The sequence below is a fragment of the Agromyces sp. H66 genome (assembly GCF_004959775.1).
GTDB lineage: Bacteria > Actinomycetota > Actinomycetes > Actinomycetales > Microbacteriaceae > Agromyces.
In genome coordinates, this window is the sequence record NZ_SJZG01000002.1 from 1 (window position 1) to 57,671 (window position 57,671).

Annotated in this window: 53 protein-coding genes; 50 read left to right on the forward strand and 3 right to left on the reverse strand. The window is 71.4% G+C overall.

Features of this window, described 5'->3' with window-relative positions:
• Positions 1–121: 121 nt before the first annotated feature.
• From EZM51_RS03275 to EZM51_RS03315, 9 genes are all read left to right on the forward strand, one after another.
• Positions 122–850 (forward strand): hemerythrin domain-containing protein, encoded by a 729-nt coding sequence (locus EZM51_RS03275; RefSeq protein WP_169053780.1) that lies wholly within the window; start codon positions 122–124, stop codon positions 848–850.
• A 35-nt stretch (positions 851–885) separates the two neighbouring features.
• Positions 886–1,644 carry a YebC/PmpR family DNA-binding transcriptional regulator gene (locus EZM51_RS03280; protein WP_136706833.1) on the forward strand — a complete coding sequence of 253 codons (759 nt, stop codon included), beginning with the start codon at positions 886–888 and terminating at the stop codon, positions 1,642–1,644.
• Between the two features lie 9 nt (positions 1,645–1,653).
• Positions 1,654–2,268 carry a crossover junction endodeoxyribonuclease RuvC gene (ruvC, locus tag EZM51_RS03285; RefSeq protein WP_136706834.1) on the forward strand — a complete coding sequence of 205 codons (615 nt, stop codon included), beginning with the start codon at positions 1,654–1,656 and terminating at the stop codon, positions 2,266–2,268.
• Positions 2,265–2,885 carry a Holliday junction branch migration protein RuvA gene (gene ruvA / locus EZM51_RS03290; RefSeq protein ID WP_136706835.1) on the forward strand — a complete coding sequence of 207 codons (621 nt, stop codon included), beginning with the start codon at positions 2,265–2,267 and terminating at the stop codon, positions 2,883–2,885. The genes ruvC and ruvA overlap by 4 nt, the downstream gene beginning before the upstream one ends.
• The gene (ruvB, locus tag EZM51_RS03295) at positions 2,882–3,967 is read left to right on the forward strand and encodes a Holliday junction branch migration DNA helicase RuvB (protein ID WP_136706836.1); all 1,086 of its coding nucleotides are present in this window, start codon (positions 2,882–2,884) and stop codon (positions 3,965–3,967) included. Before ruvA ends, ruvB begins: the two co-directional genes overlap by 4 nt.
• Positions 3,968–4,039: 72 nt before the next feature.
• Positions 4,040–4,426 carry a preprotein translocase subunit YajC gene (yajC, locus tag EZM51_RS03300; RefSeq protein ID WP_136706837.1) on the forward strand — a complete coding sequence of 129 codons (387 nt, stop codon included), beginning with the start codon at positions 4,040–4,042 and terminating at the stop codon, positions 4,424–4,426.
• A gap of 64 nt (positions 4,427–4,490) precedes the next feature.
• Positions 4,491–6,230 carry a protein translocase subunit SecD gene (gene secD / locus EZM51_RS03305; protein WP_248305446.1) on the forward strand — a complete coding sequence of 580 codons (1,740 nt, stop codon included), beginning with the start codon at positions 4,491–4,493 and terminating at the stop codon, positions 6,228–6,230.
• Complete coding sequence (gene secF / locus EZM51_RS03310) at positions 6,230–7,252, forward strand: protein translocase subunit SecF (protein ID WP_136706838.1); 1,023 nt, start codon at positions 6,230–6,232, stop codon at positions 7,250–7,252. The genes secD and secF overlap by 1 nt, the downstream gene beginning before the upstream one ends.
• Positions 7,253–7,323: 71 nt before the next feature.
• Entirely contained in the window at positions 7,324–9,576 is a 2,253-nt protein-coding gene (locus EZM51_RS03315; protein ID WP_136706839.1) for a bifunctional (p)ppGpp synthetase/guanosine-3',5'-bis(diphosphate) 3'-pyrophosphohydrolase, read from the forward strand.
• On the opposite strand, the gene EZM51_RS03320 is transcribed toward EZM51_RS03315, so the two are convergent.
• The 3 genes from EZM51_RS03320 to EZM51_RS03330 all read right to left on the reverse strand — a co-directional run bounded on the left by EZM51_RS03320 (position 9,555) and on the right by EZM51_RS03330 (position 12,350).
• Positions 9,555–10,136: a hypothetical protein gene (locus tag EZM51_RS03320; RefSeq protein ID WP_136706840.1), complete on the reverse strand. Its 582-nt coding sequence runs from the start codon at positions 10,134–10,136 to the stop codon at positions 9,555–9,557. The genes EZM51_RS03315 and EZM51_RS03320 overlap by 22 nt on opposite strands.
• Before the next feature lie 109 nt (positions 10,137–10,245).
• A complete protein-coding gene (locus EZM51_RS03325; protein ID WP_136706841.1) occupies positions 10,246–11,478 on the reverse strand; it encodes a DUF349 domain-containing protein in 1,233 nt (410 codons plus the stop codon).
• 86 nt (positions 11,479–11,564) lie between these two features.
• Positions 11,565–12,350, reverse strand: coding sequence for a peptidylprolyl isomerase (locus EZM51_RS03330; RefSeq protein WP_136706842.1), 786 nt, complete (start codon positions 12,348–12,350; stop codon positions 11,565–11,567).
• Positions 12,351–12,463: 113 nt separating this feature from the next.
• Between EZM51_RS03330 and EZM51_RS03335 the strand changes: the two genes are divergently transcribed.
• From EZM51_RS03335 to EZM51_RS03535, 41 genes are all read left to right on the forward strand, one after another.
• Positions 12,464–13,828, forward strand: a complete 1,365-nt coding sequence (locus EZM51_RS03335; RefSeq protein ID WP_136706843.1) for a replication-associated recombination protein A — start codon at positions 12,464–12,466, stop codon at positions 13,826–13,828.
• A 207-nt stretch (positions 13,829–14,035) separates the two neighbouring features.
• Positions 14,036–14,659 carry a 30S ribosomal protein S4 gene (gene rpsD / locus EZM51_RS03340; RefSeq protein ID WP_136706844.1) on the forward strand — a complete coding sequence of 208 codons (624 nt, stop codon included), beginning with the start codon at positions 14,036–14,038 and terminating at the stop codon, positions 14,657–14,659.
• A 146-nt stretch (positions 14,660–14,805) separates the two neighbouring features.
• Positions 14,806–14,997: a hypothetical protein gene (locus EZM51_RS03345; RefSeq protein ID WP_248305484.1), complete on the forward strand. Its 192-nt coding sequence runs from the start codon at positions 14,806–14,808 to the stop codon at positions 14,995–14,997.
• A gap of 55 nt (positions 14,998–15,052) precedes the next feature.
• Positions 15,053–17,710: an alanine--tRNA ligase gene (gene alaS / locus EZM51_RS03350; protein ID WP_136706846.1), complete on the forward strand. Its 2,658-nt coding sequence runs from the start codon at positions 15,053–15,055 to the stop codon at positions 17,708–17,710.
• Between the two features lie 7 nt (positions 17,711–17,717).
• A complete protein-coding gene (gene ruvX / locus EZM51_RS03355) occupies positions 17,718–18,194 on the forward strand; it encodes a Holliday junction resolvase RuvX (RefSeq protein ID WP_136706847.1) in 477 nt (158 codons plus the stop codon).
• Positions 18,195–18,238: 44 nt separating this feature from the next.
• Positions 18,239–20,080: an endolytic transglycosylase MltG gene (gene mltG / locus EZM51_RS03360; RefSeq protein WP_136706848.1), complete on the forward strand. Its 1,842-nt coding sequence runs from the start codon at positions 18,239–18,241 to the stop codon at positions 20,078–20,080.
• A complete protein-coding gene (locus tag EZM51_RS03365) occupies positions 20,080–20,898 on the forward strand; it encodes a shikimate dehydrogenase (RefSeq protein ID WP_136706849.1) in 819 nt (272 codons plus the stop codon). The genes mltG and EZM51_RS03365 overlap by 1 nt, the downstream gene beginning before the upstream one ends.
• 24 nt (positions 20,899–20,922) lie before the next feature.
• A complete protein-coding gene (gene aroC / locus EZM51_RS03370) occupies positions 20,923–22,143 on the forward strand; it encodes a chorismate synthase (protein WP_136706850.1) in 1,221 nt (406 codons plus the stop codon).
• A complete protein-coding gene (locus EZM51_RS03375; protein ID WP_248305447.1) occupies positions 22,136–22,654 on the forward strand; it encodes a shikimate kinase in 519 nt (172 codons plus the stop codon). Before aroC ends, EZM51_RS03375 begins: the two co-directional genes overlap by 8 nt.
• Entirely contained in the window at positions 22,651–23,736 is a 1,086-nt protein-coding gene (gene aroB / locus EZM51_RS03380) for a 3-dehydroquinate synthase (protein WP_136706851.1), read from the forward strand. The genes EZM51_RS03375 and aroB overlap by 4 nt, the downstream gene beginning before the upstream one ends.
• Before the next feature lie 20 nt (positions 23,737–23,756).
• Positions 23,757–24,200 (forward strand): type II 3-dehydroquinate dehydratase, encoded by a 444-nt coding sequence (locus EZM51_RS03385; protein ID WP_136706852.1) that lies wholly within the window; start codon positions 23,757–23,759, stop codon positions 24,198–24,200.
• Positions 24,201–24,275: 75 nt separating this feature from the next.
• Positions 24,276–24,839: an elongation factor P gene (efp, locus tag EZM51_RS03390; RefSeq protein WP_136706853.1), complete on the forward strand. Its 564-nt coding sequence runs from the start codon at positions 24,276–24,278 to the stop codon at positions 24,837–24,839.
• On the forward strand, positions 24,839–25,252 hold the full coding sequence (gene nusB, locus EZM51_RS03395; RefSeq protein ID WP_136706854.1) for a transcription antitermination factor NusB: 414 nt from the start codon (positions 24,839–24,841) through the stop codon (positions 25,250–25,252). The genes efp and nusB overlap by 1 nt, the downstream gene beginning before the upstream one ends.
• A 91-nt stretch (positions 25,253–25,343) precedes the next feature.
• A complete protein-coding gene (gene pyrR, locus EZM51_RS03400; RefSeq protein ID WP_136706855.1) occupies positions 25,344–25,886 on the forward strand; it encodes a bifunctional pyr operon transcriptional regulator/uracil phosphoribosyltransferase PyrR in 543 nt (180 codons plus the stop codon).
• Positions 25,886–26,836, forward strand: coding sequence for an aspartate carbamoyltransferase catalytic subunit (locus tag EZM51_RS03405; protein WP_136706856.1), 951 nt, complete (start codon positions 25,886–25,888; stop codon positions 26,834–26,836). The genes pyrR and EZM51_RS03405 overlap by 1 nt, the downstream gene beginning before the upstream one ends.
• A complete protein-coding gene (locus EZM51_RS03410; protein WP_136706857.1) occupies positions 26,836–28,179 on the forward strand; it encodes a dihydroorotase in 1,344 nt (447 codons plus the stop codon). The genes EZM51_RS03405 and EZM51_RS03410 overlap by 1 nt, the downstream gene beginning before the upstream one ends.
• On the forward strand, positions 28,172–28,723 hold the full coding sequence (locus tag EZM51_RS03415) for a hypothetical protein (RefSeq protein WP_136706858.1): 552 nt from the start codon (positions 28,172–28,174) through the stop codon (positions 28,721–28,723). The genes EZM51_RS03410 and EZM51_RS03415 overlap by 8 nt, the downstream gene beginning before the upstream one ends.
• Positions 28,716–29,894, forward strand: coding sequence for a glutamine-hydrolyzing carbamoyl-phosphate synthase small subunit (gene carA / locus EZM51_RS03420; RefSeq protein WP_211195808.1), 1,179 nt, complete (start codon positions 28,716–28,718; stop codon positions 29,892–29,894). Before EZM51_RS03415 ends, carA begins: the two co-directional genes overlap by 8 nt.
• Positions 29,894–33,181: a carbamoyl-phosphate synthase large subunit gene (gene carB, locus EZM51_RS03425; protein ID WP_136706859.1), complete on the forward strand. Its 3,288-nt coding sequence runs from the start codon at positions 29,894–29,896 to the stop codon at positions 33,179–33,181. The genes carA and carB overlap by 1 nt, the downstream gene beginning before the upstream one ends.
• A complete protein-coding gene (pyrF, locus tag EZM51_RS03430) occupies positions 33,178–34,056 on the forward strand; it encodes an orotidine-5'-phosphate decarboxylase (protein ID WP_136706860.1) in 879 nt (292 codons plus the stop codon). The genes carB and pyrF overlap by 4 nt, the downstream gene beginning before the upstream one ends.
• A complete protein-coding gene (gene gmk, locus EZM51_RS03435) occupies positions 34,049–34,972 on the forward strand; it encodes a guanylate kinase (protein ID WP_136706861.1) in 924 nt (307 codons plus the stop codon). Before pyrF ends, gmk begins: the two co-directional genes overlap by 8 nt.
• 63 nt (positions 34,973–35,035) lie before the next feature.
• The gene (rpoZ, locus tag EZM51_RS03440; RefSeq protein WP_136706862.1) at positions 35,036–35,293 is read left to right on the forward strand and encodes a DNA-directed RNA polymerase subunit omega; all 258 of its coding nucleotides are present in this window, start codon (positions 35,036–35,038) and stop codon (positions 35,291–35,293) included.
• Positions 35,294–35,304: 11 nt separating this feature from the next.
• Positions 35,305–36,558 carry a bifunctional phosphopantothenoylcysteine decarboxylase/phosphopantothenate--cysteine ligase CoaBC gene (coaBC, locus tag EZM51_RS03445; RefSeq protein ID WP_136706863.1) on the forward strand — a complete coding sequence of 418 codons (1,254 nt, stop codon included), beginning with the start codon at positions 35,305–35,307 and terminating at the stop codon, positions 36,556–36,558.
• Positions 36,555–37,748 (forward strand): methionine adenosyltransferase, encoded by a 1,194-nt coding sequence (metK, locus tag EZM51_RS03450; RefSeq protein WP_136706864.1) that lies wholly within the window; start codon positions 36,555–36,557, stop codon positions 37,746–37,748. The genes coaBC and metK overlap by 4 nt, the downstream gene beginning before the upstream one ends.
• Before the next feature lies 1 nt (position 37,749).
• Complete coding sequence (locus EZM51_RS03455) at positions 37,750–39,708, forward strand: primosomal protein N' (protein ID WP_136706865.1); 1,959 nt, start codon at positions 37,750–37,752, stop codon at positions 39,706–39,708.
• A gap of 37 nt (positions 39,709–39,745) precedes the next feature.
• Entirely contained in the window at positions 39,746–40,672 is a 927-nt protein-coding gene (gene fmt / locus EZM51_RS03460) for a methionyl-tRNA formyltransferase (RefSeq protein ID WP_136706866.1), read from the forward strand.
• Positions 40,673–40,758: 86 nt separating this feature from the next.
• On the forward strand, positions 40,759–42,156 hold the full coding sequence (locus tag EZM51_RS03465) for a transcription antitermination factor NusB (RefSeq protein ID WP_136707281.1): 1,398 nt from the start codon (positions 40,759–40,761) through the stop codon (positions 42,154–42,156).
• Positions 42,157–42,165: 9 nt separating this feature from the next.
• On the forward strand, positions 42,166–42,849 hold the full coding sequence (rpe, locus tag EZM51_RS03470; protein ID WP_136706867.1) for a ribulose-phosphate 3-epimerase: 684 nt from the start codon (positions 42,166–42,168) through the stop codon (positions 42,847–42,849).
• 9 nt (positions 42,850–42,858) lie between these two features.
• The gene (locus EZM51_RS03475; RefSeq protein ID WP_136706868.1) at positions 42,859–43,122 is read left to right on the forward strand and encodes a phosphoribosyl-ATP diphosphatase; all 264 of its coding nucleotides are present in this window, start codon (positions 42,859–42,861) and stop codon (positions 43,120–43,122) included.
• Between the two features lie 44 nt (positions 43,123–43,166).
• Positions 43,167–44,006 carry an ATP phosphoribosyltransferase gene (hisG, locus tag EZM51_RS03480; RefSeq protein WP_136707282.1) on the forward strand — a complete coding sequence of 280 codons (840 nt, stop codon included), beginning with the start codon at positions 43,167–43,169 and terminating at the stop codon, positions 44,004–44,006.
• Between the two features lie 7 nt (positions 44,007–44,013).
• Positions 44,014–44,775 carry an imidazole glycerol phosphate synthase subunit HisF gene (gene hisF, locus EZM51_RS03485; RefSeq protein WP_136706869.1) on the forward strand — a complete coding sequence of 254 codons (762 nt, stop codon included), beginning with the start codon at positions 44,014–44,016 and terminating at the stop codon, positions 44,773–44,775.
• Positions 44,776–44,837: 62 nt separating this feature from the next.
• Complete coding sequence (gene hisI, locus EZM51_RS03490) at positions 44,838–45,179, forward strand: phosphoribosyl-AMP cyclohydrolase (protein ID WP_136707283.1); 342 nt, start codon at positions 44,838–44,840, stop codon at positions 45,177–45,179.
• Positions 45,180–45,193: 14 nt separating this feature from the next.
• The gene (locus tag EZM51_RS03495; RefSeq protein WP_136706870.1) at positions 45,194–46,717 is read left to right on the forward strand and encodes an anthranilate synthase component I; all 1,524 of its coding nucleotides are present in this window, start codon (positions 45,194–45,196) and stop codon (positions 46,715–46,717) included.
• Complete coding sequence (locus EZM51_RS03500) at positions 46,714–47,373, forward strand: Trp biosynthesis-associated membrane protein (RefSeq protein WP_136706871.1); 660 nt, start codon at positions 46,714–46,716, stop codon at positions 47,371–47,373. Before EZM51_RS03495 ends, EZM51_RS03500 begins: the two co-directional genes overlap by 4 nt.
• Positions 47,374–47,408: 35 nt before the next feature.
• Positions 47,409–47,639, forward strand: coding sequence for a DUF6704 family protein (locus EZM51_RS03505; protein WP_136706872.1), 231 nt, complete (start codon positions 47,409–47,411; stop codon positions 47,637–47,639).
• Positions 47,640–47,642: 3 nt separating this feature from the next.
• Positions 47,643–48,413 carry an indole-3-glycerol phosphate synthase TrpC gene (trpC, locus tag EZM51_RS03510; protein WP_136706873.1) on the forward strand — a complete coding sequence of 257 codons (771 nt, stop codon included), beginning with the start codon at positions 47,643–47,645 and terminating at the stop codon, positions 48,411–48,413.
• Between the two features lies 1 nt (position 48,414).
• Positions 48,415–49,623, forward strand: a complete 1,209-nt coding sequence (gene trpB, locus EZM51_RS03515) for a tryptophan synthase subunit beta (protein WP_136706874.1) — start codon at positions 48,415–48,417, stop codon at positions 49,621–49,623.
• Positions 49,620–50,405, forward strand: a complete 786-nt coding sequence (trpA, locus tag EZM51_RS03520; protein WP_136706875.1) for a tryptophan synthase subunit alpha — start codon at positions 49,620–49,622, stop codon at positions 50,403–50,405. Before trpB ends, trpA begins: the two co-directional genes overlap by 4 nt.
• 58 nt (positions 50,406–50,463) lie before the next feature.
• A complete protein-coding gene (lgt, locus tag EZM51_RS03525; RefSeq protein WP_136706876.1) occupies positions 50,464–51,474 on the forward strand; it encodes a prolipoprotein diacylglyceryl transferase in 1,011 nt (336 codons plus the stop codon).
• A gap of 107 nt (positions 51,475–51,581) precedes the next feature.
• Positions 51,582–56,159 carry a glutamate synthase large subunit gene (gltB, locus tag EZM51_RS03530; protein ID WP_282568128.1) on the forward strand — a complete coding sequence of 1,526 codons (4,578 nt, stop codon included), beginning with the start codon at positions 51,582–51,584 and terminating at the stop codon, positions 56,157–56,159.
• 53 nt (positions 56,160–56,212) lie between these two features.
• Positions 56,213–57,670, forward strand: a complete 1,458-nt coding sequence (locus tag EZM51_RS03535) for a glutamate synthase subunit beta (RefSeq protein ID WP_136706878.1) — start codon at positions 56,213–56,215, stop codon at positions 57,668–57,670.
• The last annotated feature ends 1 nt before the right edge of the window (position 57,671 follow it).

The window sequence follows — 57,671 nt, forward strand, 5'->3', positions numbered from 1 at the left end:
ACTCCTCGAACACCCCGCTTGACACCCATAGGAGCGTCGCAGCGGAATCGCGGCGGCTCGCTCACGGGTTCAGGGTTCTCCCCGGTGCGGCCGGTCGCGGCATCCGCTTGGCTGGTCTGCCGTGACCACGCGACTCCCCAGCACCGGCGCTCCCGCGACCGCCGACACCGACACCACCTGCCGCAGCGATGAGGTCGTCCGCATCCACCGGCTCTTCCGCCGCCTCTTCGCCGAGGCGCCGACGCTCGTCCGCGACGTCGAACAGGGAGACGCCGAGCGCGCGGCGTTCCTCGCGCGATACCTGCACGGCCTCACCACCCTCCTGCACCTGCACCACCGCGCGGAGGACGAGTTCTTCTGGGACCGGATGACCGAGCGCGCCCCCGCCTGCGGCCTGCACGTGGCGGCGATGCGAGGTCAGCACCATGCCGTCTCCGACCGGCTCGACGCGATCGACGCGCTCGTCGACGCCTGGGCGCCCGAGGCGGACGTGCTGGTCGCCGAGCGGCTCGCGTGTTCGCTCGACGAGCTCGACCGCATGCTCGCCGAGCACCTCGCCGACGAGGAGCGCGATGCCCTGCCGATTCTCGACGCGGTGCTGACGGATGCCGAGTGGGACGAGATCTCCGCCCACGCGCAGCGGGAGAAGCCGCCGCTGCCCCTGTTCGTGCTGCTCGGGCTGATGATCGACAGCCTTCCCGAGGGCGAGCGCGACGCCTGGATCGCGCGAGAGCTGCCCGGCCCGATGCGCCTGGCCTACCGGCTCGTCGGCCGTCGCAGCTACGAGCGGGCCATGCGGCGGCTCCGGCCCGCCGGGGCCGCGCCGGTCGCCCTGCGCCGACTGGCCTAGAATGTCGGGGTACCGACCACCCAGACGGGAGACGCATGTCCGGGCATTCCAAGTGGGCGACGACCAAGCACAAGAAGGCCGTCATCGACGCGCGACGGGCGAAGTCGTTCGCGAAGCTCATCAAGAACATCGAGGTGGCCGCCAAGATGGGCGGCGCCGACCTCTCCGGCAACCCGACGCTCGTCGACGCCGTGCAGAAGGCGAAGAAGACCTCGGTTCCGAACGACAACATCGATCGCGCCATCAAGCGCGGCGCCGGCCTGACCGGTGAGTCGATCGACTACACGACCATCATGTACGAGGGCTACGGGCCCAACGGCGTCGCCCTCCTCATCGAGTGCCTCACCGACAACCGCAACCGCGCGGCCGCCGAGGTGCGCACGCTCATGACCCGCAACGGCGGCACCATGGCCGACCCCGGTTCGGTCGCCTACAACTTCGCCCGCAAGGGCGTCATCGTCGTGCCCGCCGAGGGCACCACGGAAGACGACGTGCTCGCCGCGGTGCTCGACGCCGGCGCCGAGGAGGTCACCGACGAGGGCGAGACGTTCGAGGTCATCACCGAGGCATCCGACATGGTCGCCGCGCGCACCGCACTGCAGGCGGCGGGCATCGACTACGACTCCGCCGACGCCGCGTTCGTGCCGAACCTCAAGGTCGAGATCGACGCCGACACGGCTCGCAAGGTCTTCCGGCTCATCGACGCCCTCGAAGACAGCGACGACGTGCAGAACGTCTACAGCAACTTCGACCTCACGCCCGAAGCGCAGGCCGAGTTCGAGGCGGAGGACTAGGCCGTCGCCGTGCGCGTGCTCGGCATCGACCCCGGCCTCACCCGCTGCGGCGTGGGCGTGGTCGATGTCGAGTCGAATCGCACCGCACGGCTCGTCGACGTCGTCGTGCTGCGATCGCCCGCCGACCTCGACACCCCCCGGCGGCTCGCCCGGATCGCCGACGGGATCGAGGCGATCCTCGAGGAGCACCGCCCGCAGGCGGTCGCGCTCGAGCGGGTCTTCGCGCGGTCGGATGTCTCGACCATCATGGGCACCGCCCAGATCTCGGGCGTGGCGATGCTCATCGCCGCGCGCCGGGCGCTGCCCGTCGCGCTGCACACGCCGAGCGAGGTGAAGGCCGCGATCACCGGATACGGGCGCGCCGACAAGGCACAGGTCGGCGCGATGGTCGCGCGGATCCTCGGCCTCGACGCGGTGCCGAAGCCGGCGGACGCCGCCGATGCGCTCGCGCTGGCCATCTGCCATGCCTGGCGCACCGGGGGAGTGGCGGGCGCCGCCGTGCTCGACTCGGCCGCCGCGACGACCGTGACGGATGCCTCGACGCTCACGCCGGCGCAGCGTGCATGGCTCGCCGCGGAGCGCTCCGCCGCCGTGTCGGGGGCGGCCCGTAGGCTGAAGGAGTGATCTCCTCTCTTCGCGGCCGCGTGCTCGCTGCGGCCGGCAGTTCGGTCGTGATCGAGGTCGGCGGCGTCGGATTCCACGTGAACGCCACGCCCGCGCTGGCGCTCGCGAGCCGAGAGGGCGACGACATCACGGTGCACACGAGCCTCATCGTGCGCGAGGACGCGCTGACCCTGTTCGGCTTCGCCACCCGTGATGAACTCGAGGTCTTCGAGCTCCTCATCGGCGTCACGGGCGTCGGTCCCAAGTCGGCACTGGGCGTGCTCTCGGCGCTCTCTCCCGAGCAGGTCGCCGCCGCGGTGCAGGCCGACGACGATGCGGTGTTCCGCAAGGTCAGCGGCATCGGGCCCAAGACCGCGAAGCTCATCACGGTGTCGCTCGCCGGCAAGCTCGTCGCCACGACCTCGCGGCCGGCGCCGGCCGCGATCGCCACCGGCGGCGTGGCCGAGAGCGTGCTCGCCGCGCTCACCGGGCTCGGCTGGTCGGAGCGCGTGGCGGCCGAGGCCGTCGACGAGACCATGGCCACGGCGTCCGACACCGAGGCGACCTCGGTGCCCGCGCTCCTTCGCCTCACGCTGACGCGACTCGGGCCTGCGCAGCAGTCTGGACGCGTGCGATGACCCGCCACGAGACCGACGACGGCGACCTCGACCTCGACCTCACCGATCCGGCGCTCGCGTCCGAGGCGGAGCTGGCGTTCGAAGGTGCCCTGCGTCCGCGCAGCCTCGCCGAGTTCGTCGGCCAGACCCGCGTGCGCGGGCAGCTGCAGCTGCTCCTCACGGCGGCCACCCTGCAGCAGCGCACGCCCGACCACATCCTGCTGGCCGGTCCTCCGGGCCTCGGCAAGACGACGCTCGCCATGATCGTCGCGCACGAGGGCGGTCGGCCGCTGCGCATGTCGAGCGGACCGGCGATCCAGCACGCCGGCGACCTGGCGGCCGTGCTCAGCTCGCTGGTGCCGGGCGAGGTGCTGTTCATCGACGAGATCCATCGCATGGCGCGGTCCGCCGAGGAGATGCTCTACCTCGCCATGGAGGACTTCCGCATCGACATCATGGTCGGCAAGGGCGCCGGCGCCACGTCGGTGCCGCTCGACCTCTCGCCGTTCACGCTCGTCGGGGCCACCACGCGGGCGGGCCTCCTGCCGAACCCGCTGCGCGACCGGTTCGGTTTCACCGCACATCTGGAGTTCTACGACGAGGCCGAGCTCGAGCAGGTGCTCGCGCGAGCGGCGTCGATGCTCGGACTCGCGATCGACGGCGAAGCCATCGCCGAGATCGCCGGGCGATGCCGCGGCACGCCCCGCATCGCCAACCGACTGCTCCGCCGGGTGCGCGACTACGCGCTCGTGCACCCGCCGACCGGCTCGGGGCGGCGCGGCGGTGCCGACGTCGATGCCGTGCGCGCGGCGCTCGAACTGTACGACGTCGACGAGCTCGGGCTCGACCGGCTCGACCGCGCGGTGATGCAGACGATCCTCACGCGCTTCGACGGCGGTCCGGTCGGCCTCAACACCCTCGCCGTCTCGGTCGGGGAGGAGGCCGAGACCATCGAGGCGGTCGTCGAGCCGTTCCTCGTCCGCATCGGCCTGCTCACGCGCACGCCCCGCGGGCGGGTCGCCACACCCTCGGCGTGGCGGCATTTCGGGCTGTCGAACGGTCCGTCCGACGGCGCAGCCGTCCTTCCCATCGATGACCTATAATCCTTGGAGGCTTCGTCCTCAACGCCGTCGACTTCGTGCGGCATGCCGCACACCGGAAGGTTTCAACCCCTCATGACGTTCGATCCGTTCACCATCATCATGCTCGCCGTCCTGGCGGTGCTGATCTTCTTCATGTTCCGCAACTCGCGCAAGCGGCAGGCCGAGGCGCGTGAACTGCAGACGAAGGTCCAGCCGGGCGCGAAGGTGATGACCAACTTCGGCGTCTTCGGCACCATCCTCTCGATCGACGAGGACGAGAACCAGGTGCTCCTCGAGACCTCCCCGGGCACGGTCCTCACGGTGCACCGCCAGACGGTCGCGCGCGTCGTCGAGCCGGTCGCGGCCCCCGCCGCGACCGAGGTCGGCTCGGTCGCGGGCGACGGAGAGCCGGAGTTCGGCGAGCGAGTCGACGACGCCCCGACCGACGAGACGCCCGACACCAAGAAGTCGGACGGCTAAGGCTCCCCACCGAGGCTCGGCCCGCGCGTGACCCGCGCGGGCTCTTGCAGAGAAAGCAGAACACGTGGCTGCACCATCCAAGCGGTCATCGAGGCCGACCCCCGTTCGCAAGGCCTGGCGGTCGCTGAGCTGGCTCGGCGTCATCATCGTCGGCCTCTTCGCCATCAACGCGGCGGGCGTCATCTGGGGCGGCGGATCGTGGACGCCCAAGCTCGCGCTCGACCTCGAGGGCGGCACCCAGATCATCCTCGAGCCCCAGGTCGAGACCGGCCAGACCGTCTCCCAGGAACAGCTCGACCAGGCGGTGTCGATCATCCGCCAGCGCGTCGATGCGTCGGGCGTCGCCGAGGCCGAGATCAACACCGAGGGCTCCAACGTCGTCGTCCGCATCCCGGGCGAGCTCGATGACCAGACGCGCAACCGCATCGAGTCTTCGGCGAAGCTCGAGCTCCGTGCCGTGCTCCTCGCGGACGTCGCGACGAACCAGTCCATCGATCCGAGCGCGAGTCCCGAACCGACCGAGCCCGCCGAGGAACTGGAGTCGACGCCGACCGCCGAACCGACCGACGGCAGCGACCTCGCCTGGGTCACGCCGGCGCTGCAGCAGGAGTTCGACACCTTCGACTGCGCGACCCTCGACGAGGCGGCCGCCAACGTCGCGCCCGCCGACGAGCCGCTCGTCACCTGCGATGTCGCGCGCAGCGTGAAGTACCTCCTCGGCCCGGTCGAGGCGAGCGGCGAGAACATCGTCAACGCCACCAACGGCATGGTGACCACCCAGACGGGCGCCAGCACGGGTCAGTGGGCGGTCAACATCCAGTTCGACGAGCAGGGCACCGAGGACTTCGCCGCAGTCTCGACGCGGCTCTTCGCGCTGCAGGCCGAGGGTGCGAGCCCGCGCGACCAGTTCGCGTTCGTGCTCGACGGCGCCGTGCTCACCGCACCGCAGATGAACGGGGTGATCACCGACGGCCGCCCGCAGATCACGGGCAACTTCACGCAGGAGTCGTCGAAGACGCTCGCCGACCAGTTGAAGTTCGGCGCACTGCCGATCAGCTTCACGGTGCAGTCGTCCGACACCATCTCGGCCACGCTCGGCACCTCGCAGCTGCAGTCGGGGCTCGTGGCCGGCCTCATCGGCCTCATCCTGGTCGTGATCTACACGCTCTTCCAGTACCGCGCGCTCGGCTCGGTGACGATCGCCTCGCTCGCGATCGCGGCCCTCATCACCTACCTGATGATCACGATCCTCTCCTGGCGCGAGGGCTATCGCCTCTCGCTCGCGGGTATCGCCGGCCTCATCGTCGCGATCGGCTTTACGGCCGACTCGTTCATCGTCTACTTCGAGCGCGTCCGCGACGAGCTGCGCGACGGTCGGCCCCTCGTCGGCGCCGTCGAAGCGGGCTGGAAGCGTGCGTTCCGCACGGTGCTGGCCTCGAAGGGCGTCAACCTCCTCGCGGCGATCGTGCTGTTCGTCCTCGCGGTCGGCAGCGTGAAGGGCTTCGCCTACACGCTCGGCCTCACCACGATCATCGACGTGATCGTCGTGATCCTGTTCACGCATCCCATGCTCCAGTTGCTCGCGCAGACGCGATTCTTCTCGAGCGGCAATCCGTGGTCGGGTCTCGACCCGAACGCGCTGGGCGCCGTCTACCGGGGCCGCGCGGAGTTCCGCAAGCCCGTCGCGGTTCCGGCGAGCAAGGTCGCGTCGAGCTCGAAGGAGGCGCAGAAGCGCCAGACCATCGCAGAGCGCAAGGCCACCGCGGGCGTCGGCAGCGGCACGGGCGAAGGCAAGGAGTCCTGATGGCCAACCGGCTCACCACATTCGGCAACGACCTCTACACGGGCAAGCGATCGTTCAACTTCGTCGGCGGCCGCAAGAAGTGGTACGCGATCGCGGCGGTGCTGATCATCCTGTCGGTGCTCATTCCCGTGTTCCGCGGCATCAACTTCAGCATCGAGTTCCGCGGCGGATCTCAGTTCCAGATCGCGGGCATCGAGAACGCCGAACCCGGACCGGCGATCGACGCCGTGGCCTCCGTCGTGCCCGATGCCGGCACCCGCGTCACGATCGTGGGCGGCGATGGCGTGCGAGTGCAGACCGACCAGCTCGAGCAGACCGAGTCGCGCGCCGTCACCACGGCACTCGCCGAGGCGTACGACGTGCCCGAGTCCGAGGTCACCTCCTCGTTCATCGGCCCGAGCTGGGGAGCGGATGTCACGAGGCAGGCACTCGTGGGTCTCGCCGCGTTCCTCCTGCTGGCGGCGATCATCATGGCGCTGTACTTCCGAACCTGGAAGATGTCGCTCGCGGCGATGCTCGCGCTCCTCGGAGATCTCATCGTGACCGTCGGCGTCTATGCCGCCGTCGGCTTCGAGGTGAGCCCCGCCGCGACGATCGGCATCCTGACGATCCTCAGCTACTCGCTCTACGACACCGTCGTCGTGTTCGACAAGATCCGCGAGAACACCGCCGAAGACGGCACCGAGTCGAGGCGCACGTTCGCCGAGTCGGTGAACCTCGCGGTGAACCAGACCCTCGTGCGCTCGATCAACACGAGCGTGGTGGCGGCACTCCCGGTCGCCGCGATCCTCTTCATCGGCGCCGGCGTGCTGGGAGCCGACACGCTCCGAGACATCTCGCTCGCCCTTCTCATCGGCATCATCGTGGGCACGTGGTCGACCGTGTTCATCGCCGCCCCGCTGTATTCGCAGCTGCGCGAAGGCGAGCCGGCGATCAGGCGGCACGACCAGAAGGTGCTGAAGGAGCGCGAGCGCGCGGGCGCGGCATCCGGGGCCTCGGCGGAAGCGGTGCCGACCGCATGACGTTCGCCTCGGGCGAGCGCGGCGCGAACCAAGGCTCGGAGCGGCGATAATTGAGTCCTGGAGGTACGCGCATGACTGAAGCGGGAGTCAATTCGACCGCTTCGCTGCGCCGCCTCGTACCCCGCATCTTCTCGAGGGCGCAGCCGACGGGTGCGGTGGAGACGCTCATGCGCACGGTGCGGATGCACCACCCCAAGGCCGACCTCGCGCTGGTCGAGCGCGCCTACACGGTCGCCGAGCGAGCCCATGAGGGCCAGAAGCGCAAGAGCGGGGAGCCGTACATCACGCACCCGGTCGCCGTCGCCCAGATCCTCGCCGACCTGGGCATCGGCTCGAAGACGGTGGCCGCCGCGCTCCTGCACGACACCGTGGAAGACACCGCCTACACGCTCGACCAGGTGCGTGCCGACTTCGGCGACGAGATCGCCATGCTGGTCGACGGCGTCACGAAGCTCGACAAGGTCAAGTACGGCGACTCGACTCAGGCCGAGACCGTGCGCAAGATGATCGTGGCGATGTCGAAGGACATCCGCGTGCTCATCATCAAGCTCGCCGACCGGTTGCACAACGCCCGCACGTGGGGGTTCGTGCCCGCCGAGTCCGCCACCCGCAAGGCCACCGAGACCCTCGAGATCTACGCGCCGCTCGCGCACCGCCTCGGCATCCAGGCGATCAAGCTCGAGCTCGAGGACCTCTCGTTCGCGGTGCTGTACCCGAAGCTCTACGCCGAGATCGAGAGCCTCGTGAGGCAGCGCACGCCGCAGCGCGAGGAGTTCGTGCAGAACGTCATCGACCTGGTCGGCGAGGACCTCAAGGCCGCGAAGATCCGCGGCAAGGTCATGGGGCGGCCCAAGCAGTACTACTCGATCTACCAGAAGATGATCGTGCGAGGCCGTGACTTCGATGAGATCTACGACCTCACCGGCATCCGGGTGCTCGTGAACTCGGTGCGCGACTGCTACGCCGTGCTCGGGGCGATCCACGCCAGGTGGACACCGCTGCCCGGACGCTTCAAGGACTACATCGCGACGCCGAAGTTCAACCTCTACCAGTCGCTGCACACGACGGTCATCGGGCCGAAGGGTCGTCCGGTCGAGATCCAGATCCGCACGCACGACATGCACCAGCGAGCCGAGTACGGCGTCGCGGCGCACTGGAAGTACAAGGAGCGGATGAACTCGGGGCGCACGACCGAGGTGGCCGGGGCCAACGAGACCGACATGGCGTGGCTCGCGCATATCTCCGACTGGCAGGCCGAGACGGCCGACCCGGGGGAGTTCCTCGACTCGCTGCGGTTCGAGATCGGCGCCAAGGAGGTCTACGTCTTCACGCCGAAGGGCCGCGTGATCGGCCTGCCGGCCGGTGCGACCCCGGTGGACTTCGCCTACGCCGTGCACACCGAGGTGGGGCACCGCACGATGGGCGCCAAGGTGAACGGCCGCCTCGTCCCGCTCGAGAGCGAGTTGAACAGCGGCGACGTGGTCGAGGTGTTCACGTCGAAGAACCCCGACTCCGGCCCCAGCAAGGACTGGTTGACGTTCGTCAAGAGCCCGCGCGCGCGGAACAAGATCCGGCAGTGGTTCACGAAGGAACGCCGCGACGAGGCGATCGAGCAGGGTCGTGACGCGATCGCCCGCGCGATGCGCAAGCAGAACCTGCCGCTCCAGAAGCTCATGAGCCAGGAGTCGTTCGCCGAGGTGGCGGCGCTGCTCAAGTACGACGACGTCTCGTCGTTGTACGCCGCAGTCGGCGAGGGGCACGTCTCCACTCAGTCGGTGCTCGAGAAGGTGGTCGCGCTCGTGCGCGACGTCGAGGAGGGCGACGAGCCCGACCTGCCGCTGCCGGTGCGGTCGCGACCGCTGCCGCGGAGCTCGGATTCTGGCGTGCTCGTGCGCGGCGCACCCGACATCCTGGTGAAGCTCGCCCGTTGCTGCACCCCCGTGCCGGGAGACGAGATCGTGGGCTTCGTCACGCGTGGCACGGGCGTCTCGGTGCACCAGTCGAACTGCCACAACGTGCAGGCCCTCATGCGGGAGCCCGAGCGCATGATCGACGTGGAGTGGGCGCCGAGCTCGAAGAGCGTGTTCCTGGTGCAGATCCAGATCGAGGCGCTCGACCGGGCCGGCCTGCTCTCCGACGTCACGCGGGTGCTCTCCGAGCATCACGTGAACATCCTGTCGGCCAACGTGTCGACCTCGACCGACCGCCTCGCGCTGAGCAAGTTCGTCTTCGAGATGGGCGACACCACGCATCTCGACCGGGTGCTGAACGCCGTCCGGCGCATCGACGCGGTGTACGACGTCTACCGCGTGAGCGACGGCTGATCGGCCGCGCTCGTCGGGAGTGCCGCCTGGGCGAGACGCGCGATCGCGAGCGCCTTGTGCGGCATGCGGGTGGCGGCGTCCAGCCGGTCGCGGAGTGCCGTCGCGAGCCACGGCCTGGCCTCGATGAGGGCGTTCACCACCGACTCCCCGCCCACGGCGTCGTAGTCGGGGTCGCGCAGCACGTCGAAGCCGGTGCGGACGACGGACGTGCAGCGGATGCCCCCGAGGTCGACGATCTCGGAGTCGTCGATGCGCACCTCGCGCACGGATGCGCGACGGTCGCCGAGCACCGCGATGCGCGCGCTGTGCGGTACGCAGAACTGCGCGACCGGCGGAGGCACGGGCACGGCGCCGTGCACCCACGCGGCGGACATCCGCTCGATGACGAGCGGTCGGGGCATCCGGAGCGCGACGACCGCCGCGCGGAAGGCGGGGAGGTCGGGCTCGTCGACCGGTGCCCAGCCGTCGTCGATGGCGAACAGCTCGCCGTCGAGTCGTGCGGCGCAGAGTTCGGCGATGGGAAGGTCGACGGTGCCGAGCACCGCGGGGAGTCGGGCCATTCGCCCATGTTCGGGTATCGCCCCGCCCGTCGGCGGTCGGACCGCCCCGAATGTGGAGAACCGGGCCGCCGCAGCGCCGTGCGCGGACGAGTGGGTCGGGGGTACCGGGTCAGCCGCCGACGGCCTTGAGCCAGGCCCGGCGCGCATCGAGCGCCTCCCGCGCGGCGTCCGCCGCACGCCGATCGCCCGCGGCCTCGGCGGCCGCGAGCTCCGCCTCGAGCTTGGCGATGGCCTCCTGCAGCTGGCCGAGCATCCCCTCGGAGCGGGCCTTCTTCTCGGGGTCCTCGCGCTCCCACTGCTGGTCCTCGAGGGTGCGGACATGCGTCTCGACCTTGCGCAGTCGATCCTCGACGGGGCGCACCTGGTCGCGGGGAACGCGACCGATGTCGTCCCAGCGCCGTTGGATGCGGTTGAGCGCCGCGCGGGCCTGCTTCGGCTCGCTCTCGGAGAGCAGCTTCTCGGCCTCCTCGAGGAGCGCGAGCTTCTCGGTGAGGTTGCCGCGGTACTCCTCGTCCTCCTTGGCGTCGATCTCGGCCTTCGCCTGGAAGAGCACGTCGCCGGCGGCCTTGAACTTCGCCCAGAGCGCGTCGTCGACCTTCTTGCCCGCGCGGCCCGCCTGCTTCCATTCGTCGAGGAGGCCGCGGTAGTCGGCCACGGCGTCGGCGCCACGCGGGGCGAGGGCCTCGGCACGCTCGATCAGGCGCTGCTTGCGTGAGCGGACGTCGCGATGCGCGGCGTCGAGTTCGGCGAAGAACGCCTTGCGATGCTGCTCGATGGTCGAGCGGGCGGTGCGGAAGCGCTTCCAGAGCTCGTTCGCCTCGTTCTTCGGCAGGCGCGGGCCCTCCTGCTGGTGCTGCTGCCAGCTCGCGAAGAGCGCGTCGAGCTCGGCCGTCGCCTGCTTCCACTGCGTCTTGGCCGGGTCCTGTGCGGCGAGCGCCTCGGCCTGCTCCACGATCCGCGTGCGCTCGGCGATGGCCTCGGCGACGGCCGCCTTGGCCTCCGCCTGCTGCTGCTCGGTGAGCTCCTTGGTGGTGCCCGACAGCGCCTCGAGACGACGTGCGAGCGCCTCGAGGTCGCCGACGGCCTTGGCGGCCGCGACCGACTCGCGCAGTGACGCGACGGCCTTGGCGACATCCGCCGCCGGGGCGCCGCGACGGACGCGCTGCTCGAGGAGGCCGACCTGGCCCGCGAGGTCGGCGTACTTGCGCTCGAAGTAGGCGAGGGCCTCCACGGGTGTCGCGTCGGGGTACTGGCCGACCTCACGCTCGCCGTCGGAGGTGCGTACGAAGACGGTGCCCGTCTCGTCGACGCGGCCCCACGGTTGCTGCTCTGAATCGGTCACGGCCTCACCCTGTCGTGGTCGGATGCCGCCAGCGGCGGCGATGACGGCATCAAGCCTATTGCACCGCCCGCGGGCGGTGCCGGACGTCACTCGATCGTGAATCCGGTGATCGTCACGGGCACCGCGGGCGCCCCGTCGGTCGAGCCGTCGGCGGTGCCGGCATCGGTGATGCCCGAGCGCAGTTCCTCGAGGCCGCTCGTGACGCGGCCGATGACGGTGTAGCCGCCGGCCTCGTCGGGAGTCAGGTGCGTGTCCTCGTAGACGATGAAGAACTGGCTGCCGTGGCTGTAGCCGTCGAGCGACTGGCGGGCCATGGCGATGGTGCCGGCGGGGTACTCGCCGTCGGCCGGAGCGTTCTCCACGGGGCCGTAGCTGTAGTCGGGGCCGCCGGTACCGTCGCCGACCGGATCGCCGCACTGGAGCACCCAGATGTTGTCCTTGGTGAGGCGGTGGCAGGTCGTGCCGTCGTAGAAGCCCGACCGGATGAGGCTGATCTCGCTCGAGACGGCCTGCGGGGCGGCCGCGCCGTCGAGTTCGACGCCGAGCGGGATGTCGTTGAGCGTGAGGACGCCCGTCCAGGTGCGGCCTTCGGCGATGTCGGCCGAGGGGACGTCGCCCTCGTTCTCGCCCGCGGGCGGCGTGGCCGTCGGGGTGGGCGTGGCCGTCGGCTCGGCCTCGGGCGTGCCCGGGCCGCCGTTGAAGTAGAGCAGTTGGGCGGCCGTCGCGAGCGCGAGCACGACGATCAGCGCGACGACCGCGATCACGTTGTCCCTGGTGCGTCGACGCTGCTTGCGGGCGTGCACTTCCTGGCGGGCCCGGTAGGTTCGGAGGCGCGCTCGTTCCTCACGCGCCTGACGGTCGTTCGATGCCACGCATGCTCCTTCTCGGGACTCCTGCGTGCCGACTCTACGCAAGCCCCGGTTTCGGCACCAATCGCACCCGCGGAGGCGCCCCGGTGTCGGATGCCGCGGCTACGCTGGTCGGCATGGTGGACTCCGGCCCGGGGCTGCGCTCCGGCGCGACCCCACTCGCGGTGCGCATGCGCCCGACGAGCCTCGACGAGGTCGCGGGCCAGCGTCATCTCCTCACCCCGGGCTCTCCGCTCGTCGCGCTCGCGAGCGATCGCTCGGGCGAGTCCGGTTCGGTGTCGGTCATCCTCTGGGGTCCGCCGGGCACCGGCAAGACCACGCTGGCCCAGGCCATCGCACGGTCGTCCGGCCGCAAGTTCGTCGAGCTCTCCGCGGTCACGGCGGGTGTGCGCGACGTCCGCCAGGTCATGGAGGAGGCCAGGGCCAGCCGCGACCTGTACGGCCTGTCCACCGTGCTCTTCCTCGACGAGATCCACCGGTTCACGAAGGCGCAGCAGGACGCGCTGCTGCCGGGCGTCGAGAACGGCTGGGTCATCCTGGTCGCCGCGACGACCGAGAACCCGTCGTTCTCGGTCATCTCGCCGCTGCTCTCGCGCTCGCTGCTGCTCACGCTCGAACTCCTCACCGACGACGACCTCGGCGTGCTCGTCGACCGTGCGCTCGACGACGCCCGCGGCCTCGCGGGCCGGGTCGAGCTCGAGCCCGAGGCACGGGCCGCGATCATCCGGCTCGCCTCCGGCGACGCCAGGCGTGCGCTCACGGCACTCGAGGCCGCCGCGGTCGCCGCGTCGCAGTCCGTGGCCGAGAGCGATGGGGAGACGGATGCCGCGGAGTCGCCGAAGCCCGTCATCACGGCCGACGTCGTGGCCCGCGCCGTCGACCGCGCGCTGCTCAGGTACGACCGCAACGGCGACGAGCACTACGACGTCATCAGCGCGTTCATCAAGTCGGTGCGGGGGAGCGACGTCGACGCCGCACTGCACTACCTCGCACGCATGATCGAAGCCGGGGAGGATCCGCGCTTCATCGCGCGGCGCATCATCGTGCTCGCCTCCGAGGATGTCGGCATGGCCGACCCCACCGCGCTCGGCGTCGCGGTGTCCGCCGCCGATGCCGTGCAGTACATCGGCATGCCCGAGGGGCGCATCCCGCTCGCGCAGGCCGTCGTGCACCTCGCGACCGCGCCCAAGTCGAACGCCGCTTACCTCGGCATCGACCAGGCGATCGCCGATGTCCGCGCCGGCAGGGCCGGCCCGGTGCCGAAGCATCTGCGCGACGCGCACTACCCCGGCGCGAAGCGGCTCGGCCACGGCAAGGGCTACGTGTACCCGCACGACGACCCCATCGGCGTCGTCTCGCAGGACTACCTGCCCGACTCGCTGCGCGGCGCCGTGTACTACGAGCCCACCGAGCACGGCAACGAGCGCGAGGTGTCCGCACGGCTGGCCAAGCTGCGGCGCATCGTCCGGGGCGGTCGGTGAGCGATCCGCGGCGTTTGGGCGGACTTCCCCTTCGTGATAGCATTTTCGTTGGCCTGAAGCCAGATTCTCGCGTGCGGCTGCGAGAGGATCATCGGCGAACGGGTGCGATCTGTAGCCGATCCACCCTTGGCGAATCCCTCTGACACAGACTTCCGGTGCGCGAGCGCGCCGTGAGATCACACTTGAGATTCTTCCGAAAGGACATTCGTGTCGAACCAGTCACGCAGCAAGACCCGCCTCTCCCGTGCGCTCGGCGTCGCCCTCACCCCGAAGGCCGCCCGCTACATGGAGAAGCGTCCGTACGCCCCCGGCGAGCACGGCCGCACGAAGCGCAAGGCCGACTCCGACTACGCGGTGCGTCTGCGCGAGAAGCAGCGCCTGCGCGCCCAGTACGGCATCCGCGAGAAGCAGCTCCGCATCGCCTTCAACGAGGCTCGCCGCACCGACGGCCTGACGGGTGAGAACCTCGTCGAGCTGCTCGAGATGCGACTCGACGCGCTCGTGCTCCGCGCCGGTTTCGCCCGCACCATCGCGCAGGCCCGCCAGTTCGTCGTGCACCGCCACATCCTCGTCGACGGCAAGATCGTCGACCGTCCCTCGTTCCGGGTGAAGCCGGGCCAGACCATCGGCGTCAAGCAGCGCTCCGAGGGCACCGAGCCGTTCCAGGTCGCTGCGGCCGGCGGACACGTCGACGTGCTCCCCAAGGTGCCGGGCTACATCGACGTGCAGCTCGACAAGCTCCAGGCGACGCTCGTGCGTCGTCCGAAGCGCGCCGAGGTCCCCGTGACCTGTGACGTCCAGCTCGTCGTCGAGTACTACGCCGCTCGCTGATCCGCGAGATCGAGCAGGGGCCGCGGGGACATCCCGCGGCCCCTGCTCCGTCTTCGCCGGCATCCACCGCCACTAGACTGTATGGATGCGTGCCGGGCGGTGGTCGCGCGGCTTCGATCGGTCAGAGGGAGCACTTCGTGAAGAGCATGCTGTGGTTCGCCGTTGGTGTCGCTACCGGCTTCGTCGCCGCGCACCAGCTCAACCAGACCAAGCAGGGCCGGGAGTTCTTCTCCTCGATCGACGCCAAGGCCAGGGCCTTCGGCAAGGCCATCGCCGAGGGCTACCACGAGCGCGACGCCGAACTCCGCGCCGAGGGCGACGCCTCCGCCACGAGCTGACGGCCGGCACCACGACCCGCCCGGCGACGCCGGGCAGCTGAACCAGAACGGAACCATGCAGACTGCAGACATCCGCCAGCGATGGCTGGACTTCTTCGCCGCGCGCGGCCACACCGTCGTGCCCTCGGCCTCGCTCGTCTCCGAGGACCCGACGCTCCTCTTCACGGTCGCCGGCATGGTGCCGTTCGTGCCCTACCTCACGGGTCTCGTGCCCGCGCCGTACCCTCGCGCGACCAGCGTGCAGAAGTGCATCCGCACGAACGACATCGAGGAGGTCGGCAAGACCCCTCGGCATGGCACGTTCTTCCAGATGTGCGGGAACTTCTCGTTCGGCGACTACTTCAAGGAAGGCGCCATCGCCTTCGCGTGGGAGCTTCTCACCACCCCCGAAGAAGACGGCGGGCTCGGTTTCGACCCGAACGACCTCTGGGTCACCGTCTTCCGGGAGGACGACGAGGCCTTCGAACTCTGGAAGAAGGTCGCCGGACTCCCTGAGGAGCGCATCCAGCGTCTCGATGAGGACACGAACTACTGGCACACGGGCCAGCCGGGCCCGGCAGGTCCGTGCTCCGAGATCTTCTTCGACCGCGGACCGGCCTACGGCGTCGACGGCGGCCCGGCCACCGACGACGACCGGTACGTCGAGATCTGGAACCTCGTCTTCATGCAGTACCTCATCGACGACGTGACGTCGAAGACCGACTTCCGCATCGTGCGCGAACTGCCGAAGAAGAACATCGACACCGGCATGGGCCTCGAACGCGTCGCGTTCATCAAGCAGGGCGTCGACAACATGTACGAGATCGACCAGGTGCGCCCGGTGCTCGACCGGGCGGCGGAGCTCTCCGGCCGCAGGTACGGCGCGAACCACGACGACGACGTGCGCATGCGCGTCATCGCCGACCACGTGCGCTCGTCGCTCATGCTCATGAGCGACGGCGTCGCGCCGTCGAACGAGGGCCGCGGGTACATCCTCCGCCGGCTCCTCCGGCGCACCATCCGCGCGATGCGGCTCCTCGGCGTCGAGGGCCCGACCTTCCGCGAGCTCTTCGCCGCGTCGCGCGACGCCATGAAGGCGGCCTACCCCGAGGTCGCGCACGACTACGCGCACATCGAGCAGCTCGCGCTCGGCGAGGAGGAGACGTTCCTGCGCACGCTCGCCGCCGGCACGTCGATCCTCGACACCGCCGTCGCCGCGACGAAGCAGTCGGGTCGCACGGAGCTCGCGGGCGACACCGCATTCCTCCTGCACGACACCTACGGCTTCCCGATCGAACTCACGCTCGAGATGGCCGAGGAGGCCGGTCTCGCGGTTGACCGCGGCGCGTTCGACGAGCTGATGACCGCCCAGCGCACGCGGGCGAAGGCCGACGCGAAGTCGAAGAAGAAGGTGCTCGCCGATCTCTCGGTGTACGGGCAGTTCCGCGCGAAGGGCGAGACGATCTTCACGGGCTACACGGATCTCTCGACCGAATCGACCGTGCTCGGCCTCATCGTCGACGGGCGGCCCGTTCCGGTCGCGACCGCCGGCCAGACGGCGGAGGTCATCCTCGCCGAGACGTCGCTCTACGCGGAGTCGGGAGGCCAGGCGCCCGACCAGGGCCGCATCGTCGGCGATGGCTTCGAACTCGAGGTGATCGACGTCCAGAAGCCGGTGAAGGGCCTCATCAGCCACACCGTGAAGGTCGTCTCCGGCGAGGTGGGCGTCGGGGTGCCCGCGACGACGCTCGTCGACGAGGACTATCGGCGCGGCGCCACCCAGGCGCACTCCGGCACCCACATCGTGCACGCGGCGCTGCGACAGGTGCTCGGACCGACCGCGCACCAGTCGGGATCGTTCAACAAGGCGGGTTACCTGCGCCTCGACTACGGGTGGAACTCGGCGCTCTCGTCGGCGACACGCAGCGAGATCGAGGAGATCTCGAACAACGCCATCCGCGACAACCTGCAGGTCGTCGCCCGCGAGATGCCGCTCGACGAGGCCAAGTCGCTCGGCGCCATGGCGCTCTTCGGCGAGAAGTACGGCGACGTCGTGCGCGTCGTCGACATCGGCGGACCGTGGTCGCGCGAGCTCTGCGCGGGGACGCACGTGAGGACGAGCGCCGAGATCGGCATGATCAACATCGTCGGCGAGTCCTCCGTGGGCGCATCGAACCGTCGCGTCGAATCGCTCGTCGGTCGTGATGCGTTCAAGCGGTTCGCGGCGGAACGCGCACTGGTCAACGAACTCACCACGAGCCTGAAGACGCGCCCGGAGCAGCTCGTGGATCGGGTCGGCGAACTCGTGGCCAACCTGAAGGCGGCCGAGAAGAAGATCCAGGCGTACGAGGCCCGCGCGCTCAGCGACCGGGTCCCGGCGCTGGCCGCGAACGCGGTGCGCACGGGCGACGTGCTCCTCGTCGCCGAGACGGTGGGGCGGCTCGGCGCCGCCGACGAGCTGCGCTCCCTCGCCACCGCCGTGCGGGCCAAGCTCGGCGATGCGGCATCCGTCGTCGCCCTCACGGCCGAGGTGGGCGGCAAGCCCGTCGCGATCGTCGCGACCTCGCCCGCGGCCCGTGACGCGGGCGCGAACGCCGGGGCCCTCGCCAAGACGATGGCGGCGGTGCTCGGCGGCGGCGGCGGCGGCAAGCCCGACCTCGCCCAGGGCGGGGGCAGCGACCTGTCGGCCATCCCCGCGGCCCTCGACGCGGTGCGGCGCGAGTTCGGCCGGTAGTCCGCGCATGCGATCGGGCGTGAGGCTCGGCATCGACGTGGGGCGCGCTCGCATCGGCGTGGCCCGGTGCGACGCCGGTGCCCTCCTCGCCGTGCCCGTCGAGACGGTGCCGCGGTCCGCCGAGGGCGACGCCGACGTGCGCCGGGTCCTCGAGCTGGCGGACGAGTTCGGAGCGTTCGAGCTGGTGGTGGGGCATCCGCTCTCGCTGTCGGGGGCATCGACGGCATCGACCGACGATGCGGTCGGCTTCGCCGAGCGGCTGGCGGCGGCGGGCGCATCGGTTCGGCTGGTCGACGAGCGGCTGTCGACGGTGAGCGCGCAACAGGCGCTTCGCGCCTCGGGCCGATCCACTCGCAGCCAGCGTCCGGTCGTCGATCAAGTTGCAGCGGTTATCATTCTGCAACACGCCATCGACACGGAGCGGGCGTCGGGTGCCGAGCCCGGACGGCTGCTCACGACAGACGAAGGGTCGTCCCCCCTGTGACCCACCTTCCTCCCGCCTCGCCGGGCGGCGGACGCGATCGGCCGATGACCCGTCGCGAGGCGCGCGAGGCCGAGCAGCGGAGGGCCGAGCTGCTCGCCCAGCAGCAGCTGGCGCAGGAGCAGGCGGCAGCGCAGGCGGCAGCGCAGGCGGCCGCACAGTCGGCCGCTCCGCCGTGGCCGTCGCAGGCTCCGGCGGGGGAGCAGCCGGGCCCCGCCGCCGCACGGCCCGCAGAGCCCCTCGACGTCCCGCGCAGACCCGTGTACGACCGGGATCCCATACCGCAGTCATGGCCGGGCACGCCGCAGCCGCCGGTGCCGACGGCCCATCAGCCGGCCGAGCAGCAGTGGGCGGCCGAGCAGCAGCGTGCGGCCGAGCAACAGCGTGCGGCCGAGCAGCAGTGGGCGGCCGAGCAGCAGTGGGCGGCCGAGCAGCGGGCCGCCGAGCAGCAGTGGGCGGCTGAACAACAGCGTGCGGCCGAGCAGCAGTGGACGGCTGAGCAGCAGTGGGCGGCCGAGCAACAGCGCGCGGCCCCGTCCCAGCAGCCGTGGGCGGCCGAGCGGCCGGGTGCGGCCGAGCCGCCGGGCGCGGTCGAGCCGCAGCAGTGGCCGGACGAACCGCAGGCGGGACAGTCGGAGACGACGTTCCGCTGGCAACTCGACGACCCCGACCCCTCCGGGCAGCCGCGCGAGCAGCAGAGCGGGTCGCCGTGGGACGAACTGGAGGCCGGGCCGGGCGACCCCGACGACGAGCCGCACGGGCGGCTGAGCCGCGCCGAGCGTCGAGCACTCAAGCGGGATGGGTACGACGACGAGCGGCCACGCCGGAGGGGCGCGTGGGGCTGCCTCGTCGGATTCCTCGTGTTCGTCGCGCTCGTCGCGGGCGCCTTCTTCGTCCTGCAGGGCCCGATCAACTCCCTCATCGAGCGCTTCACGCCCGCCGAGGACTTCGAGGGTGCGGGCACGGGTGAGCTGGTCTTCATGATCCACGAGGGCGACACCGGCGCGGACATCGCGGAGAACCTCGTCGATGAGGGCGTCACCGCTTCCTATGACGCGTTCTACGATCTCCTCCTCGCGCAGACCCCCGAGCCCGAGTTCCACCCCGGCGCGTACCTCCTCGCCGAGCGGATGAGTGCGCAGGCCGCGCTCGACGCGCTCGTCGACCCGGCGAACAAGCTCGAGAACACGTTCGTGATCCAGGAGGGGATGTGGGCGAAGAACGCGCTCGCCGAGGCGGCCTTCGTCACGGGCATCCCCGTCGAGGAACTGCAGGCCGCCGCCGCGAATCCGCAGGCGTACGGCCTGCCGGCCGAGGCCACGACCATCGAGGGCTTCCTGTTCCCGGCGACCTACACGGTCGATCCGAACATCACGGCCGAGGCGCTCGTGAAGATGCTGGTCGACCGATCGTTCGAGGCGCTCGACGCCGCGGGCGTGCCGCCCGAGGACCGGTGGCGCACGATCGTCAAGGCCTCGCTCATCGAGCGTGAGGCGGGCCTCCGCGACGACTACTACAAGGTTTCCCGGGTCATCGAGAACCGCCTGAATCCCGAGCTCTTCGACAGCGGGCTCCTGCAGTTCGACTCGACGGTGCACTACGGACTCGGCGACGACTCGGTCGTGACGACGACCGACGCCGAGCGCGCCGACCCGGCCAACCCGTACAACACCTACGTGCATCCGGGCCTTCCGCCCGGCCCCATCGGCAACCCGGGCGATCTCGCGATCGACGCGGCCATCCATCCCGCCGACGGACCCTGGCTGTTCTTCGTGACGGTCGACCTCGACACCGGCGAGACCGTGTTCTCGGCGACGATCGAGGAGCACGACGCGGCCGTCGAACGGTTCCTCGCGTGGCTCGAGGAACACCCGGAGTACGGCAACTGATGCGCCGGCTCGCCGTGCTCGGCTCGCCGATCGCCCATTCGAAGAGCCCCGGGCTGCATCGCGCCGCCTACCGACGGCTCGGGCTCGACTGGGAGTACACCGCGATCGAGATGCGGGGCGACGGGCTCGCCGAGTTCATCGACGGGCTGGATGCCTCGTGGCGCGGTCTCTCCCTGACGATGCCGCTCAAGCACGACGTGCTGCCGCTCGTGGATGACCTCGACGAGCTCGCGACAGTCACGGGGGCGGCCAACACCGTGCTCTTCGACGACGGCGTGCGCCGCGGATTCAACACCGACGTCGGCGGCATCGTGCGCACGCTCGGAGAGGCGGGTGTCGGCTCGGTGCATCGGGGCGTCATCCTCGGCGGCGGCGCGACCGCGGCCTCCGCCCTCGCCGCGATGGCGGAACTCGGCGCCGCCCATGTGCGGGTGCTGGTGCGCCGCCCGGGCGCGGCCGCCGAACTCGCGAACGTCGGGCGGGGACTCGGCGTCGTGGTCGAGGAGGGGCGGCTCGACGAGCTGGCACGCATCGATGACGCCGAGCTCGTCGTGAGCACCGTGCCCGGCGGAACCGCCCTCGGGGTGGAGCCGCCTGCCGAACTCGCGCGGCGCGCGCCGCTCCTGGACGTGGCGTACGACCCGTGGCCGTCGCCGCTCGGCGCGAGCTGGATCGCCGCGGGCGGCATGGTCGTGCACGGCCTCGGGATGCTCCTGCACCAGGCGCTCCTGCAGGTGCGGATCTTCGTCAACGGCGACCCGTTCGCGGAGTTGCCCGACGAGGACGCCGTGCTCGCCGTCATGCGCGAAACCGTCTGACGTGCCTGTGGAAGGATAGGGAGCATGCTCCGTTGGCTCACCGCCGGAGAGTCGCACGGCCCTGAGCTCGTCGCGATCCTCGAGGGTCTTCCCGCCGGTATCCCAGTCTCGCTCGACGCCATCCGCGCCGACCTCGCGCGGCGCAAGCTCGGCTACGGGCGCGGCGCGCGCATGAAGTTCGAGCAGGACGAGCTCGCGATCTCGGGCGGCGTGCGGCACGGCGAGAGCCTCGGCAGCCCCATCGCGCTGCGCATCGGCAACACCGAATGGCCGAAGTGGCAGGAGGTCATGAGCCCCGAGCCCGTCGACCCGGCCACGCTCGGCCGCGGCCGCGGGGCGCCGCTGACCCGGCCCAGGCCGGGGCACGCCGACCTCGTCGGCATGCAGAAGTACGGCTTCGACGAGGCGCGGCCGGTGCTGGAGCGCGCGAGCGCCCGCGAGACGGCGGCCCGCGTCGCGCTCGGTGCCGTCGCCCGCGCCTTCCTGGGCGAGCTGGGCATCCGACTCGTGTCGCACACGATCGCGATCGGTCCGGTGCGGGTGCCCGACGACCGCCCGCTGCCCATGCCCGGAGACGTCGAGCGTCTCGACGCCGACCCGCTGCGCTGCTTCGATCCCGAGACATCCGCGCGCATGGTCGCCGAGGTCGACTCGGCGCACAAGGACGGCGACACCCTCGGCGGCGTCGTCGAGGTGCTCGCCTACGGCGTGCCGCCGGGGCTCGGATCGTACGTGCACTGGGATCGCCGCCTCGACGCCCAGCTCGCCGCCGCGCTCATGGGCATCCAGGCCATCAAGGGCGTCGAGGTCGGCGACGGCTTCACCACGACCACGCGTCGTGGCTCGGCCGCGCACGACGAATTGCATCAGAGCGACGGACGCATCGTCCGGGCGAGCGACCGTGCGGGCGGCACCGAGGGCGGCATGTCCACAGGCACCGTGCTGCGGGTGCGGGCCGGCATGAAGCCGATCGCGACGGTGCCGCGCGCGTTGCCCACCGTCGACGTCGCCACGGGCGAGGCCGCGCCCGCGCACCACCAGCGATCGGATGTTTGCGCGGTGCCCGCGGCAGGCGTCGTCGCGGAGGCCATGGTGGCGCTCACCCTCGCGAACTCGGTGCTCGAGAAGTTCGGCGGCGACTCGGTGGTCGAGACGCGTCGCAACCTCGAGTCGTACCTCGCCGCCATCCCCGACGCGCTCCTCACCGAGATCGCGACATCGGAGGTCGCGGGCGATCGTGTCTGAGCGGGTGGGGCTCGCCCTGCCGATCGTGCTCATCGGGGCGATGGGGGCCGGCAAGTCCCGGGTCGGGCAGCGGCTCGCGGCATCCGTCGATGCCCCCTTCATCGACACCGATGCGCGGATCGTCGAGCGGCACGGACCGATCGAGCAGATCTTCGCGCGCCGGGGCGAGGAGGCCTTCCGAGCCGTCGAGCGCGAGATCGTCGCCGAGGCGCTGCGCGAGCCGGCGGTCATCTCGCTGGGCGGCGGTGCGGTGCTGCATCCCGACACCCGCGAGGATCTCGCCGGCCTGCCCGTGGTCTGGCTCCGCGTCTCGCCCGAGGCGGTCGCACCGCGTCTCAGCGGGGGCAACCGCCCGCTGCTCGCCGACGGCGGGCTCGCGACCTGGCGTGCGATCCTCGAGGAGCGCACGCCGATCTACCGGTCGCTCGCCGACCTCGACATCGACACGTCGCGTCGCTCGGTCGCACGGATCGTCGCCGACATCGCCGGGCATTTCGGAGGAGCACGATGACCGCAGACGACGATCGCACGACGATCCGGGTCGGGGGCGAGTCGGGCTACGACGTCGTCGTGGGGCGTGGCGTCGTCGCTGAGCTCGGCGACGCGCTCGGACCGTCGGTGCGCAAGGTGCTGGTCGTCCACGCGCCGACCCTCGCGGCGCGTGCCGCCGCGATCCGCGAGGCGTTGCAGGACCGATTCGAGGTGCTGCTCGCCGAGGTGCCCGACGCCGAGGCCGGCAAGCGTGTCGAGGTCGCGGCGTTCTGCTGGCAGATCCTGGGCCAGGCGGATTTCACGCGCAGCGACGCGATCGTGGGGCTGGGCGGCGGTGCGATCACCGACCTCGCGGGGTTCGTGGCGGGCACGTGGCTCCGCGGCGTGCGCATCGTGCAGGTGCCGACCACCGTGCTCGGCATGGTCGACGCGGCCGTCGGCGGCAAGACCGGCATCAACACGAACGAGGGCAAGAACCTCGTCGGCGTGTTCCACGCGCCGGCCGCCGTGCTGTGCGACCTCGAGCTGCTCGACACGCTGCCGCGCAACGAGATCCTCGCCGGGTTCGCCGAGATCGTGAAGGCCGGATTCATCCGGTATCCCGAGATCCTCGACACCATCGAGGCCGATCCGGATGTCGCGACCGATCCGACGTCGCCCGAGTTCCGCCGGGTCGTCGAACTCGCGATCCGGATGAAGGCCGAGGTCGTCTCGGAGGACTTCACCGAGCAGGGGCTGCGCGAGATCCTGAACTACGGGCATACGCTCGGCCACGCCGTGGAGCATGCCGAGCGCTACCAGTGGCGGCACGGCGCGGCGATCTCGGTCGGCATGGCGTTCGCCGCCGAGCTCGGCCGCATCTCGGGCCGGCTCTCCGACGAGGTCGCCGACCGGCACAAGCGGGTGCTGGACCTGCTCGGCCTGCCCACGACCTATCCGGTCGGACGCTGGAACACGCTGCTCGCGACCATGCAGCGCGACAAGAAGGCCCGGGCCGGGCAGCTGCGCTTCATCGTCCTCGACGACCTCGCCAAGCCCACCGTGATGCAGGCGCCCGACCAGTCGTTGCTGTTCGCGGCGTACCAGGAGATCGGGTCCTGACGGGTCGATAGGCTGGCCGGGTGACCACGACGATCCTCGTCCTCAACGGGCCGAACCTCGGCCGACTCGGCACCCGCGAGCCCGAGGTGTACGGCAGCGAGACGCTCGACGACATCGGTGCCGGGCTCGCGGCATCCGTGCCCGATGACGTCGAGATCGACCTCCGGCAGACCGACGACGAGGCCGAGCTCATCGGCTGGATCCACGAGGCGGTGGACCGGCGCCTGCCGGTGGTGCTGAACCCGGCGGCGTTCACGCACTACAGCTACGCGCTCCGCGACGCGGCCGCGCAGCTGAAGCAGGCCGGCGTGCCGCTCGTCGAGGTGCATCTCTCGAACCCGCACACGCGCGAGACGTTCCGCCACACCAGCGTCATCTCGGGCGTCGCGACCGGCGTAATCGCCGGGTTCGGCGCGGACTCGTACCGGCTCGCGGTCGACTGGGTTCTGCGTTCGCGCGGGTGAGTCGACTACACTCGATCAGTCGCACGCCTCCAGCGCGTGCCCTTCGACTTCCTTCGACGATCGGAAACATCACCAATGGCAAGCACCGCTGACATCAAGAACGGCGTCGTTCTCAACATCGACGGCCAGCTCTGGAGCGTCATCGAGTTCCAGCACGTCAAGCCGGGCAAGGGCGGTGCGTTCGTGCGCACGAAGTTGAAGAACGTCGTCACCGGCAAGGTCGTCGACCGCACCTACAACGCCGGCGCCAAGGTCGACATCGAGAACGTCGATCGCCGCGACTTCACCTATCTGTACAACGACGGCGACGGCTTCGTCTTCATGGACTCGACCGACTACGACCAGCTCACCGTGCCCGCGTCGGTCGTCGGCGATGCGAAGAACTTCATGCTCGAGAACCAGCCCGTCACCATCGCGCTGAACAACGGCAACCCCCTCTACGTCGACCTGCCCGCGTCGGTCGTGCTCGAGATCACCTACACCGAGCCGGGCCTGCAGGGTGACCGTTCGACGGGCGGAACCAAGCCCGCCACCGTCGAGACCGGCTACGAGATCCAGGTGCCGCTCTTCCTCGAGACCGGCACGAAGGTCAAGGTCGACACCCGCTCGGGCGAGTACCTCGGCCGCGTGAACGACTAGTGAGCGCCCGCACGAAGGCGCGCAAGCGCGCCCTCGACATGCTCTACTCGGCGGACATGCGCCAGGTGCCGGTCGAGCAGGTGCTCGCGGTCGAGGCCGAGCGCGCCGTGAGCGAGCCCGAACGCCAAGCATCCTGGTTGTACGCACGCGAGATCGTCGACGGCATCGTCGACCACCGCGAGGAGATCGACGAGCTCATCACGACCCACTCGCGCGGGTGGACGCTCGACCGCATGCCCGCCGTCGACCGGGCCCTCCTGCGCATCGGCGTGTGGGAGATCGTCTACAACGACGAGGTGCCCGACCCGGTCGCGATCAGCGAGGCGGTCGAGGCGGCCACGGTGCTGTCGACGGATGACTCGGCCGGGTTCGTCAACGGACTGCTCGCGGCCATCTCGCACGCGAAGGGCTAGCGCCGGCGTCCGAGCACCCCGGCACACGGTAGACTCGTTCGAGTTGACAACCTTTAAGGCCGTCCAGTGAGGCGGAGAAGGGAGTCGGTCCGTGGCACGTGCCGTGCTCAATCAGGCTGACATCACGCGGGCGCTGACCCGCATCTCGCACGAGATCCTCGAGTCCAATCGCGGCAGCGCCGATCTCGTCCTCCTCGGCATCCCGACGCGGGGCGTCGTCCTCGCCCGTCGCATCGCCGAGACCATCGCGCGCATCGAGCCCGATGCGCCGGCCGCCCTCGCGGGCTCGCTCGACGTCACGATGTACCGCGACGACCTCGGGCGCACGCGCACCCGCACGCCCGCGCCCACCGAGGTGCCGCCGGGCGGCATCGACGGCAGGACGGTCGTGCTCGTCGACGACGTGCTGTACTCGGGTCGCACCATCCGGGCCGCGTTCGACGCGCTCGCCGACCTCGGCCGGGCGCGGGCCGTGCGCCTCGCGGTGCTCGTCGATCGCGGACACCGCGAGTTCCCGATCCGCGCCGACTTCGTCGGCAAGAACCTGCCGAGCTCCGCGCGCGAGCGCATCAATGTGCGGCTCAGCGAGGTCGACGGCGACGACGCGGTCACGATCGACGGGGGCGACGACTGATGCGCCACCTGCTCTCCACTCGCGACCTCGATCGCGACGCGGCCGTCGAACTGCTCGACGTCGCCGAGGACATGGCCGCCGTGCAGGAGCGCGAGGTGAAGAAGCTCCCCACCCTGCGCGGCCGCACCGTCGTGAACCTGTTCTTCGAGGACTCGACCCGCACCCGCATCTCGTTCGAGGCCGCCGCGAAGCGGCTGTCCGCCGACGTCATCAACTTCAGCGCAAAGGGCTCGAGCGTCTCGAAGGGCGAGAGCCTGAAGGACACCGCCCAGACGTTGCAGGCCATGGGCGCCGACGCCGTCGTCATCCGCCACCACGCCTCGGGCGCCCCGCAGACCCTCGCGACGAGCGGCTGGATCGACGCGGGGGTGCTGAACGCCGGCGACGGGACGCACGAGCACCCCACGCAGGCGCTCCTCGACGCGTTCACGATCCGACGCCGCCTGCACGGCTCCGCCTCGCGCGGGCGCGGCCTCGACGGTGCGCGGGTCGTCATCGTCGGCGACATCCTGCACTCCCGGGTGGCCCGCTCGAACGTGTGGCTGCTCACCGCGCTCGGCGCCGAGGTGGAGCTCGTCGCTCCGCCGACCCTCATGCCGGTCGACACCACGGCGTGGCCCGCGACCGTCGGCTACGACCTCGACGCGTCGCTCGCCGCATCGCCCGACGTCGTGATGATGCTGCGCATCCAGGCGGAGCGGATGCGGGAGGCGTTCTTCCCGAACAGCCGCGAATACGCGCGCACCTGGGGACTCGACGACGCCAGGTTCGACCGGCTGCCCCCGACTACGATGGTCATGCACCCCGGGCCCATGAACCGCGGGTTGGAGATCGCCGCCCGCGCCGCGGACTCGCCGCAGTCCACGGTGCGCGAGCAGGTCGCGAACGGAGTATCAGTGAGAATGGCCGCCCTCTACCTGTTGCTGTCCGGCGAGCGGGGTGAGGCCTGATGACCGAGCGCTTCCTCATCACCGGCGCCACGCTTCCCACGGGCGAGCGAGCCGACGTACTGCTCGACGGCGGGATCATCGCCGAGGTGGGCAGGATCGCGGATGCCGCGGGCGCGACGGTCGTCGACGCCGACGGGCTCATCGCCCTCCCGGGCCTCGTGGACCTGCACACCCACCTGCGCGAGCCGGGATACGAGCAGAGCGAGACGGTGCTCACGGGCACGCGGGCCGCGGCGGCCGGTGGGTTCACCGCCGTCTTCGCCATGGCGAACACGTTCCCCGTCGCCGACACCGCGGGCGTCGTCGAGCAGGAGGCGAGCCTCGGGCGCGCCGCCGGGTACGCCACCGTGCAGCCCATCGGCGCGGTGACGGCAGGCCTCAAGGGCGAGCAGCTCGCCGAGCTCGGCGCGATGGCGCGCTCGCGCGCGAACGTGCGCGTGTTCAGCGACGACGGCTTCTGCGTCTCCGACCCGCTGCTCATGCGCCGTGCGCTCGAGTACGTCAAGGCGTTCGACGGCGTCATCGCCCAGCATTCGCAGGAGCCCCGGCTCACCGAGGGCGCCCAGATGAACGAGGGCGCGCTCTCAAGCGAGCTCGGCCTCACCGGCTGGCCTGCGGTCGCCGAGGAGTCGATCATCGCCCGCGACGTGCTGCTCGCCGAGCACGTCGGCAGCCGCCTGCACGTCTGCCACGTGTCCACCGCCGGGTCGGTCGAGGTGATCCGCTGGGCGAAGGCCCGCGGCATCGACGTCACGGCCGAGGCGACGCCGCACCACCTGCTCCTCACCGAGGACCTCGTGCGGAGCTACGACCCGCGCTTCAAGGTGAACCCGCCGCTCCGGCGCGCCGAAGACGTCGAGGCGCTCCGCGCCGCGCTCGCCGACGGCACCATCGACATCGTCGCGACCGACCATGCCCCGCACCCCGTCGAGGCGAAGGAGAGCGAGTGGGAGGCCGCCGCCAACGGCATGGTCGGCCTCGAAGCCGCGCTGTCGGTCGTGCACGCCGCCCTCGTCGAGACGGGGCTCATGGACTGGTCGGATGTCGCGCGCGTGATGTCCGCGACCCCGGCACGCATCGGCCGGCTGCACGGCCACGGCGAGGCGATCGCCGTCGGCGCCGCACCCGAGCTCACGCTGTACGACCCCGCCGCGGCATCCGAGTTCGACCTCCACCGCCTCGCGGGTCGCAGCACCAACTCCCCGTATCTCGGGCGCCGCCTGCCGGGGCGCGTCGTCGCGACCTTCCACGGCGGGTACCCGACCTTCCTCGACGGCGCCGTGCGCCCGCAGGACGAGGTCGCCCGCAACGCGGCATCCGTGTGGGGGGTCGAACGTGGATAAGTGGATCGGGGCCGTCGTCGCCGTCGTCATCGTCGGCGTGGCCGCGTGGCTCATGTGGCGGTCGTGGAAGCGCCGCACGGCGCGCGACGAGAGCCTGTCGGCGTTCCCGCCGCCCGCGCAGCACGGCGACCCCATCGTCGCGACGGAGGTGCTCTACGTCGCCACGACGCCCGTCGGCCGGCCCCTCGAACGCCTCGCGGTGCAGGGGCTCGCGTTCCGCGGCGCCGCGCACCTCGAGGTGCTTCCCGAGGGCGTCGTGATCCGGATCGCGGGGGAGCCGGCGATCTTCGTCCCGGCGGACCGCATCGTCTCGGCCGGCCCGGCGACCTACGTCATCGATCGCGGCGTCGAGCCCGAGGGTCTCGTCGCGATCACCTGGATCGTGCAGGTGCACGACCCCGAGGTGGTCGCCCCGCACGTCGACAGCACCTTCAGGGCCCGGTACCCGGGCGACTCGGCTCGCATCATCGCGGCCGTCGAAGACATCGCCGCCGCGCCCATGGCGCCGCGGCCGGAACAGGAGAGCGAGGCCTCGGATGACTGAGACCCTGACCCGCACGCACGACCCCGCGGTGCTCGTGCTCGAAGACGGGCGCCGGTACGACGGGCGTGCCTACGGCGCCCGCGGTCGCACCCTCGGCGAACTGGTGTTCGCGACCGGCATGACGGGCTACCAGGAGACCCTGACCGACCCGTCGTACGCCGGCCAGATCGTCATGATGACCGCGCCGCACATCGGCAACACGGGTATGAACGACGAGGACATGGAGTCCTCCCGCATCTGGGTCGCGGGCTTCGTGGTGCGCGACCCCTCCCGCGTCGTGTCGAACTTCCGCTCGCAGCGGAGCCTCGACGACGACCTGGCGGCGGCCGGCATCGTGGCCATCAGCGGCGTCGACACGCGCGCGATCACGCGGCACATCCGTTCGGCGGGCGCCATGCGTGCCGGCGTCTTCTCGGGGGACGCGGCGTCGCTCACGCACGGCGAGCAGCTCGAACTCGTGCTCGGCGGCGCCGAGATGGAGGGGCTGAACCTCTCGGGCACCGTCTCCACCGCCGACTCGTACACGCTGCCGGCCGAGGGCGAGCGCATCGGATCGGTCGCCGTGCTCGACCTCGGCGTGAAGACCTCCACGCTCCGGTACCTCGCCGAGCGCGGCTTCGACGTGCACGTCGTGCCGCAGACGATCACGGCCGAGGAGGTGCTCGCGATGGCCCCCGACGCGCTCTTCTTCTCGAATGGACCCGGCGACCCCGCGGCATCCGACCGGCACGTCGAGCTGCTCCGCACCACGCTCCGAGAGGGCCTGCCGTACTTCGGCATCTGCTTCGGCAACCAGCTGCTCGGACGCGCGCTCGGCTTCGGCACCTACAAGCTGCCGTTCGGCCACCGCGGCATCAACCAGCCCGTGCTCGACCGCGCCACGGGCCGCGTCGAGATCACGGCGCACAACCACGGCTTCGCGGTGGACGCGCCCATCGACCGCGTGAGCGAGTCGAGCGAGGGCTTCGGCCGCGTCGAGGTGAGCCACGTCGACCTCAACGACAACGTCGTGGAGGGACTCAACTGCCTCGATATCCCGGCCTTCTCGGTGCAGTACCACCCCGAGTCGGCCGCCGGCCCGCACGACGCCAACTACCTGTTCGACCGCTTCCGCGACATGGTCATCGCGAACCGTTCGGAACACGCCGCCACCGAGGGAGACGACGCCTGATGCCCAAGCGCGACGACATCACGAGCGTCCTCGTCATCGGGTCCGGCCCGATCGTCATCGGCCAGGCCGCCGAGTTCGACTACTCGGGCACGCAAGCCTGCCGCGTGCTCCGTGAAGAGGGCGTGCGGGTCATCCTGGTGAACCCGAACCCCGCCACGATCATGACCGACCCGGGCTTCGCCGACGCGACGTACGTCGAGCCCATCACGCCCGAGATCATCGAGTCCATCATCGTCAAGGAGAGGCCCGACGCGGTGCTGCCCACCCTCGGCGGGCAGACGGCGCTGAACGCGGCGATCGCGCTGCACGACGCGGGCATCCTCGCCGAGCACGGCGTCGAGCTCATCGGCGCCAAGGTCGAGGCGATCCGCAAGGGCGAGGACCGGCAGCTGTTCAAGGACCTCGTCGTCGAGGCGGGGGCGGATGTCGCGCGCTCGCACGTCGCGAAGACCCTCGACGAGGCGAAGGCGTTCGCCGAGGACCTCGGCTACCCGCTCGTGGTGCGGCCCTCGTTCACCATGGGCGGCCTCGGCTCGGGCTTCGCGTACACCGAGGAGGACCTCGTTCGCATCGTCACGCAGGGCCTGCAGAACTCGCCCACCACCGAGGTGCTCCTCGAGGAGTCGATCCTCGGCTGGAAGGAGTACGAGCTCGAGCTCATGCGCGACACCGCCGACAACACGGTGGTGGTGTGCTCGATCGAGAACGTCGACCCCGTGGGCGTGCACACCGGCGACTCGATCACCGTGGCGCCCGCGCTGACCCTCACCGACCGCGAATACCAGCGCCTGCGCGACATCGGCATCGACATCATCAGGGCCGTCGGCGTCGACACCGGCGGCTGCAACATCCAGTTCGCCGTGAACCCCGAGACGGGCCGGATCATCGTGATCGAGATGAACCCGCGCGTGTCCCGCTCGTCGGCGCTCGCGTCGAAGGCCACGGGCTTCCCGATCGCGAAGATCGCGGCGAAGCTGGCCATCGGGTACCGCCTCGACGAGATCCCCAACGACATCACGAGGGTGACGCCCGCGAGCTTCGAGCCGACGCTCGACTACGTCGTCGTGAAGGTGCCCCGATTCGCGTTCGAGAAGTTCCCGGCCGCAGACCCGACACTCACGACGACCATGAAGTCGGTCGGCGAGGCGATGGCGATCGGCCGCAACTTCGCGACGGCGCTGCAGAAGGCGCTGCGCTCGCTCGAGAAGCGCGGTTCGTCGTTCCACTGGGGCACGGAGGATCGCAGCGCCGAGGAGCTCGTCGAGGCATCCCGCGTGCCCACCGACGGCCGCATCGTGCTCGTGCAGCAGGCGCTGCGCAAGGGCGCGACCGTCGAGCAGCTGTTCGGGGCCACGAAGATCGACCCGTGGTTCCTCGACCAGATCGTGCTCGTCAACGAGGTCGCCGAGACGATCGCGGCCGCCGAAGCGCTGGACACCGACCTCATCATGCTCTCGAAGAACCACGGATTCTCCGACGCGCAGATCGGCCAGCTGCGCGGCTTCGGCGAGGCCGACGCCCGCGAGGTGCGGCACATCCTCGGCATCCGACCGGTGTACAAGACGGTCGACACGTGCGCGGGGGAGTTCCCGGCACTCACGCCGTACCACTACTCGAGCTACGACCTCGAGACCGAGGTGGAGCCGAGCGACCGGCGCAAGGTCGTCATCCTCGGCTCCGGCCCGAACCGCATCGGCCAGGGCGTCGAGTTCGACTACTCGTGCGTGCACGCGTCGTTCGCGCTCTCGGATGCGGGCTTCGAGACCATCATGATCAACTGCAACCCCGAGACGGTCTCGACCGACTACGACACGAGCGACCGGCTGTACTTCGAGCCGCTCACGCTCGAGGACGTGCTCGAGGTCATCCACGCCGAGTCGCAGACCGGTGAACTCGTGGGCGTCGTGGTGCAGCTCGGCGGCCAGACCGCGCTGGGGCTCGCGAAGGGCCTCGAGGCGGCCGGGATCCCGATCCTCGGCACGAGCCCCGACGCCATCGACCTCGCCGAGGAGCGCGGCCTGTTCAGCGAGATCCTCGATCGCGCCGGCCTCATGTCGCCGCAGAACGGAACCGCCATCGACGTCGCGGGCGCCGTGCACGTCGCGGAGGGCATCGGCTACCCCGTGCTCGTGCGGCCGAGCTACGTGCTCGGCGGCCGCGGCATGGAGATCGTGTACGACTCCGCGTCGCTCGCCGACTACTTCCTGCGCATCGAGGGCCAGGGCATCGTGGGTCCGAGCCATCCGCTGCTCGTCGACCGCTTCCTCGACGATGCGATCGAGATCGACGTCGACGCGCTCTACGACGGCACCGAGCTCTACATCGGCGGGGTCATGGAGCACATCGAGGAGGCCGGCATCCACTCCGGGGACTCGAGCTGCACCCTGCCGCCCGTGACGCTCGGCCGTGCCGAGGTCGACCGGGTGCGCGAGGCGACGCGCGCGATCGCCGAGGGCGTCGGCGTGCGGGGCTTGCTCAACGTGCAGTTCGCGATCGGCGCGGGCGTGCTCTACGTGCTCGAGGCGAACCCGCGTGCGAGCCGTACCGTGCCGTTCGTCTCGAAGGCGCTCGGCATCCCGCTCGCCAAGGCCGCGTCGCGCATCATGGTCGGCGCGACGATCGCCGAGCTCATCGCGGAGGGCCTGCTCCCGGCGTCCGACGGGTCGCGCGTGCCGCTCGACGCGCCGGTCGCCGTGAAGGAGGCTGTGCTGCCGTTCCATCGCTTCCGCACCCGCGAGGGCATCATGGTCGACTCGGTGCTCGGCCCCGAGATGCGCTCGACCGGCGAGGTCATGGGCATCGACAAGGACTTCCCGACCGCGTTCGCGAAGAGCCAGCTCGCCGCGTACGGCGGCATGCCGCTGTCGGGCACCGTGTTCGTGTCGGTCTCCGACCGCGACAAGCGCGCGATCGTGTTCCCGATCCTGCGGATGCAGCAGCTCGGCTACGAGATCGCCGCCACGGCGGGCACCGCCGAGGTCCTGCATCGCCACGGCATCACGGCGCGGGTCGTGCGCAAGTTCAGCGAGGGCCCGTCGCCCGACGCGGCATCCGTCGTCGAACTCATCAACCGGGGCGAGGTCGACGTCGTCGTGAACACGCCGAGCGGCCGGTCGGCGCGCGCCGACGGCTACGAGATCCGTGCCGCGGCCGTCGGGTCCGACATCCCGCTGTTCACCACCATCGCCGAGCTCTCGGCCGCCGTCGCGTCGCTCGGCGCGGTGAGCGGCGGCTTCGAGGTGACGAGCCTGCAGGAGTACGCCGAGCGCCGGGCGGTGACCGCATGAACGGGGTGACCCCGTTCGGCGAGCGGCTCGCGGCGGCGTTCGACGGGTACGGTCGCCTGTGCGTCGGACTCGACCCGCACGCGTCGCTCCTCGACGTCTGGGGCCAGCCCGACACCGCCGACGGCGTGCGCGAGTTCGGCCTCCGGGTCATCGAGGCCGCGGCAGGCCGCGTCGGCGTCCTGAAGCCCCAGGTGGCGTTCTTCGAGCGGCACGGTGCGGCGGGGTACGTCGCGCTCGAGCGGCTCCTCCGCGAGGCGCGCGACGCCGGCCTCCTCGTGATCGCCGACGTCAAGCGCGGCGATATCGGCTCGAGCGTGGCCGCCTACGGCGAGGCGTGGCTCACGCCGGGTTCCCCGCTCGAGGCCGACGCGATGACGATCAGCGCGTACCAGGGGCTCGGTTCGATCGAGCAGGTGTCCCGGTCGGCCGACGCGGCCGGCAAGGGGCTCTTCGTGCTCGCCGCCACGTCGAACCCCGAGGCGGCCGCCATCCAGCGCGCCGTGCTGCAGCAGTCGAGCCGCGCCGGCTCGACGGTGGCGCAGGCCATCACGCACGGCGTGATGGGCTGGAACGAGCGACGGGCGGATGCCGCGGGCGGCGATCTCGGCTCGATGGGCGTCGTGTTCGGCGCGACCGTCGACCTCCGGCTCGCCGGCATCGACACCGACGCCGAGCCGCCGCGCCCGGGACTGCCGGTGCTCGCGCCCGGGTTCGGGCATCAGGGCGCCGAACCCGGCGACCTCCACCTCAGGTTCGGCGCCTTCGCGTCCGGCGTCATCGCGAGCGAGTCGCGATCGCTGCTCGGCGCCGGGCCCGAGGGCATCGGCGACGCCATCGCGCGTCGCATCGACCAGTACGGAGTGGCAATTGGCTGACAGCACGAAGAAGACCACCGCCGCGCCACCCGAGGTGGACCGGGTCGCCGCATCCCGCGCCGCCGTGGCCGCGCGACGCGCCCGCGCCGCCGTGAAGGCCGCCGTGGCCGACGGCTCGCGAAGCCCCCTCGACGTGCTGCGCGAGGCCTACGAGGCGCCAGAGGGCGTCGAGGGGCGCCTGCGCGGCACGGAGTTCCTCACGTCGATCCCGGCGATCGGCGCGACCAAGACCGCCCGCATCATGGACGAACTCGAGATCTCGACCTCCAAGCGCCTGGGCGGCCTCGGCCGGCTTCAACGGCGCCGGCTCCGCCAGTTCGTCGCCGACTGGGTGGCGTCGCACGGCGGCACGGGCGACCGGCTCGTGGTGCTCGCCGGTCCCACGGCCGTCGGCAAGGGCACGGTGGCGTCGTACATCCGCCGGCACCATCCCGACGTCCGCCTGTCGGTGTCGGCGACGACGCGTCCGCCGCGACCCGGCGAGGTCGAGGGCGAGCACTACTACTTCGTCAGCGACGCCGAGTTCGACCGCATGGTCGGGGCGGGCGAACTCCTCGAATGGGCGACCGTGCACAACGCCTCCCGGTACGGCACGCCGCGGCGGCCCGTGGAGGAGGCCATCGCGAGCGGCGACAGCGTGCTGCTCGAGATCGACATCCAGGGCGCGCGGTCGGTGCGGCGCGCCATGCCCGAGGCCACCCTCGTATTCCTCCTCCCGCCGAGCTGGGAGGAGCTCGTGCGCCGCCTGGTCGGCCGGGGCACCGAGAGCCCCGCCGAACAGCAGCGCCGACTCGAGACGGCGCGGGTCGAGCTCGCGGCCGTCGAGGAGTTCGACCACCAGGTCGTGAACGTCGACGTCGGCGAGGCCGCGCAAAAGGTCGTAGACTTGATGAGGCCCCGTAAGGGTCGGCGTTGAGCCGCCCGGGCCCAGAGCTTCGCGCACGCGGTGCGCTCGTCTTTCGTTCTAAGGAGTCTGTCCATGGCTGAGAAGCTGTCCGGCATCATCGATCCGCCCATCGACGACCTGCTCTCCAAGGTCGACTCGAAGTACCAGCTCGTGATCTTCGCATCGAAGCGCGCGCGTCAGATCAACGACTACTACGCGGACCTGCACGAGGGCAGCCTCTTCGACAACGTCGGCCCGCTCGTCGACTCGTCGATCGACGACAAGCCGCTCTCGGTCGCCCTGCACGAGATCAACGAGGACAAGCTCCGCCTCCGCCCCCTCGGCGACTGAGCACGGCACGGATGTCGCCGCTCAACGTCGTCGTCGGCATCACGGGCGGCATCGCGGCGTACAAGGCCGTCGGCGTCGTCCGCGCGCTCGTGCTCGCAGGGCATGACGTCCACGTCGTGCCCACCGAGGGCGCGCTGCGGTTCGTCGGACGTCCCACGCTCGAGGCGATCTCCCGCAACCCGGTGCACGCCGACCTCTACGAGGGCGTGGCCGAGGTGCGGCATGTGGCCATCGGCCAGGCCGCCGACCTCATCGTGATCGCGCCCGCGACGGCCAACACCATCGCGAAGCTGGCCACGGGGCTCGCCGACGACCTGCTCGGCAACACCGTGCTCGCGAGCGAGGCGCCGCTCGTCATCGCACCCGCGATGCACACCGAGATGTGGCGGCATCCGGCGACGCAGGCCAACATCGCCACGCTCCGCTCGCGCGGCGTCACGATCGTCGGCCCTGCGGTCGGGCAGCTCACGGGAGCCGACAGCGGCCCCGGTCGCATGGAAGAACCCGACGTCATCGTCGCGGCCGCGCTCGAGCGCGCCGCGGCATCTGCGCGGCATGATCTCGCGGGCCGGCGCGTCGTGGTGACCGCCGGCGGCACGCGCGAGCCGCTGGACCCGGTGCGCTTCCTCGGCAACCGCTCGAGCGGCAAGCAGGGCGTCGCCATCGCCGAGGCCGCGCGCGCCCGCGGCGCGGCGGTGACGCTCATCGCCGCGAACCTCGAGGTCGGCGAACCGGCCGGCTGCGACGTCCGCCGCGTGTCGACCGCGCTCGAGCTGCAGCAGGCGGTGACCGAGGCCGCCCGCGGCGCCGACGTCGTGGTCATGGCGGCGGCCGTCGCCGACTACCGCCCCGCCGGAGTGAGCGAGTCGAAGATCAAGAAGGACGCGGGCGACGGCGGGCTGACACTCGAGCTCGTGCGCAACCCCGACATCCTCGCCGGGCTCGGGCACGCACCGCACGACGGCACGCTCCTCGTGGGCTTCGCCGCCGAGACGGAGTCCGACGACGAGCGCCTGCTCGACCTCGGGCGTGCCAAGCGGGAGGCGAAGGGCGCCGACTTCCTGGTCGTCAATCGCGTGGGCTGGACCGAGGGCTTCGCCGCCGACGAGAACCGCGTGGTCGTCGTCGGACGGAGTGGCGACGTGGTCGCGAGGGCACATGGCACGAAGATGTCGGTGGCCGACGACATCCTCGACGTGGTTGTCTCGGAACTGGCCACCGCGGCGGCCGCCGCCGATCCCACGGAGGAACACGAGTCCAGATGAGCGCACTTCGCCACTTCACGTCCGAGTCCGTGACCGAGGGGCACCCCGACAAGATCTGCGACCAGATCTCGGATTCCATCCTCGACGCGTTGCTCACCGTCGACCCGAACAGCCGGGTCGCCGTCGAGACGCTCGTCACGACGGGCCTCGTGCACGTCGCGGGCGAGGTGACCACGTCGGGCTATGTGGAGATCCCGGCGATCGTGCGCGATCGGGTGACGTCCATCGGGTACACGTCCTCCGACGTGTGGTTCGACGGGCGTTCCTGCGGCGTCTCCATCTCGATCGGCGCCCAGTCGCCCGATATCGCGCAGGGCGTGGACTTCGCGTTCGAGGCGCGCGAGCGGTCGAGCGACGACGCGCTCGACCGCCAGGGCGCCGGCGACCAGGGCATCATGTTCGGCTACGCCACCCGCGAGACGCCCGAGCTCATGCCGGTGCCGATCTGGCTCGCGCACCGCCTCTCCGAACGCCTCGCCGAGGTGCGCAAGCAGGGCGAGCTCGACTACCTGCGGCCCGACGGCAAGACCCAGGTCACGATCGGGTATGAGGGTCAGGTGCCCCGCACGATCGAGACCGTCGTGGTGTCGACCCAGCACTCCCCGGCCGTGTCGACCGAGCAGCTTCGCGCCGAGGTCGAGGAGCTCGTGATCCGCCCGGTGCTCGACCTGGTCGACCTCGCCCGCGACGACCTCGCTGTGCTCATCAACCCCACCGGCCGCTTCGAGATCGGCGGGCCGCAGGGCGACGCCGGACTCACCGGACGGAAGATCATCATCGACACGTACGGTGGCGCGAGCCGGCACGGCGGCGGGGCGTTCAGCGGCAAGGATCCCTCGAAGGTCGACCGCTCCGCGGCCTACGCCATGCGGTGGGTGGCGAAGAACGCCGTCGCGGCGGGCCTCGCCGACCGGCTCGAGCTGCAGGTCGCGTACGCCATCGGCAAGGCGGCGCCCGTCGGGCTGTACGTCGAGTCGTTCGGCACGGCGCACGTGCCCGACGAGCGAATCATCGACGCGATCCGAGAGGTCTTCGACCTGCGGCCGGCCGCCATCATCCGCGATCTCGACCTGCTGCGGCCGATCTACGCGCAGACCGCGGCGTACGGGCACTTCGGCCGCGAACTGCCCGACTTCACGTGGGAGCGGCTCGACCGCGTCGACGACCTGCGCGCGGCCGCCGGACTCTGACATGCCGGGCGGCGCCGTCGCCAGGGTGCTCGTCGACTCCCCGTTGCCGCAGCTCGACCAGCTCTTCGACTACGCCGTGCCCGAGCGGCTCGCCGACGCCGCGAAGGCCGGCGTGCGGGTCAGGGTGCCGCTCCGCTCGGGCGGGCGCATCGCCGACGGCTGGATCGTCGACCTCGCCGACACGAGCGACTACCACGGCACGTTGAGCGAACTCGAGGACGTCGTGTCCGCGGTTCCGCTGCTTCGACCCGAGGTCTGGGATCTCGCGCGAGCCGCGGCCGACCGTGCGGCCGGAAACGCGAGCGACATCCTGCGCCTGGCCATTCCGAGCCGCTATGTGCGCGTCGAACGGTCGTGGCTCGCCGCCCAGCACGACCCGGGCCCCCTGCCGACCGGCCTGCCGCCCATTCCGGGCGCGGAACCCGGCCGCATCGAGGCGGGCCTCGAGCGAGGCGAGCGGATGTCGCTCGCCGCCGATCCCCGCCCGGTGCGGCTCCCGACCGGCGAATGGGTCGGCGCATGGGCCGCCACCCTCGCCCAGGCGGCCGCGCACGCCCTCGCCGCCGACCGCTCGGCGCTCCTCGTCGTGCCCGACTACCGCGACCAGGAGCAACTCGAGGCGGTACTCGCGGCATCCGTCGATCCGCGTCGCGTGCTGCGCACCGACGCCCGGCAGTCGGGCGGCGACCGGTACCGTGCGTTCCTCGACGCGACCCGCCCCGACGCCCGCATCATCGTGGGCAACCGCTCGACGGTGTACTCGCCGGCCGCCCGGCTCGGGCTCATCGCGATCTGGGACGACGGCGACCCGCTCCTGGCCGAACCCCTGGCCCCGGGCGTGCACGCTCGCGACGCGGCGCTCATCCGGCAGGAGCAGTCGGGCGCCGCGCTGCTCATGGTCGCCCACACCCGCAGCGTCGACGTGCAGCGGCTCGTCGAGATCGGCTGGGTGCACGAGGTCGCCCCATCGAAGCACGTTCGCCCGCGGGTGATCCCGACCGAGCAGCAGGCGACCCCCGAGCCCGGGTCCGCTCGCATCCCGACGCTCGCCTGGCGGCAGGCCCAGGAGGCCGTGCGCGACGGCCCGGTGCTCGTGCAGGTCGCGCGACCGGGCAATGCGCCGCTCCTCGCGTGCGACCGGTGCCGGGAGCCGGCGCGGTGCGCCGCATGCGGCGGGGGACTGGCCGTGCCCCGAGAGGGCGGCACGGCCAGGTGCGTGCTGTGCGGCACGAGCGCGAGCGGTTGGCGGTGCACCGTGTGCGACGGCACGAGGCTCCGCGCGGTCACGGTCGGTGCCAGCCGCACGGCCGACGAGCTGGGGCGCGCGTTCCCGAGGACGCGGGTGATCCTCTCCGACGGCGAACGCCCGGTGCTGCGAGTCGGCCCCGAGCCCGCGCTCGTCGTCGCCACGCGGGGCGCCGAGCCGATCGCCGACGGAGGCTATCGTGCCGTGCTGCTCCTCGACGGCGAGCGGATGCTCCTGCGCGAATCCCTGCGCGTCGCCGAGGACTGCCTGCGGTGGTGGTCGAACGCGAGCGCACTGGCGGCACCGGGCGCCCCCGTCTTCCTGGTGGGCGTGGCAGGAGCACTCGCGACCGCACTCACCACGTGGCACCAGGCCGACTGGGCCGACACCGAGCTCGCGGCGCGCCGGGCGCTCCGGTTCCCCCCGGCAGTGCGGGTGGCGAGCGTGACCGCCGGGCATGCGGCCGTGGCGCATACCGTCGAGGCAGTGCGGGATCTCGACGGCGTCGACGTGCTCGGGCCGGCGCCCGCCGACGATGAGGGCCTCGAGCGCGCGATCGTGCGCTTCGACTACGCGGCCGGCGCGCGGGTCGCCCGTGAGCTGCGCGCCGAGATGATCCGCGTCGCGACCGAGCGCCGTCGGCCCGTCGCCGGGCGCCCGGTGCGACGCCCGCGCGTGCTCCGGGTGCGTTTCGACGATCCCGACGTGCCGTGATCCGGCGACGGCCCGGCCCCGTCGGCCACAATGGAGTGTGCAGAAGCTCCGCCTCGTCTTCGCCGGTACGCCGGCCGCCGCCGTCCCGTCGCTCACCCGGCTCGCCGCGAGCGGCCACGAGGTGGTCGCCGCGGTGACCCGTCCGGCCGCGCCGCTCGGCCGCAAGCGCGTGCTCACGCCCTCGCCCGTGGCCTCGGCCGCCGAGCGGCTCGGCATCCACGTGATCGAGGCCGCCCGGCTGGACGCCGACGCGACCGGCCGGATCGGCGCGCTGCGTCCCGACCTCGGCGTCATCGTCGCCTACGGCGGGCTCGTGCGGGAGCCGCTGCTCTCGGCGCCCGCGGCCGGCTGGATCAACCTGCACTTCTCGCTCCTGCCCGCATGGCGCGGCGCCGCACCCGTGCAGCACGCCCTCATCGCCGGCGACGCCGAGACCGGGGCATCCGTGTTCCGGCTCGTGCCCGAACTCGACGCGGGCGACGTGTACGGCGAGCGACGCCGGGAGATCGCGCCCGGCGAGACCGCCGGAGACCTGCTCGACGCGCTCGCGGTCACCGGTGCCGACCTTCTCGCCGAGGTCGTCGACGCGATCGCCGGGGGCACGGCGATCGCGACGCCGCAGTCGGGTGCGCCCTCGTTCGCGCCCAAGCTCGGCATCGACGATGCGCGCCTCGACTGGACCCTGCCGGCGGCGCGCGTGCGCGACCGGTTCCGCGGGGTCACGCCCGAGCCGGGTGCGTGGACCACGGTCGACGACCAGCGCCTCAAGGTGCTCGACCTCGCCGACGCGCCCGACGCCGTTCCGCTCGCGCCTGGGGAGATCGCCGCGCCGGGACGCCGCATCCTCATCGGCACGGGCACGCACCCGCTCGAGGTACGTCGCGTGCAGCCCGCCGGTCGCACGGCCATGTCCGCCGCCGACTGGTGGCGCGGCGCGGGCCGTGATCGGGCGGTGGCACGGTGAGCGGAGGCGGGCGTGGACGCCCGGCCGGCGCGGACGGAGCGCGGGGCGACGGCTCGCGGCGACCGCGGCGCGGCACGGCGGAACGCATCACGGCGGCCCGGCTCGTGGCGTACGACGTGCTCGAGGCGGTGCGTGCCGACGAGGCGTACGCGAACCTGCTGCTGCCCGTGCGCATCCGCCGAGCCGGTCTCAGCCGGGCGGATGCCGCGTTCGCGACCGAGCTGACCTACGGCACCCTGCGCATGCGCGGCCTCTACGACCGCATCATCGAGCTCGCCGCGGGCCGACCGGTGAGCGCCATCGACCCGGCCGTGCTCGACGTGCTGCGCCTCGGCACGCACCAGCTCCTCGCCACGCGCGTGCCCACGCACGCCGCGGTGTTCGAACAGGTCGCGCTCGCCCGTCGCGTCGCGCCGAAGGCGGCGGGGTTCGCCAACGCCGTGCTGCGCACCGTCTCCCGCACGTCGCCCGAGGCATGGCGCGAGCTCATCGCCGAGGGGGCGTCGAACGACGACGAGCGCCTCGCCCGGCTCGAGAGCCACCCGGCCTGGGTGGTGCGCGCCCTCCGCGCGGCCCTCGAGCGGGAAGGGCGGGGAGCCGAGCTCGAGCAGCTGCTCGAGGCCGACAACGCCGCGCCGCGCGTCAACCTGGCCGTGCTGCCCGGGCTCGGGACCCAGACCGGGCAGATCGAGGGCTTCGAGCCCGACCGGTTCTCGCCGATCGGCGGAACCGCCGCCGATCCCATCGCCGTGGCCGAGGCATCCGGCGGCCGGGTCCGCGTGCAGGACGAGGGATCGCAACTCGCCGCACTCGCGCTCACCCGCGCGGAGCCGGTGCGCGAGGGGGAGCGCTGGCTCGACCTCTGCGCGGGCCCGGGCGGGAAGACCGCGGTGCTCGCGGCCGAGGCGCTCGCCGGCGGCGCGAACCTCGTCGCGAACGAACTGGTGCCCGCCCGCGCCGAACTCGTGCGGCGGGCGATCGCGGCCGTGCCGCTGCCCGTCGAGGTGCGCGTCGGCGACGGCCGCGACCTCGACCCCGCCGACCTCGGCGCGCCCGACGGCTTCGATCGCATCCTGCTCGACGCGCCCTGCACGGGTCTCGGTGCGCTCCGACGTCGCCCCGAGGCGCGCTGGCGCAAGGAGCCGGCGGATGTCGCGGAGCTCACCCGCCTGCAGGGCGAGCTGTTCGACACCGCCGTGCGAGCCCTCGCGCCCGGCGGCATCCTCGCGTACGTGACCTGCTCGCCGCACACCGCCGAGACCCGGGGCACGCTCGCCGCCGCGCTCGAGCGCTGGCGCGGACGCGTCGAGCAGCTCGACACCCGGGCGGCCGCCGAGGCGGTGTCGAGGCATCCGCTCGACCTGGACGGTGATCCCGAGACCGTGCAGCTCTGGCCGCATCGGCACGGTACCGACGCCATGTTCATCGCGCTCGTGCGGCGCACCGGCGCCGACGCGGACCCGGCGGTCGACGGGCCTCGGTAGGCTGACGTCATGACGACGCGGATCAACCCGAGCATCCTCGCTGCCGACTTCGCGAACCTCGAGCGCGAGCTCGGGCGCATCGACACCGCCGACCTCGTGCACGTCGACATCATGGACAACCACTTCGTGCCGAACCTCACGTTCGGGCTGCAGATGGTGCGGCGGCTGCAGGAGGTCTCGCCGATCCCGCTCGACGTGCACCTCATGATCGAGGACCCCGACCGGTGGGGTCCCGCCTACGCCGAGGCCGGAGCATTCTCCGTCACGTTCCACGCCGAGGCGGCCGGCGAGCCGGTCGCCCTCGCGCGTCGGCTGCGCGCCCTGGGCGCGCGGGCCGGAATCGCGCTGAAGCCGGGCACCGACGATGCGCCCTACATCGACCTCCTGCCCGAGTTCGACCAGGTGCTCGTGATGACGGTCGAGCCGGGCTTCGGCGGCCAGTCGTTCATCCCGGAGACCATGCCGAAGCTCGCTCGGCTCGCCGACGTGATCCACGACGCGGGGCTCGACGTGTGGCTCCAGGTCGACGGCGGCATCACGGAGGAGACGATCGGCATCGCCGCCACCGCCGGCGCCGACACGTTCGTGGCCGGGTCGCACGTCTTCAACGGCGAAGTGCCCGCCGAGCGCATCGCGTCGCTGCGGGCCGCCGCCGCCGCGCACTCGCACCGGCCGGGCTCCGGGCACCGGTAGTCTGGACGGGTGAAGACCTTCGACGACCTCTTCGTCGAGCTCAGCCACAAAGCCCGCACCCGCCCAGAGGGTTCCGGCACCGTGCGCCAGCTCGACGCGGGCGTGCACGCCATCGGCAAGAAGATCGTCGAGGAGGCGGCCGAGGTCTGGATGGCCGCCGAGTACCAGAGCGACGACGAGACCGCCGAGGAGATCTCGCAGCTCGTCTACCACCTGCAGGTGCTGATGCTCGCGAAGGGGCTCACCCCCGCCGACGTGTACCGACATCTCTGATCACGCACATGACCGATCAGAACCGTCGACCCGAAAGCCAGGGAATGCTCCGAATCGCCGTGCCCAACAAGGGCTCGCTCGCCGAGACCGCCGCGCAGATGCTGTGGGAGGCCGGGTACACCGGTCGCCGCGACCCGCGCGACCTGCACACCGCCGACCCCCGCAACGGGGTCGAGTTCTTCTACCTCCGTCCGCGCGACATCGCGACCTACGTCGGCTCGGGCGCCCTCGACGTGGGCATCACCGGGCGCGACCTGCTGCTCGACTCCGGGTCCGAGGCGACCGAGATCGCGCCGCTCGGCTTCGGTGAGTCCACGTTCCGCTTCGCGGGTCCCGAGGGGCGGTTCGACGAGCTCGCCGACCTCGAGGGCGTCCGCGTCGCGACGAGCTACCCCGGCCTCGTGGGCGACTTCCTCGCCCGGCACGGCGTCACCGCGAAGCTCGTGAAGCTCGACGGCGCCGTCGAGTCGGCCGTGCGGCTGGGCGTCGCCGATGCGGTGGCCGACGTCGTCTCGACGGGGTCCACGCTGCGCAAGGCCGGGCTCGAGATCTTCGGGCCCGTCATCCTCGAGTCCGAGGCCGTGCTCATCGGCTCGGGCGTGGAGCGGCCGGGCGCCGCGACGCTGCTCCGCCGCCTGCAGGGCGTGCTTGTCGCCCGGCAGTACGTGCTGCTCGACTACGACGTGCCGGTCGAGCACCTCGAGCGCGCCACGGCGGCGGCGCCGGGCTTCGAGTCGCCGACGGTCTCGCCGTTGCACGACCCCGAGTGGGTCGCCGTGCGCGTCATGATCCCGCGCGTCGACATGAACCACGTCATGGACGACCTCTACGCGCTCGGCGCGCGCGCGATCCTCGTGAGCGCGATCCACGCGGCGAGGCTGTGAGGCTCGGATGACCCTCGCCGTCCGCGTGATCCCGTGCCTCGACGTGGCCGCCGGCCGCGTCGTGAAGGGCGTGAACTTCCAGAACCTGCGCGACGCCGGCGACCCGGTCGAGCTCGCCGCGCGCTATTCCGACCAGGGAGCCGACGAACTCACGTTCCTCGACGTCACCGCCACCGTCGACGACCGCTCCACGACCTACGACATGGTCCAGCGGGTGGCCGAGCAGGTCTTCATCCCGCTCACCGTGGGCGGCGGCGTGCGCTCACCCGACGACGTCGCGCGCCTGCTCGGCCACGGCGCCGACAAGATCGGCGTGAACAGCGCGGCCATCGCGCGGCCCGCGCTCGTGGCCGAGATCGCCGACCGGTTCGGAGCCCAGGTGCTGGTGCTCTCGCTCGACGTCAAGCGTTCCGGCCGCACCGAATCGGGGTTCGTCGTGACGACGCACGGCGGCCGAACCGAGACCGCCCTCGACGCGCTCGAGTGGGCGCGCACCGCCATCGACCTCGGCGCCGGCGAGCTTCTCGTCAATTCGATCGACGCCGACGGCACCAAGCAGGGGTTCGACCTCGAGCTCACGGCCCTCATGCACGAACTCTCGCGCGTGCCGGTGATCGCGTCGGGCGGTGCCGGCTCGGTCGACGACTTCGCGCCGGCGATCGCCGCCGGCGCCGACGCGGTGCTCGCGGCATCCGTGTTCCACAACGGCGAGGTGACCATCGCCGAGGTGAAGGCCGCCCTCGCCGCCGACGGGAGGATCGTGCGATGACCCAGCCCGGAGACGAAGAGCTGGAGCGCGACGAGGAGGCGTGGTCGCCCGGCGCGTCGCCGATGGATCGCGCGACGTTCAACGCCGACGGGCTGCTGCCCGCGATCATCCAGCAGGAGGGCACCGGCGAGGTGCTCATGCTCGGCTGGATGGACCGGGAGGCCATGCGCCGCACGCTCACCGAGGGCCGCGTCACGTTCTGGTCGCGGTCGCGGCAGGAGTACTGGCGCAAGGGCGACACCTCCGGCCACGTGCAGTACGTGCGCTCGGCGGCGCTCGACTGCGACGCCGACACGCTGCTCGTCACGGTCGAGCAGGTCGGCGCCGCCTGCCACACCGGCACCCGCACCTGCTTCGACGGCGACCCGCTCGAGGTCGTGCAGGGCTCGCCCACCACCGACTGAACCGAGGAGACCCCGTGCCAGGCGCCACCACCACGTTCGACGAGTTCACCGCACTCCTGTCGGGTCGGCGCGTCGTGCCGGTGACGCGGGAGCTCTTCGCCGACGGCGAGACCCCCGTGGGCATCTACCGCAAGCTCGCCGAGGGCCGGCCCGGCACGTTCCTGCTCGAGTCGGCGGAGCAGGGCGGCATCTGGTCGCGCTACTCGTTCGTGGGGGCGTCCTCCTACGGCGTGCTGACCGAGAACGACGGCCGCGTCGAGTGGCAGGACTACGGGCTCTCCGCCGAACGTGCGCTGGGCGACGCCGCGAGCCTCGCCCCGCTGGCCGCGCTCGAGGCGCTCCACCAACGCTGGGCCACCGAGGACGTCCCCGGCGCGCCGCCCCTCACGGGCGGGCTCGTGGGCTTCATCGGCTGGGAGGCGATCCGCCAGATCGAGCACCTGCCGAACCGGCCGCCCGCCGACTACCGGATGCCCGGACAGGCGTTCTGCTTCGTGTCCGAGCTCGTCGTCATCGACCACCGCACCGGCACCGTGCAGCTCGTCGCGTCGGTGCTCAACGACGGCGCGGAGTCGCCCGATGCGCTCTGGACGGGCGCGCAGGAGCGCCTCGACCGGATGCAGCGGGCGCTCGCCCTCCCGTCCGAGGCGTGGCTCGCCGAGATCGACCTGACGACGCCCGCGACGCCGCGTCACCGCACCGAGAAGGCCGACTTCATCGCCGCGGTGGAACGCGCCAAGGAGTACATCCGCGAGGGTGACGTCTTCCAGGTGGTGATCTCGCAGCGATTCGAGCAGGAGGCGACCGCGCATCCGCTCGACGTCTACCGGGTGCTCCGCAGCCTCAACCCGAGCCCGTATATGTACGTGCTCCACCTCGACGACCCGTCGGGGGAGCCGTACTGGATCGTCGGCTCCTCGCCCGAAGCGCTCGTGAAGGTGCAGGACCGACGCGTCTTCACGCATCCCATCGCGGGGTCGAAGCCGCGCGGGGCGACCCCCGAGGAGGACGCCGACCTCGAGGCCGAGCTCGTGGCCGACCCGAAGGAGCAGGCCGAGCACCTCATGCTCGTCGACCTCGCCCGAAACGACCTGGCGAAGGTGTGCACGGCCGGATCGGTCGAGGTGACCGAGTTCATGCGCGTCGAGCGGTTCAGCCACATCATGCACCTCGTATCGAGCGTCGAGGGTGATCTGGCGCCCGGGCGGAACGCGGTCGACGTCTTCCGTGCGACCTTCCCCGCCGGCACCCTCTCGGGCGCGCCGAAGCCGCGCGCCCTCGAGATCATCGACGAACTCGAGCCCGCGCAGCGCGGCCTCTACGGCGGAGTCGTCGGCTACTTCGGGTTCGGCGGCGACGCCGACCTGGCCATCGCGATCCGAACGGCCACGATCTCGGGCGGTGTCGCGCGCGTGCAGGCGGGCGGTGGCCTGGTCGCCGACTCGGTGCCGGAGTCCGAGTTCCAGGAGTCGCAGAACAAGGCCGCCGCGCCGCTCCGGGCCGTCGCCGTGGCGAACGCCATGCGGAGGGTCGGGTGAGCGCGGCCGGCATGAAGCTGCCCGCGCTCGTGGGCACGATCCTCGGCGCCGGCCTCGCGCTCCTGTCGTGGAGCCAGACCTGGTTCGAGCTCGAACTGGCGGATGCCGCGGCGAGCAGCACGGGCGAGGAGATCGCGGTGCCCGGCAGCATCGCATCGCCGGCGCTCGCGGCGCTGGGACTGGCCGGCCTCGCCCTCGTCGCCGCGCTCGCGATCGCGGGTCCGGCGATCCGGGTGGTGCTCGCCGGACTCGAGGTGATCCTCGGCGGCTGCGTGCTGCTGGCCACGGGCCTGAGCCTCGGAGACCCGATCGCGGCCGTGTCGCCGGCGGTGACGGATGCCACGGGCGTGTCCGGCGCCGGTCCCACCGCCGACCTCGTGGCCTCCGCCGTGCCGACCGCGTGGCCCGCGGCCGCGCTGGTCGGCGGGGTCCTGCTCGTCGCGGCGGGCGTCGTCGTGCTCGCGACGGGCACGCGCTGGCCCGCGTCGGCGCGACGATACCGCTCGCCGCGCCTCGTCGAGGCAGATGCGGGCGCGCCCGCCGCGCGCGGGCGCGCGGCATCCGATCGCGCCATCGACGACTGGGACGAACTCAGCCGCGGCGATGACCCGACCGACGAGCCGCAGGACGACGGCCGACCCGGAGCCAGCCGCTAGACTGGTGGACGTACCCCTGTCACGAAGGAGCATCAATGAGCACTGAGACCGCTGATCCCGGCCACGGACACTCGCCCGCGGCGTGGACCGCCGTCACGATCATGCTCATCGCCTTCGTCATCGGCACGGTGGCCTTCTTCCTCGACGTGCAGTGGCTGGTCTGGGCCTGCGCCGTGCTGCTCGTCGTCGGCCTGCTCGTCGGCTGGATCCTCGCCCGAGCGGGCTACGGGGTCGGCGGCGACAAGGTCACGCCGAAAGAACACTGACGCGTGCTCTCCGAGCTGACGGCGAACGCGGTCGCCGACGCTGAGGCGCGCCGTGCGGCGCGCCCGCTCGTCGACGTCGAACACGAGGCGCTGCTGCGCCCCGCCGCGATCGACGCGCTCGAGGTGCTGCGCCCGGCCGACCACGTCAAGGTCATCGCCGAGATCAAGCGGTCGAGCCCGTCACGCGGCTCGCTCGCGCCCATCGCCGACCCGGCCGCGCTCGCGCGCAGCTACGAGCTCGGCGGTGCGAGCGCCATCAGCGTGCTCACCGAGGGCAGGAAGTTCGGCGGCTCGCTCGCCGACCTCGAGTCGGTGCGCGCCGCCGTCGCGCTCCCCGTGCTGCGCAAGGACTTCATCTCGACGCCCTACCAGGTGTTCGAGGCACGCGCGGCCGGCGCCGATCTCGTGCTCCTCATCGTGGCCGCGCTCGACGACGCCACGCTCCGGGAGCTGTTCGACCTCATCGTCGACCTCGGCATGACGCCGCTCGTCGAGACCCACTCCGCCGACGAGCTCGAGCGCGCCGCGGCGCTCGGTGCTCGGCTCATCGGCGTGAACGCCCGCGACCTGTCGACCTTCGACCTCGACCGCGACCTCTTCGGCCGCCTGGCCGACCGGTTCCCCGAGGGCGCTGTCCGCGTCGCCGAATCGGCGGTGCAGTCGGCCGCCGACGTCGCCCGTTATCGTGCGGCGGGCGCCGACGTGGTCCTCGTCGGCGAGGCGCTCGTCACGGGCGACCCCGTAGCCAATCTTCGAGCATTCCTGGCGGTGTGACATGGCGCTCAGAGCGCAGACCGGTCCGTACTTCGGCGACTTCGGCGGGCGATTCGTGCCCGAATCGCTCATCGCCGCCCTCGACGAGCTGAGCGAGGCCTACACGCTCGCCAAGCTCGATCCCGAGTTCGGCGCCGAGCTCGCCGAACTCGGCCGCAGCTACACGGGTCGTCCGTCGATCATCACCGAGGTGCCCCGGTTCGCCGAGCACGCGGGCGGCGCACGCGTCATCCTGAAGCGCGAAGACCTGAACCACACGGGCTCGCACAAGATCAACAACGTGCTCGGGCAGGCGCTGCTCACCAAGCGCATCGGCAAGCATCGCGTCATCGCCGAGACGGGTGCCGGCCAGCACGGCGTGGCGACGGCGACGGCCGCGGCGCTCTTCGGGCTCGAGTGCACGATCTACATGGGCGAGGTCGACACCGAACGCCAGGCGCTCAACGTCGCCCGCATGCGTCTCCTCGGCGCCGACGTCGTGGCCGTCACCGCCGGTTCGCGCACCCTCAAGGACGCCATCAACGAGGCGATGCGCGACTGGGTCACGAACGTCGAGACGACGAACTACATCTTCGGCACCGTCGCCGGCCCGCACCCGTTCCCCGAGATGGTGCGCGACTTCCAGAAGGTCATCGGCGAGGAGGCACGTCAGCAGGTGCTCGACCTCACCGGCGCCCTGCCGACCGCCGTCACCGCGTGCGTCGGCGGCGGGTCGAACGCCATCGGCATCTTCCACGCGTTCCTCGACGACGTCGACGTCGCGCTCTACGGCTATGAGGCCGGGGGAGAGGGTGTCGACACGGAGCGGCACGCGGCCACCATCACCATGGGGCGCCCCGGCGTCCTGCACGGTGCGCGCAGCTACCTGCTGCAGGACGAAGACGGCCAGACCATCGAGTCGCACTCGATCTCCGCCGGCCTGGACTATCCCGGGGTGGGACCCGAGCACTCGTGGCTGTCGGCCCTCGGCCGGGCGACCTACCGTCCGGTCACCGATGCCGCGGCCATGGAGGCGCTGCGGCTGCTCTCGCGCACCGAGGGCATCATCCCGGCCATCGAGTCGGCGCATGCCCTCGCGGGCACGATGGAGCTCGGCCGCGAGCTCGGCTCCGACGCGACGATCCTCGTGAACCTCTCGGGACGCGGCGACAAGGACATGGACACTGCCGCGAAGTACTTCGAGCTCTACGACGAGGAGAACCCCAGGTGAGAACGGTCGGTCCCGTCATCCGGCGCCGCAACGACGAGGCGAACGGCGCGCTGATCGGTTACCTGCCCGTCGGCTTCCCGACGCTCGACGAGGGCGTCGACGCCGCCGTGGCGCTCGTCGAGCACGGCGTCGACGTGCTCGAGCTCGGCCTGCCCTACTCCGACCCCGTCATGGACGGTCCGGTCATCCAGGCGGCCACGCAGCAGGCCCTCGCGAACGGCTTCCGGCTCGCCGACGGCTTCGAGGCGGTGCGCCGCGTCACCGAGCGCACGGATGCCCCGGTGCTGGTGATGACCTACTGGAACCCCGTCGTGCAGTACGGCATCGACCGGTTCGCCGACGACCTCGCCGCCGCCGGCGGCGCCGGCCTCATCACGCCCGACCTCATCCCCGACGAGGCCGCCGAGTGGATCGCGGCATCAGAGCGCACCGGCCTCGACCGCGTGTTCCTCGCCGCGCCGACCTCGACCGATGCCCGCATCCGCCAGGCCGTGGACGCGAGCCGAGGCTTCGTCTACGCCGTCTCGACGATGGGCATCACCGGTGCCCGCAGCGACGTCGACGCCGCCGCGCGCACGCTCGTCGCGCGACTGAAGGCCGCCGGGGCTCCGGCGAGCTGCGTCGGCCTCGGGATCTCGACCGCCGCCCAGGTCGCCGAGGTGCTCGAGTACGCCGACGGCGCCATCGTCGGGTCCGCGCTGGTGAAGGCACTCGCCGACGGCGGCGTCGACGCCGCAGGCGCCCTCGCCGCCGAGCTCGCGCGCGGCACCCGGGCCGAGTGAAGTACGCTGACTGAGGCCCACGCGGCCGACGGTTCCCCGAGGAAAGGCAGCAGCCCGAGTGATCGCACCGCTCAGCATCCCGAGCCCCGACTACGACTGGCAGGCATGGGAGCTCAACCTGTTCGGGTTGCAGCTCAACATCAACACGTACGCGCTGTGCATCCTGCTCGGCATCATCCTCGCCGTCATGATCACCTCGCGCCGCCTCACCAAGCGCGGCGCGGAGCCGGGCATCGTGCTCGACATCGCGCTCTGGGCGGTTCCGCTCGGCATCATCGGTGCACGCATCTTCCACGTGCTCACCCACCCCGACGACTACTTCTACGAGGGTGCCAACGTCTGGAACCCGTTCGAGCCCGGAGCCGTCTGGAACATCTGGGAGGGCGGCAACGCCATCTACGGCTCACTGATCGGCGGCGCCGTCGGCGTCTGGATCGGCTGCCGCATGACGGGCATCCGCTTCTGGTCGTTCGCCGACGCGCTCGCGCCCGGCCTCCTCGTCGCGCAGGCCGCCGGCCGGCTCGGCAACTGGTTCAACCACGAGCTCTTCGGCATGCCCACCGACCTGCCGTGGGGGCTCGAGATCGAGGCGACGAACCCCGCGTTCCCGGCCGGGCTGCCCGAGGGCACGCTCTTCCACCCGACGTTCCTGTACGAGATCATCTGGAACCTCGCGGGCGCCGCGCTCATCATCCTCCTCGAGCGCAGGATCAACCTCCGCTGGGGCAGGGCGCTCGCGGTCTACCTCATCTGGTACGGCACCGGGCGCGCGTTCTTCGAGTCGATCCGCGTCGACCCGAGCGAGATGTTCCTCGGCATCCGTTCGAACGTCTGGGCGTCCTTCGCCGCCATCGTGCTCGGCATCGTGATCCTGGTGGTGCAGAGCCGCCGGCACACCGGCGCCGAGCCCAGTCCGTACGTTGCGGGCCGTGAATGGAAGGGTCCCGACGCTGGGGTAGACTCTGACGAAACCGAGTCCGACTCCGACTCTCTCGACGACGGCGTCGAGGGCGAGAACACCGCGGGCGAGACGGCAGCCACAAGCTCGAGCCGGTCGACCTCTCAGTAGGGCCCCTTCTCACGTTCTCCGAGGCGACGCCGCACCATGCGTCGCGATTTCCCTTCGCAGGGCCGACGACGTCCCCCGCTGCCACCTAGTTGATGAGGACGGTCCACGTGTCGCTCACTCCACCCTTCTCGAGGTTCGGTCTCGTTCCCGACGCGCAGGGCCTGTACGACCCTGCCGCCGAGAAGGACGCCTGCGGCCTCGCGATGGTCGCGACCCTCAGGGGCGCCGCGGGGCATGACATCATCACCGCTGCACTCGACGCACTCCGCCACCTCGAGCACCGCGGTGCCGTCGGCTCCGACGCGGGCACCGGCGACGGAGCCGGCATCATCACCCAGGTGCCCGACGAGTTCCTGCGTGCCGTCGCCCTGTTCCCGCTGCCCCCCGCGGGCGCCTACGCGGTCGGCAACGCCTTCCTGCCCGTCGACCCGACGGCTCGCTCGGGCGTGAAGCGGCGACTCGGCGAGCTCGCGGCATCCGAGGGGCTCGACGTCATCGGCTGGCGCGAGGTGCCCGTGCGTCCCGATGAGCTCGGCTCGCTCGCCCGCGCCGCGATGCCCGTCGTGCAGCAGGTGTTCGTGCGGTCCGCCGCCACCACGTCCGAGGGCGGCAGCATCGAGGGCATCGCGCTCGACCGGCTCGCCTTCCGGCTGCGCAAGCGCGCCGAACGCGAACTCGACCTCTACTTCGCGTCGCTGTCGTGCCGCACGCTCGTCTACAAGGGCATGGTCACGACGCTGCAGCTCGAGCCGTTCTACCCCGACCTGTCCGACGAGCGGTTCGCCTCGAAGCTCGCGCTCGTGCACTCGCGATACTCGACGAACACGTTCCCGTCGTGGCCGTTGGCGCAGCCGTTCCGCATGATCGCGCACAACGGCGAGATCAACACCATCCAGGGCAACCGCAACTGGATGCGGGCACGGCAGTCGCAGCTCGAGTCCGAGGAACTCGGCGACCTCGCGCCGATCCTGCCCATCGTGACGCCGGGCGCAAGCGACTCGGCCTCGTTCGACGAGGTCGTGGAGCTCCTCACGCTCGCCGGACGCAGCCTCCCGCATGCCGTCATGATGATGGTGCCCGAGGCATGGGAGAACCAGACCGAGATCGACCCGGCCCGCCGGGCGTTCTACGAGTACCACTCCATGCTCATGGAGCCGTGGGACGGCCCCGCCGCCATCGTCTTCACCGACGGCACGCTCGTCGGGGCCACCCTCGACCGCAACGGACTGCGTCCGGGCCGCTACCTCGTCACCGACGACGGGCTCGTCGTGCTCGCCAGCGAGATCGGCGTGCTCGACATCGACCCGAGTCGGATCGTGCGCAAGGGCCGCCTCCAGCCCGGCCGCATGTTCCTCGTGGACACCGAGGCGGGCCGCCTCATCGAGGACGACGAGATCAAGGCGCAGCTCGCGGCATCCGAACCCTGGGGCGAATGGCTCGAGGAGGGGCGCATCCGCCTCGCCGACCTCCCCGAACGCGAGCACATCGTGCACCCGCCGGCCTCGGTGAACCGCCGCCAGCGCACCTTCGGGTACACCGAGGAGGAGGTGCGGATCCTGCTCGCGCCCATGGCGAAGACGGGTCAGGAACCCCTCGGTGCGATGGGGTCGGACACGCCCGTCGCGGTGCTGTCCAAGCGCCCCCGGCTGCTCTTCGACTACTTCACCCAGCAGTTCGCGCAGGTGACGAACCCGCCGCTCGACTCGATCCGCGAGCAGGTCGTGACCTCGCTCGGATCGTCGGTGGGTCCCGAACGCAACCTCCTGTCGGCGGGGCCGGAGCATGCCCGCCAGGTCTCGCTGTCCTTCCCGGTCATCGACAACGACGAGCTCGCGAAGATCGTGCACATCGACCCGGCGCCCGGGCGGCGCACGACCGTCACGATCCGCGGCCTCTACCGCTTCGACGAAGGACCGCACGCGCTGCGCGATCGCCTCGCCGCGATCTGCGCCGAGGTCGACGAAGCCATCGACGAGGGTGCCGCGTTCGTCGTGCTGAGCGACCGCGACTCCAACAAGGACCTCGCTCCGATCCCGTCGCTGCTGATGCTCTCGACCGTCCATCACCACCTCATCCGGGCCGAGAACCGGATGAAGGTCGGGCTCATCGTCGAGGCCGGCGACGTGCGCGAGGTGCACCACGTCGCGCTCCTGGTGGGCTACGGGGCCGCCGCCGTGAACCCCTACCTCGCGATGGAGACGTGCGAAGAGCTCGTGCGCTCGGGCGTCATCACGGGCATCACGCCCGAGGATGCCGTGCACAACGTCATCAAGGCGCTCGGCAAGGGCGTGCTGAAGATCATGTCGAAGATGGGGGTCTCGACCATCGCGTCGTACGCCGGCGCCCAGGCGTTCGAAGCCATCGGGCTCGCGCAGGAGTTCGTCGACGAGTACTTCACCGGCACGACCTCGAAGCTCGGCGGCGTCGGGCTCGACGTCATCGCGGCCGAGAACCTGCACCGGCACACCTCGGCGTATCCCGAGGACGTCGCCGTGCGCGCCCACGAGCGCCTCGCAACGGGCGGCGAATACCAGTGGCGCCGCGACGGTTCACCGCACCTGTTCAACCCCGAGACGGTCTTCCGACTGCAGCACTCGACGCGCAACCGCCGCTTCGACGTGTTCCGCGAGTACACCTCGCTCGTCGACTCGCAGGCCGAGGAGCTCATGACGCTCCGCGGCATGTTCGCGCTCCGCACGGGCACCCGCCCGCCGGTGCCGATCGACGAGGTCGAATCGATCGAGTCGATCGTCAAGCGCTTCTCGACGGGTGCGATGAGCTACGGATCGATCTCGAAGGAGGCGCACGAGTCCCTCGCCATCGCGATGAACCGGCTCGGCGCCAAGTCGAACACGGGTGAGGGCGGTGAGGACCTCGACCGGCTCCTCGACCCCGAGCGCCGGAGCGCGATCAAGCAGGTGGCGTCGGGGCGCTTCGGCGTGACGAGCATGTACCTCACGCATGCCGACGACATCCAGATCAAGCTCGCCCAGGGCGCGAAGCCGGGCGAGGGCGGCCAGCTCCCGCCGACGAAGGTGTACCCGTGGGTCGCTCGCACGCGGCACGCGACGGCGGGCGTGGGGCTCATCTCGCCGCCGCCGCACCACGACATCTACTCGATCGAGGACCTCAAGCAGCTCATCTTCGACCTGAAGCGCGCGAACCCCAAGGCGCGCATCCACGTCAAGCTCGTGAGCCAGTCGGGCATCGGCGCGGTCGCCGCCGGCACGGCCAAGGCGCTCGCCGACGTCATCCTCGTCTCCGGGCACGACGGCGGCACCGGCGCGAGCCCGCTCAACTCGCTGAAGCACGCGGGCACGCCGTGGGAGCTCGGGCTCGCCGAGACGCAGCAGACGCTCATGCTGAACGGCATGCGCGACCGCGTCGTCGTGCAGGTCGACGGCCAGCTGAAGACGGGTCGCGACGTCGTCATCGGCGCACTGCTCGGCGCCGAGGAGTTCGGATTCGCCACCGCGCCACTGGTCGTGCAGGGCTGCGTCATGATGCGGGTCTGCCACCTCGACACGTGCCCCGTCGGCGTGGCGACGCAGAACCCCGAACTCCGCAAGCGGTTCACCGGCAAACCCGAGTTCGTCGTGAACTTCTTCGAGTTCATCGCCCAGGAGGTGCGCGAGTACCTCGCCGAACTCGGCTACCGTTCGCTCGACGAGATCATCGGCCGCCGCGAGCTCCTCGACGTCGACCGCGCCGTCGAGCATTGGAAGGCGTCAGGCCTCGACCTGTCGCCCGTTCTGGTCGGACCCGACTTCTCCGAGTCGGAGCCGCGCCGGAACTTCCGTGCGCAGGACCACGAGCTCGAGGAGCACTTCGACAACGAGCTGATCCGGCGCAGCCGCATCGTGCTCGAGGAGGGCGGCACGGTGCAGATCGAGCTGCCCATCAGGAACACCGAGCGCGCCGTCGGCACCATGCTCGGCCACGAGGTCACCGTCCATCGCGGCGAGCACGGACTGCCGCCCGGTTCGATCGACGTCACCCTCACGGGATCGGCCGGGCAGTCGCTCGGCGCGTTCCTGCCGAGCGGCATCACGCTGCGTCTCGAGGGCGACTCGAACGACTACGTCGGCAAGGGGCTGTCGGGCGGCCAGATCGTGGTTCGCCCGCCCCGCGGCAGCGGATTCGTCGCCGAGCGCAACGTCATCGCCGGCAACGTCATCGGCTACGGCGCGACGCGCGGCAGCATGTTCATCCGCGGCATCGTGGGCGAACGATTCCTCGTTCGCAACTCGGGCGCCACCGCGGTCGTCGAGGGCGTGGGCGACCACGCGCTCGAGTACATGACCGGTGGCCTCGCGCTCATCCTCGGCGAGACCGGCCGCAACCTCGGGGCCGGCATGTCCGGCGGCACGGCGTACGTGCTCGAACTCCGCGAGGGACGCGTGAACCGCGAATCCCTCAGCGCGGGCGAGCTCGAACTCCTGCCGCTCGGCAGCGCCGACCGCGAGATCGTGCGCGACCTGCTCGAGCAGCACCTCGAGACCACCGACTCCGCCGTCGCCGCCGCGCTCCTCGCCGAGGGCGACGCCGCGTTCGATCGCTTCACCAAGGTGCTGCCGCGCGACTACGCCGCCGTGCTGCGCACCCGTCAGAGCGCCGTCGACGAGGGGCTCGATCCCGACGGCGACGTGGTGTGGACTCGAATCCTGGAGGTGACCGGTGGCTGAGCGGATCGCTCGCCTGGACCGGGCTGTGCCCATGAACTGCGTGGAGGTGACGGGTGGCTGATCCCAAGGGCTTTCTGAAGGTCACCGAGCGGGAGCTGCCCAAGCGGCGGCCGGTGCCGGTGCGCATCATGGACTGGAAGGAGGTCTACGAGCCGGGCGACTCCGCCCAGCTCCGACGTCAGGCCGGACGGTGCATGGACTGCGGCATCCCGTTCTGCCACCAGGGTTGCCCGCTCGGCAACCTCATCCCCGAGTGGAACGACCTGATGTGGCGCGGCGAGGGCCGCGCCGCGATCGAGCGACTGCACGCCACGAACAACTTCCCCGAGTTCACCGGACGACTGTGCCCGGCGCCGTGCGAATCCGCCTGCGTCCTCGGCATCAACCAGCCGGCCGTCACCATCAAGCAGGTCGAGGTCTCGATCATCGACCAGGCGTTCGGCAACGGCTGGGTGCAGCCGCAGCCGCCCGGGCGACTCACCGGGAAGACGGTCGCCGTCGTCGGCTCGGGGCCCGCCGGGCTCGCCGCCGCGCAGCAGCTCACCCGCGCCGGGCACACCGTCGCCGTCTACGAGCGCGACGACCGCATCGGCGGCCTGCTGCGATACGGCATTCCCGACTTCAAGATGGAGAAGAAGCACCTCGACCAGCGCCTCGCGCAGATGACGGCCGAGGGCACCCGGTTCCGCGCCGGGGTGAACATCGGCGTCGACATCTCCTGGGAGCAGCTCCGCGAGCGCTACGACGCGGTCGTCGTCGCGACGGGCGCGGTCGTTCCGCGCGACCTCCCCATCCCCGGACGAGACCTGCCGGGCGTGCACTTCGCCATGGAGTACCTCACGCAGTCGAACCGCCGGGTCGCGGGCGACCCCGTCTTCGACCAGATCACGGCCGAGGGCAAGCACGTCGTCGTCCTCGGCGGCGGTGACACCGGGGCCGACTGCATCGGCACCGCGCACCGCCAGGGCGCACTGTCGGTGACCAACCTCGCCATCGGCAAGGAGCCGAGCCCCACGCGGCCGCCGGAGCAGCCGTGGCCGATGCATCCGACCGTCTTCGAGGTGCAGAGCGCCCACGAGGAGGGCGGCAACCGCCAGTACCTCGCGTCGACGGTCGAGTTCCTCGCGAACGAGGTCGGCGAGCTCCGTGCGATCCGCATCGCCGAGACCGAGTACCTCGACGGTCGCCGCGTGCCGAAGGCGGGCACCGAACGGGAGATCCCGGCCGACCTGGTGCTGCTCGCGCTGGGATTCACGGGCCCCGAGACCCGCGACCTCGACGAGCAGCTGCAACTGCCCGTGACCGAGCGCGGCAACGTCGAGCGCGACGCCGAGTACGCGACCTCGCAGCCGGGCGTCTTCGTCGCCGGCGATGCCGGCCGCGGGCAGTCGCTCATCGTGTGGGCGATCGCCGAGGGCCGGGCTGCGGCATCCGCCGTCGACCGATACCTTGAAGGCGACACGGAGTTGCCGAGCCCGATCCGGGCGAACGCGCGCGCCTTCGCCATCTGAC

Bases quoted from the DNA above. Each gene is read 5' to 3' on its own strand.
- alaS (WP_136706846.1), top strand. From the start codon at position 15,053: ATGCAGACTGCAGACATCCGCCAGCGATGGCTGGACTTCTTCGCCGCG.
- mltG (WP_136706848.1), top strand. From the start codon at position 18,239: ATGACCCGTCGCGAGGCGCGCGAGGCCGAGCAGCGGAGGGCCGAGCTG.
- EZM51_RS03335 (WP_136706843.1), top strand. From the start codon at position 12,464: ATGGTGGACTCCGGCCCGGGGCTGCGCTCCGGCGCGACCCCACTCGCG.
- EZM51_RS03365 (WP_136706849.1), top strand. From the start codon at position 20,080: ATGCGCCGGCTCGCCGTGCTCGGCTCGCCGATCGCCCATTCGAAGAGC.
- EZM51_RS03455 (WP_136706865.1), top strand. From the start codon at position 37,750: ATGCCGGGCGGCGCCGTCGCCAGGGTGCTCGTCGACTCCCCGTTGCCG.
- trpB (WP_136706874.1), top strand. From the start codon at position 48,415: ATGGCGCTCAGAGCGCAGACCGGTCCGTACTTCGGCGACTTCGGCGGG.
- EZM51_RS03410 (WP_136706857.1), top strand. From the start codon at position 26,836: ATGACCGAGCGCTTCCTCATCACCGGCGCCACGCTTCCCACGGGCGAG.
- EZM51_RS03315 (WP_136706839.1), top strand. From the start codon at position 7,324: ATGACTGAAGCGGGAGTCAATTCGACCGCTTCGCTGCGCCGCCTCGTA.
- EZM51_RS03405 (WP_136706856.1), top strand. From the start codon at position 25,886: ATGCGCCACCTGCTCTCCACTCGCGACCTCGATCGCGACGCGGCCGTC.
- metK (WP_136706864.1), top strand. From the start codon at position 36,555: ATGAGCGCACTTCGCCACTTCACGTCCGAGTCCGTGACCGAGGGGCAC.
- hisI (WP_136707283.1), top strand. From the start codon at position 44,838: ATGGATCGCGCGACGTTCAACGCCGACGGGCTGCTGCCCGCGATCATC.
- aroB (WP_136706851.1), top strand. From the start codon at position 22,651: ATGACCGCAGACGACGATCGCACGACGATCCGGGTCGGGGGCGAGTCG.
- aroC (WP_136706850.1), top strand. From the start codon at position 20,923: ATGCTCCGTTGGCTCACCGCCGGAGAGTCGCACGGCCCTGAGCTCGTC.
- EZM51_RS03280 (WP_136706833.1), top strand. From the start codon at position 886: ATGTCCGGGCATTCCAAGTGGGCGACGACCAAGCACAAGAAGGCCGTC.
- EZM51_RS03345 (WP_248305484.1), top strand. From the start codon at position 14,806: ATGCTGTGGTTCGCCGTTGGTGTCGCTACCGGCTTCGTCGCCGCGCAC.
- ruvX (WP_136706847.1), top strand. From the start codon at position 17,718: ATGCGATCGGGCGTGAGGCTCGGCATCGACGTGGGGCGCGCTCGCATC.
- rpe (WP_136706867.1), top strand. From the start codon at position 42,166: ATGACGACGCGGATCAACCCGAGCATCCTCGCTGCCGACTTCGCGAAC.
- ruvB (WP_136706836.1), top strand. From the start codon at position 2,882: ATGACCCGCCACGAGACCGACGACGGCGACCTCGACCTCGACCTCACC.
- hisF (WP_136706869.1), top strand. From the start codon at position 44,014: ATGACCCTCGCCGTCCGCGTGATCCCGTGCCTCGACGTGGCCGCCGGC.
- EZM51_RS03320 (WP_136706840.1), bottom strand. From the start codon at position 10,136: ATGGCCCGACTCCCCGCGGTGCTCGGCACCGTCGACCTTCCCATCGCC.
- EZM51_RS03505 (WP_136706872.1), top strand. From the start codon at position 47,409: ATGAGCACTGAGACCGCTGATCCCGGCCACGGACACTCGCCCGCGGCG.
- carA (WP_211195808.1), top strand. From the start codon at position 28,716: ATGACTGAGACCCTGACCCGCACGCACGACCCCGCGGTGCTCGTGCTC.
- pyrF (WP_136706860.1), top strand. From the start codon at position 33,178: ATGAACGGGGTGACCCCGTTCGGCGAGCGGCTCGCGGCGGCGTTCGAC.
- hisG (WP_136707282.1), top strand. From the start codon at position 43,167: ATGCTCCGAATCGCCGTGCCCAACAAGGGCTCGCTCGCCGAGACCGCC.
- coaBC (WP_136706863.1), top strand. From the start codon at position 35,305: ATGTCGCCGCTCAACGTCGTCGTCGGCATCACGGGCGGCATCGCGGCG.
- rpoZ (WP_136706862.1), top strand. From the start codon at position 35,036: ATGGCTGAGAAGCTGTCCGGCATCATCGATCCGCCCATCGACGACCTG.
- yajC (WP_136706837.1), top strand. From the start codon at position 4,040: ATGACGTTCGATCCGTTCACCATCATCATGCTCGCCGTCCTGGCGGTG.
- efp (WP_136706853.1), top strand. From the start codon at position 24,276: ATGGCAAGCACCGCTGACATCAAGAACGGCGTCGTTCTCAACATCGAC.
- carB (WP_136706859.1), top strand. From the start codon at position 29,894: ATGCCCAAGCGCGACGACATCACGAGCGTCCTCGTCATCGGGTCCGGC.
- secF (WP_136706838.1), top strand. From the start codon at position 6,230: ATGGCCAACCGGCTCACCACATTCGGCAACGACCTCTACACGGGCAAG.